This window comes from Bradyrhizobium sp. S3.7.6 (assembly GCF_054061875.1).
The window spans coordinates 8296962-8353038 of record NZ_JBSSEQ010000001.1 but is presented as its reverse complement, the minus strand read 5'-3'; the positions used below and the strand labels follow the sequence as shown (position 1 = coordinate 8353038).

Annotated in this window: 53 protein-coding genes, 1 tRNA gene and 1 pseudogene (2 of these 55 only partly in view); 26 read left to right on the top strand and 29 right to left on the bottom strand. The window is 63.6% G+C overall.

The window, feature by feature from the left end; genetic code table 11:
- The 4 genes from mdlC to ACVJ5M_RS40275 form a co-directional block, all read right to left on the bottom strand.
- On the bottom strand, positions 1-483 hold the beginning of the coding sequence (gene mdlC, locus ACVJ5M_RS40290; RefSeq protein ID WP_063985428.1) for a benzoylformate decarboxylase. 1140 nt of this gene lie to the left of the window's left edge; 483 of the gene's 1623 nt are visible here — the first part of the coding sequence; the start codon lies at positions 481-483; the stop codon falls past the left edge of the window.
- A 140-nt stretch (positions 484-623) separates the two neighbouring features.
- Positions 624-1475 carry an FAS1-like dehydratase domain-containing protein gene (locus ACVJ5M_RS40285; RefSeq protein ID WP_063985427.1) on the bottom strand — a complete coding sequence of 284 codons (852 nt, stop codon included), beginning with the start codon at positions 1473-1475 and terminating at the stop codon, positions 624-626.
- Between the two features lie 15 nt (positions 1476-1490).
- The gene (locus ACVJ5M_RS40280; protein WP_063985426.1) at positions 1491-2594 is read right to left on the bottom strand and encodes a CaiB/BaiF CoA transferase family protein; all 1104 of its coding nucleotides are present in this window, start codon (positions 2592-2594) and stop codon (positions 1491-1493) included.
- 9 nt (positions 2595-2603) lie between these two features.
- The gene (locus ACVJ5M_RS40275; protein ID WP_063985425.1) at positions 2604-3773 is read right to left on the bottom strand and encodes an acyl-CoA dehydrogenase family protein; all 1170 of its coding nucleotides are present in this window, start codon (positions 3771-3773) and stop codon (positions 2604-2606) included.
- A 125-nt stretch (positions 3774-3898) separates the two neighbouring features.
- Between ACVJ5M_RS40275 and ACVJ5M_RS40270 the strand changes: the two genes are divergently transcribed.
- The gene (locus tag ACVJ5M_RS40270) at positions 3899-4819 is read left to right on the top strand and encodes a LysR substrate-binding domain-containing protein (protein ID WP_063985424.1); all 921 of its coding nucleotides are present in this window, start codon (positions 3899-3901) and stop codon (positions 4817-4819) included.
- Between the two features lie 234 nt (positions 4820-5053).
- Here the strand turns inward: ACVJ5M_RS40270 and ACVJ5M_RS40265 are convergent, their stop codons facing one another.
- Both ACVJ5M_RS40265 and ACVJ5M_RS40260 read right to left on the bottom strand, forming a co-directional pair.
- Entirely contained in the window at positions 5054-6328 is a 1275-nt protein-coding gene (locus ACVJ5M_RS40265; protein ID WP_063985423.1) for a cytochrome P450, read from the bottom strand.
- Positions 6329-6382: 54 nt separating this feature from the next.
- A complete protein-coding gene (locus ACVJ5M_RS40260) occupies positions 6383-7648 on the bottom strand; it encodes a cytochrome P450 (RefSeq protein ID WP_063985422.1) in 1266 nt (421 codons plus the stop codon).
- A 390-nt stretch (positions 7649-8038) separates the two neighbouring features.
- On the opposite strand from ACVJ5M_RS40260, the gene ACVJ5M_RS40255 reads away from it, so the two are divergent.
- Together ACVJ5M_RS40255 and ACVJ5M_RS40250 are read left to right on the top strand one after the other, a co-directional pair.
- Entirely contained in the window at positions 8039-9193 is a 1155-nt protein-coding gene (locus ACVJ5M_RS40255; RefSeq protein WP_063985421.1) for a YjgN family protein, read from the top strand.
- A 3-nt stretch (positions 9194-9196) separates the two neighbouring features.
- On the top strand, positions 9197-10309 hold the full coding sequence (locus ACVJ5M_RS40250; protein ID WP_063985420.1) for a M48 family metallopeptidase: 1113 nt from the start codon (positions 9197-9199) through the stop codon (positions 10307-10309).
- Positions 10310-10374: 65 nt separating this feature from the next.
- Here the strand turns inward: ACVJ5M_RS40250 and upp are convergent, their stop codons facing one another.
- Genes upp through ACVJ5M_RS40235 form a run of 3 tightly spaced genes read right to left on the bottom strand, consistent with a single transcriptional unit; the run spans position 10375 to position 13564 of the window.
- The gene (gene upp, locus ACVJ5M_RS40245; protein WP_014492299.1) at positions 10375-11004 is read right to left on the bottom strand and encodes a uracil phosphoribosyltransferase; all 630 of its coding nucleotides are present in this window, start codon (positions 11002-11004) and stop codon (positions 10375-10377) included.
- A 57-nt stretch (positions 11005-11061) separates the two neighbouring features.
- The gene (locus ACVJ5M_RS40240) at positions 11062-12300 is read right to left on the bottom strand and encodes a URC4/urg3 family protein (protein WP_063985419.1); all 1239 of its coding nucleotides are present in this window, start codon (positions 12298-12300) and stop codon (positions 11062-11064) included.
- Positions 12301-12307: 7 nt separating this feature from the next.
- Positions 12308-13564: a GTP cyclohydrolase II gene (locus tag ACVJ5M_RS40235; RefSeq protein WP_014492301.1), complete on the bottom strand. Its 1257-nt coding sequence runs from the start codon at positions 13562-13564 to the stop codon at positions 12308-12310.
- 383 nt (positions 13565-13947) lie between these two features.
- Between ACVJ5M_RS40235 and ACVJ5M_RS40230 the strand changes: the two genes are divergently transcribed.
- Positions 13948-15075: a threonine synthase gene (locus tag ACVJ5M_RS40230; protein ID WP_063985418.1), complete on the top strand. Its 1128-nt coding sequence runs from the start codon at positions 13948-13950 to the stop codon at positions 15073-15075.
- 49 nt (positions 15076-15124) lie between these two features.
- Here ACVJ5M_RS40230 and ACVJ5M_RS40225 read toward each other — a convergent pair whose 3' ends face one another.
- Entirely contained in the window at positions 15125-15940 is an 816-nt protein-coding gene (locus tag ACVJ5M_RS40225) for a DUF2927 domain-containing protein (RefSeq protein ID WP_063985417.1), read from the bottom strand.
- 84 nt (positions 15941-16024) lie between these two features.
- The gene (locus ACVJ5M_RS40220) at positions 16025-16603 is read right to left on the bottom strand and encodes a L,D-transpeptidase (protein WP_063985416.1); all 579 of its coding nucleotides are present in this window, start codon (positions 16601-16603) and stop codon (positions 16025-16027) included.
- Between the two features lie 269 nt (positions 16604-16872).
- Here ACVJ5M_RS40220 and ACVJ5M_RS40215 point away from each other — a divergent pair, with 269 nt between their 5' ends.
- Both ACVJ5M_RS40215 and ACVJ5M_RS40210 read left to right on the top strand, forming a co-directional pair.
- Positions 16873-18420: an acetolactate synthase large subunit gene (locus ACVJ5M_RS40215; protein ID WP_028151250.1), complete on the top strand. Its 1548-nt coding sequence runs from the start codon at positions 16873-16875 to the stop codon at positions 18418-18420.
- A 38-nt stretch (positions 18421-18458) separates the two neighbouring features.
- Entirely contained in the window at positions 18459-18989 is a 531-nt protein-coding gene (locus ACVJ5M_RS40210; protein ID WP_063985415.1) for a hypothetical protein, read from the top strand.
- 194 nt (positions 18990-19183) lie between these two features.
- Here ACVJ5M_RS40210 and ACVJ5M_RS40205 read toward each other — a convergent pair whose 3' ends face one another.
- Both ACVJ5M_RS40205 and ACVJ5M_RS40200 read right to left on the bottom strand, forming a co-directional pair.
- Entirely contained in the window at positions 19184-20722 is a 1539-nt protein-coding gene (locus ACVJ5M_RS40205; RefSeq protein ID WP_231143615.1) for a peroxidase family protein, read from the bottom strand.
- Positions 20723-21058: 336 nt separating this feature from the next.
- Entirely contained in the window at positions 21059-21292 is a 234-nt protein-coding gene (locus ACVJ5M_RS40200) for a DUF3551 domain-containing protein (RefSeq protein WP_354099890.1), read from the bottom strand.
- A gap of 253 nt (positions 21293-21545) precedes the next feature.
- Here ACVJ5M_RS40200 and ACVJ5M_RS40195 point away from each other — a divergent pair, with 253 nt between their 5' ends.
- The 6 genes from ACVJ5M_RS40195 to ACVJ5M_RS40170 all read left to right on the top strand — a co-directional run bounded on the left by ACVJ5M_RS40195 (position 21546) and on the right by ACVJ5M_RS40170 (position 26343).
- Entirely contained in the window at positions 21546-21884 is a 339-nt protein-coding gene (locus tag ACVJ5M_RS40195) for a hypothetical protein (protein WP_063985413.1), read from the top strand.
- A gap of 166 nt (positions 21885-22050) precedes the next feature.
- A complete protein-coding gene (locus tag ACVJ5M_RS40190) occupies positions 22051-22536 on the top strand; it encodes a hypothetical protein (protein ID WP_063985412.1) in 486 nt (161 codons plus the stop codon).
- Positions 22537-22628: 92 nt separating this feature from the next.
- Complete coding sequence (gene greA / locus ACVJ5M_RS40185) at positions 22629-23111, top strand: transcription elongation factor GreA (RefSeq protein ID WP_063985411.1); 483 nt, start codon at positions 22629-22631, stop codon at positions 23109-23111.
- Between the two features lie 203 nt (positions 23112-23314).
- Positions 23315-24901 (top strand): tetratricopeptide repeat protein, encoded by a 1587-nt coding sequence (locus ACVJ5M_RS40180; RefSeq protein WP_063985410.1) that lies wholly within the window; start codon positions 23315-23317, stop codon positions 24899-24901.
- Positions 24902-24921: 20 nt separating this feature from the next.
- On the top strand, positions 24922-25485 hold the full coding sequence (locus ACVJ5M_RS40175) for a hypothetical protein (protein ID WP_084795301.1): 564 nt from the start codon (positions 24922-24924) through the stop codon (positions 25483-25485).
- A gap of 180 nt (positions 25486-25665) precedes the next feature.
- Positions 25666-26343 (top strand): hypothetical protein, encoded by a 678-nt coding sequence (locus ACVJ5M_RS40170; RefSeq protein ID WP_231145434.1) that lies wholly within the window; start codon positions 25666-25668, stop codon positions 26341-26343.
- A gap of 92 nt (positions 26344-26435) precedes the next feature.
- On the opposite strand, the gene ACVJ5M_RS40165 is transcribed toward ACVJ5M_RS40170, so the two are convergent.
- The 3 genes from ACVJ5M_RS40165 to ACVJ5M_RS40155 all read right to left on the bottom strand — a co-directional run bounded on the left by ACVJ5M_RS40165 (position 26436) and on the right by ACVJ5M_RS40155 (position 28560).
- Positions 26436-26801 (bottom strand): hypothetical protein, encoded by a 366-nt coding sequence (locus ACVJ5M_RS40165; protein WP_063985409.1) that lies wholly within the window; start codon positions 26799-26801, stop codon positions 26436-26438.
- On the bottom strand, positions 26798-27232 hold the full coding sequence (locus tag ACVJ5M_RS40160) for a hypothetical protein (protein WP_071909693.1): 435 nt from the start codon (positions 27230-27232) through the stop codon (positions 26798-26800). Before ACVJ5M_RS40160 ends, ACVJ5M_RS40165 begins: the two co-directional genes overlap by 4 nt.
- Before the next feature lie 62 nt (positions 27233-27294).
- Positions 27295-28560 (bottom strand): metallophosphoesterase family protein, encoded by a 1266-nt coding sequence (locus ACVJ5M_RS40155; RefSeq protein WP_231143614.1) that lies wholly within the window; start codon positions 28558-28560, stop codon positions 27295-27297.
- 326 nt (positions 28561-28886) lie between these two features.
- Between ACVJ5M_RS40155 and ACVJ5M_RS40150 the strand changes: the two genes are divergently transcribed.
- The 3 genes from ACVJ5M_RS40150 to ACVJ5M_RS40140 all read left to right on the top strand — a co-directional run bounded on the left by ACVJ5M_RS40150 (position 28887) and on the right by ACVJ5M_RS40140 (position 32290).
- Positions 28887-30224, top strand: coding sequence for a TAXI family TRAP transporter solute-binding subunit (locus ACVJ5M_RS40150; protein WP_063985407.1), 1338 nt, complete (start codon positions 28887-28889; stop codon positions 30222-30224).
- 33 nt (positions 30225-30257) lie between these two features.
- Positions 30258-31007 (top strand): bestrophin-like domain, encoded by a 750-nt coding sequence (locus tag ACVJ5M_RS40145; protein WP_063985406.1) that lies wholly within the window; start codon positions 30258-30260, stop codon positions 31005-31007.
- Positions 31008-31972: 965 nt separating this feature from the next.
- Complete coding sequence (locus ACVJ5M_RS40140; protein WP_187387814.1) at positions 31973-32290, top strand: hypothetical protein; 318 nt, start codon at positions 31973-31975, stop codon at positions 32288-32290.
- Here the strand turns inward: ACVJ5M_RS40140 and ACVJ5M_RS40135 are convergent.
- Together ACVJ5M_RS40135 and ACVJ5M_RS40130 are read right to left on the bottom strand one after the other, a co-directional pair.
- On the bottom strand, positions 32282-33538 hold the full coding sequence (locus ACVJ5M_RS40135; RefSeq protein WP_456679610.1) for an HlyD family secretion protein: 1257 nt from the start codon (positions 33536-33538) through the stop codon (positions 32282-32284). The genes ACVJ5M_RS40140 and ACVJ5M_RS40135 overlap by 9 nt on opposite strands.
- 37 nt (positions 33539-33575) lie before the next feature.
- Complete coding sequence (locus ACVJ5M_RS40130) at positions 33576-34052, bottom strand: DUF3302 domain-containing protein (RefSeq protein WP_084795396.1); 477 nt, start codon at positions 34050-34052, stop codon at positions 33576-33578.
- Between the two features lie 414 nt (positions 34053-34466).
- Here ACVJ5M_RS40130 and ACVJ5M_RS40125 point away from each other — a divergent pair, with 414 nt between their 5' ends.
- A complete protein-coding gene (locus ACVJ5M_RS40125; RefSeq protein WP_063986681.1) occupies positions 34467-35132 on the top strand; it encodes a hypothetical protein in 666 nt (221 codons plus the stop codon).
- 227 nt (positions 35133-35359) lie between these two features.
- On the opposite strand, the gene ACVJ5M_RS40120 is transcribed toward ACVJ5M_RS40125, so the two are convergent.
- A complete protein-coding gene (locus ACVJ5M_RS40120; protein WP_354099887.1) occupies positions 35360-36217 on the bottom strand; it encodes a carbonic anhydrase in 858 nt (285 codons plus the stop codon).
- 24 nt (positions 36218-36241) lie between these two features.
- Positions 36242-37959: pseudogene (locus ACVJ5M_RS40115) on the bottom strand (SulP family inorganic anion transporter).
- A gap of 136 nt (positions 37960-38095) precedes the next feature.
- Between ACVJ5M_RS40115 and ACVJ5M_RS40110 the strand changes: the two are divergent.
- A complete protein-coding gene (locus ACVJ5M_RS40110) occupies positions 38096-39433 on the top strand; it encodes a DUF2252 domain-containing protein (protein ID WP_354099886.1) in 1338 nt (445 codons plus the stop codon).
- 112 nt (positions 39434-39545) lie between these two features.
- Here the strand turns inward: ACVJ5M_RS40110 and ACVJ5M_RS40105 are convergent, their stop codons facing one another.
- The 4 genes from ACVJ5M_RS40105 to ACVJ5M_RS40090 all read right to left on the bottom strand — a co-directional run bounded on the left by ACVJ5M_RS40105 (position 39546) and on the right by ACVJ5M_RS40090 (position 42784).
- Positions 39546-39815 (bottom strand): hypothetical protein, encoded by a 270-nt coding sequence (locus ACVJ5M_RS40105; RefSeq protein ID WP_084795298.1) that lies wholly within the window; start codon positions 39813-39815, stop codon positions 39546-39548.
- A 611-nt stretch (positions 39816-40426) separates the two neighbouring features.
- A tRNA-Val gene (locus tag ACVJ5M_RS40100) sits at positions 40427-40501 on the bottom strand.
- Positions 40502-40659: 158 nt separating this feature from the next.
- A complete protein-coding gene (locus tag ACVJ5M_RS40095) occupies positions 40660-41958 on the bottom strand; it encodes a coiled-coil domain-containing protein (RefSeq protein WP_063985401.1) in 1299 nt (432 codons plus the stop codon).
- Positions 41959-42178: 220 nt separating this feature from the next.
- The gene (locus ACVJ5M_RS40090) at positions 42179-42784 is read right to left on the bottom strand and encodes a DUF1134 domain-containing protein (RefSeq protein WP_028151234.1); all 606 of its coding nucleotides are present in this window, start codon (positions 42782-42784) and stop codon (positions 42179-42181) included.
- Positions 42785-42923: 139 nt separating this feature from the next.
- Here ACVJ5M_RS40090 and ACVJ5M_RS40085 point away from each other — a divergent pair, with 139 nt between their 5' ends.
- Positions 42924-43409 carry a YHS domain-containing (seleno)protein gene (locus ACVJ5M_RS40085; RefSeq protein WP_063986679.1) on the top strand — a complete coding sequence of 162 codons (486 nt, stop codon included), beginning with the start codon at positions 42924-42926 and terminating at the stop codon, positions 43407-43409.
- An 8-nt stretch (positions 43410-43417) separates the two neighbouring features.
- Here the strand turns inward: ACVJ5M_RS40085 and ACVJ5M_RS40080 are convergent, their stop codons facing one another.
- Positions 43418-44248, bottom strand: a complete 831-nt coding sequence (locus tag ACVJ5M_RS40080; protein WP_187387813.1) for a 3'(2'),5'-bisphosphate nucleotidase CysQ family protein — start codon at positions 44246-44248, stop codon at positions 43418-43420.
- A gap of 170 nt (positions 44249-44418) precedes the next feature.
- Here ACVJ5M_RS40080 and chpT point away from each other — a divergent pair, with 170 nt between their 5' ends.
- The 7 genes from chpT (at position 44419) to ACVJ5M_RS40045 (ending at position 51858) form a co-directional block, all read left to right on the top strand.
- Positions 44419-45072, top strand: a complete 654-nt coding sequence (chpT, locus tag ACVJ5M_RS40075) for a histidine phosphotransferase ChpT (RefSeq protein WP_063985400.1) — start codon at positions 44419-44421, stop codon at positions 45070-45072.
- Positions 45073-45267: 195 nt separating this feature from the next.
- Entirely contained in the window at positions 45268-48051 is a 2784-nt protein-coding gene (locus ACVJ5M_RS40070; protein WP_231144255.1) for a hybrid sensor histidine kinase/response regulator, read from the top strand.
- A gap of 27 nt (positions 48052-48078) precedes the next feature.
- A complete protein-coding gene (locus ACVJ5M_RS40065; RefSeq protein ID WP_063979738.1) occupies positions 48079-48552 on the top strand; it encodes a chemotaxis protein CheW in 474 nt (157 codons plus the stop codon).
- Between the two features lie 72 nt (positions 48553-48624).
- Positions 48625-48990 (top strand): response regulator, encoded by a 366-nt coding sequence (locus ACVJ5M_RS40060; RefSeq protein ID WP_007600538.1) that lies wholly within the window; start codon positions 48625-48627, stop codon positions 48988-48990.
- 74 nt (positions 48991-49064) lie between these two features.
- The gene (locus ACVJ5M_RS40055; RefSeq protein ID WP_063979739.1) at positions 49065-50252 is read left to right on the top strand and encodes a protein-glutamate methylesterase/protein-glutamine glutaminase; all 1188 of its coding nucleotides are present in this window, start codon (positions 49065-49067) and stop codon (positions 50250-50252) included.
- Positions 50249-51121: a CheR family methyltransferase gene (locus ACVJ5M_RS40050; protein ID WP_063979740.1), complete on the top strand. Its 873-nt coding sequence runs from the start codon at positions 50249-50251 to the stop codon at positions 51119-51121. Before ACVJ5M_RS40055 ends, ACVJ5M_RS40050 begins: the two co-directional genes overlap by 4 nt.
- A 293-nt stretch (positions 51122-51414) precedes the next feature.
- Positions 51415-51858 carry a hypothetical protein gene (locus ACVJ5M_RS40045; RefSeq protein ID WP_231144256.1) on the top strand — a complete coding sequence of 148 codons (444 nt, stop codon included), beginning with the start codon at positions 51415-51417 and terminating at the stop codon, positions 51856-51858.
- A gap of 56 nt (positions 51859-51914) precedes the next feature.
- Here the strand turns inward: ACVJ5M_RS40045 and ACVJ5M_RS40040 are convergent, their stop codons facing one another.
- From ACVJ5M_RS40040 to ctrA, 4 genes are all read right to left on the bottom strand, one after another.
- Entirely contained in the window at positions 51915-53075 is a 1161-nt protein-coding gene (locus ACVJ5M_RS40040) for a glutathionylspermidine synthase family protein (protein ID WP_231144257.1), read from the bottom strand.
- Positions 53076-53160: 85 nt separating this feature from the next.
- Positions 53161-53544: a hypothetical protein gene (locus tag ACVJ5M_RS40035; RefSeq protein WP_063985398.1), complete on the bottom strand. Its 384-nt coding sequence runs from the start codon at positions 53542-53544 to the stop codon at positions 53161-53163.
- Between the two features lies 1 nt (position 53545).
- Positions 53546-53950 carry a DUF350 domain-containing protein gene (locus ACVJ5M_RS40030; RefSeq protein ID WP_354099885.1) on the bottom strand — a complete coding sequence of 135 codons (405 nt, stop codon included), beginning with the start codon at positions 53948-53950 and terminating at the stop codon, positions 53546-53548.
- 169 nt (positions 53951-54119) lie between these two features.
- Positions 54120-54821, bottom strand: coding sequence for a response regulator transcription factor CtrA (ctrA, locus tag ACVJ5M_RS40025; RefSeq protein ID WP_008138878.1), 702 nt, complete (start codon positions 54819-54821; stop codon positions 54120-54122).
- 431 nt (positions 54822-55252) lie between these two features.
- Here ctrA and fliI point away from each other — a divergent pair, with 431 nt between their 5' ends.
- A protein-coding gene (fliI, locus tag ACVJ5M_RS40020; protein ID WP_038936482.1) for a flagellar protein export ATPase FliI crosses the window boundary here: on the top strand, positions 55253-56077 show its 5' portion. 501 nt of this gene lie beyond the right edge of the window; 825 of the gene's 1326 nt are visible here — the first part of the coding sequence; its start codon is at positions 55253-55255; its stop codon lies off the right edge, out of view.

The following is a 56077-nucleotide window of genomic DNA, read 5'->3' as shown; positions in this document are numbered from 1 at the left end:
GCAGGGCGGCTGCATCGCGGTGTAATAGGCCCGCGCGATCGCGGCCGGAACGTCCTCGGGCCGGGCCGGCTCGACGCTGTACTTGACGTAAGGCCGCGGGAATTCCGAGGCGCGCTCGGCATAGAGGAACGCCTGCAAGGGCAGGATCGAGCGCGCCTGCTGGCCCGCGGTGATCACGAGCGGCGTCTGGTTGCGGTGCGCGGTGTAGATATTGCCGAGCGCGTTGCCGACGCCGGCCGCCGAATGCAGATTGACGAAGCCGGCATTGCGCGTCGCCTGCGCGTAACCATCGGCCATGCCGACGGCGGAGGCTTCCTGCAACGCCAGCACATAGTCGATATCATCAGGCCAGTCGCTCAGGAACGGCAGCTCGGTCGAGCCGGGATTGCCGAACACCCTGTCGATGCCCAGCGAGCGCAGCAGATCGAGCGTCGCCTGCTTCACGGTGACGGACTTGCTGCCGCTCTTGCCGTTCTTGGCCATGGTTTCCGTCCCCTGTAAATTCCTCATCCTGAGGAGCGCGGAACGCGCGTCTCGAAGGATGAAGGCCCGGCTGGTGGCCTCGCCCTTCGAGACGCGCGCGAAGGGGTGCGCTCCTCAGGGTGAGGGTCTAATAGCGGTGCCTACCACACCGCCGTGCCCTTCATCGTCGGCTGTCCCTCCGCATTCGCGGTCCACAGCTCCAGGCCCGTCTCGGTCTCGTTGGCGTTGATGGAGAACTCGGTGCCCTCGAACAGCGGCTGAAGGCCGCGATAGGTGAATTTCCTCGGCGCCTTGCCGTCGTGCAGTTTCGCCGCCATCTCCACGATCAGCGCCGCTTGCAGCGGGCCGTGGAAGATCAGGCCCGGGTAACCCTCGACCTTGGTGACGTAGTCACGGTCGTAATGGATGCGGTGGCCGTTGAAGGTCAGCGCGGAATAACGAAACAGCAGCACGGGATCGGACACATGCGTCTCGCGGTGCTGCGCCTTGGGCGGCGGGGGCGGGGCCCTGGCGCCGGCGGGCGCGCTGCTCGTCATCTCGCGATAGACGATGTCCTGCCGCTCGCGGATGGCAACGCCCCGCGGCGACGAGATGCTGTGTTCGACCGAGACGAAGCACAGCGTGCCGGTCGAGCCCGATTTCACCTGGACGTCGGCGATGCGCGAGGTCCGCGTCGATTCATCGCCGACGCGCAAGGGCTGCAGGAACTCGATCTCGCCGCCGGCCCACATCCGGCGTGGCAGCGGCACCGGCGGCAGGAAGCCGCCGCGGGTCGGATGGCCGTCGGGTCCCAGCATCGACATCGGAAACACCGGCTGCGCCAGGCACCAGTGTACCGTGAACGGCGCGGCGTCACCCTTTTTGGGCTCGCCGACCTCCTGGAACAGCGTCGCGCGCAGGCCCTTGACGAGCTGCGCGGTGACGATGTCGGTGGCCTCGGTGCTGCGGCCGATCCATTGCCGCAAGTGATCGATGTCGAGCTTCTCGGTCATGACGCCTCGCTCTTGTTATGACTTCTTGGCCGGCCGCTCGCCGATGCCCGGCACGGCGCCGTAGCTGCGGGTGTCGCCGACGATGATCGGCGCCGGCGCGGGATAGCTGACGCGCCCCTGCGGCGTGTCGACCTCGATGCGGCGCAGATGCGGATGATTGGTGAGGTCGGCCATGGTGTTGACCTCGGCAAAGGCGATGTCGGCGTCCGACAGCCGCTTCAGCAGCTCGTCGCGCGTCATCTTGCCGAAGATATCTGCGACCGTCGTGTCGGTGAAATCGCGATTGCGCACGCGCTCGACCATGTTGGCGACGCGCGGATCGGCCGGCAAATCGGGCTGGTCGAGCACCTTGACGCAGAGCGTCTTCCACTCGCGCTCGCTCTGGATCGAGATCAGGATGTCCTTGCCGTCCTTGGAGGTGAACACGCCGTAGGGCGCGATCGAGGGATGGCGCAGGCCCATGCGCTTGGGCGGATTGCCGGCTTCGGAATTGAGCAGCGGCACGGTGCACCAGTCGGCCATCACGTCGAACATGGAGATGCGGATGTCACAGCCCTTGCCGGTGCGCCCGCGCGCGATCAGCGCTTCCAGGATCGCCGCATGCGCGGTCGCGCCGGTCGCGACGTCGACGATCGACATGCCGACCCGCGAGGCGCCGTCAGGGTTGCCGGTGATCGAGGCAAGGCCGCTCTCGGCCTGGATCAGCAGGTCATAGGCCTTGCGGTGGGCGTAGGGACCTTCGTCGCCATAGCCGGTGATGGTGCACGAGATCAGCTTCGGATAGTCCTTCAGCAGCCGCTCGCGCGAAAAGCCGAGCTTGTCCATCGAGCCCGGCTTGAGGTTCTGGATCAGCACGTCCGCGCTCGCGATCAGCTTCTCGAGCTCGGCGCAGCCTTCCTTGGTGGCGAGATCGACCACCGCCGATTGCTTGCCGCGGTTGAGCCACACGAAATAGCTGCTCTGGCCCTTGGCCGCCGCGTCATAGCCGCGGGCGAAATCGCCCTCGGGCCGCTCGATCTTGATCACCTCTGCGCCGGCGTCTGCCAGCCGCGACGAGCAGAACGGCGCCGCGACCGCCTGCTCGACCGCAATCACCCTGATCCCGTCCAATGCTCCCATGATGCGACCTCAGTACGAGCGGGGCATGCCGAGCACGTGCTCGGCGACGTAGGACAGCACGAGGTTGGTCGAGATCGGCGCCACCTGATAGAGCCGCGTCTCCCGGAATTTGCGCTCGACGTCGTACTCCTCGGCGAAGCCGAAGCCGCCATGGGTCTGGATGCAGGCATTCGCTGCCTCCCAGGACGCATCGGCTGCCAGCATCTTGGCCATGTTGGCTTCGGCGCCGCAGTCGAGCCCGGCTTCATATTTGCGCGTGGCTTCCTTCACCATCAGCTCGGCCGCGCGCATCGAGGCGTAGGCCTTGGCGATCGGGAACTGAATGCCTTGATTCTGGCCGATCGGCCGGCCGAACACCGCGCGCTCCTTGGCGTAGTTCGTGGCCTTGGCAATGAACCATTTGGCGTCGCCGACGCATTCGGCCGCGATCAAAATGCGCTCGGCATTCATGCCGGAGAGGATGTAGCGGAACCCCTTGCCTTCCTCGCCGATCAGATTCTCCGCCGGCACCTTCATGTCGGTAAAGAACACTTCGGTGGTGGCGTGGTTCATCATGGTGCGGATCGGGCGGATCTCGAGGCCGTTGTTCTTGGCCTCGCGCATATCGACGATGAAGACCGAGAGACCATCGGTGCGCTTCTTGCTCTGCTCCTTCGGCGTGGTGCGCGCCAGCAGCACCATCAGGTCGGAATGCTCGGCCCGGCTCGTCCAGATCTTCTGGCCGTTGACGATGTAGCTGTCGTTGCCTTCCTTGCGCGCAAACGTCTTCAGCGAGGAGGTGTCGGTGCCGCTGGTCGGCTCGGTAACGCCGAACGCCTGAAGCCGCAATTCGCCGCTGGCGATCTTCGGCAGGTACTTCGCCTTCTGCTCGTCATTGCCGTGCCGCAGCACGGTGCCCATCGTGTACATCTGGGCGTGACAGCCACCGCCGTTGCAGCCGGCGCGTTGGATCTCTTCGAGAATCGCAGCCGCGGCGGAAAGCTTCAGGCCCGCGCCGCCATATTCCTCGGGGATCAGCACCGAGAGATAGCCGGCCTGCGTCAGCGCGTCGACGAAGGCCTTGGGATAGGCCATCTCGCGATCGAGCTTGCGCCAGTATTCGCCGGGAAACTGCGCGCAGAGTTTTGCGACGGCTTCGCGGATGTCGGCGTGATCTTCGGTGTGGTGTTCTTCACTCATGGCGTTTCCCGTATCTAGCGGCAGTCAAGATAACGCCGGCCGACCCTCTGGCGTTGTGAAAACATCGCCAGCCCCCTATGCTCATTTGCTATAGCGTATGAAGTAGCCTTCGAGGATTGGCAAGCATGGATTTCCGGCAGCTCAGGACCTTCAGTTGCGTGGCGGAGCTCGGCAGCCTCTCCAAGGCGTCCGACACGTTGCGCGTGGCGCAGCCGGCGCTGAGCCGGCAGATCAAGCTGCTGGAACATGAGCTGCGCACCGAATTGTTCACCCGCAACGGCCGCGGCATGGTGCTGACGGAAGCCGGCCGTCTCCTGCTGGCACGCACCTCCGGCATCGTGCGGCAGATCGACCAGATCCGCGACGACATCCAGTCGACCAAGGGGCCGCCGTCCGGCCAGGTCGTGCTCGGCCTGGTTCCGACCGTGAGCTGCGTGCTGTCGGCGCGCTTTGCGCGCCGCTGCGTCGAAAAATTTCCCGGCATCTCGCTGCGCATCGTCGAGAGCTACAGCGGCCATCTCGTCGAATGGCTGCATCGCGGCGAGATGGATCTGGCCATCCTCTACGGCCGCTCCGCCGATCTGCATCTCAACGTGGAGAGCCTCGGCCGCGACAATATCGTCGCGGTTGGCCCGCGCGGCTGCGGCCTCGCGCGCAAGAAGAGCGTCGATGTCGGCTGGCTGCTGCGCCAGCGGCTGGTGCTGCCCAGTCATTCCCACGGTCTCCGCGCGCTGATCGAGCACGCCGCCGCCCAGCGCAAGATCAAGCTCAACGTCCAGCTCGAGGCGGATTCGTTCCGCGTGTTGACGAGCCTCGTCGAGGAAGGCCTCGGCTTCGCGCTGCTGCCGCCCTCGTCGGTCCACGGCGAGGTCGCCGACGGACGGCTGGAGACCGCGCCCGTATCCAAGCCGATGACGCGCGAGCTCATTTTCGCCTCTCCGATCGACCGTCCGGCCTCAACGGCGTCGCTCGCCATCACGACGCTTCTGCGCGAGGAAGTCGCTGCCTGCCGCAAGGAAGGCCTGTGGGACATCAAGTTGAGTTAGATGCACGCGTGTCCTAGAACAGCCGCGCGCCAACTTGGCTTCGCATCTGGCGCGACCTGTCATGCCGGAATTTTATAGCTGGGCTGGACGATGCGTGAGCGTGCGCTCCCAGCCTCACCCTCAGTGTCATCGCCCGCGAAGGCGGGCGATCCAGTATTCCAGAGGCTGCAGTGCTCGAGCCGAGAGGCCGCGGCGTACTGGATGCCCCGCCTTCGCGGGGCATGACAGTGGGGCCTACCCCGGAATCCTCACCGGCAGCGACTCATAGCCCTTGATGAAGCTCGAATAGATCCGTTTGGGCTCGCCGACCACCTCGATGCGGTCGAAGCGCTTCAGCATCTCCTCCCAGACGATCCGAAGCTGCAGCTCGGCCAGCCGCATGCCGACGCAGCGGTGGATGCCGAAGCCGAAGGAGAGGTGGGTGCGCGGGCGGGGGCGGTCGATGATGAAGTCGTTCGGCTTCTCGAACATCTCCTCGTCGCGGTTGCCCGAGACGTACCACATCACGACGCGGTCGCCCTTCTTGATATGCTTGCCGCCGATTTCGGTGTCGGCAAGCGCGGTACGCCGCATATGCGCCAGCGGCGTCTGCCAGCGGATCACCTCGGGCACCATGGAGTCGATCAGCTCCGGATTGGCGCGCAGCTTGTCGAACTGGTCCGGGTTCTCGCTCAGCGCCAGCACCGAGCCGCTCATGGTGTTGCGCGTCGTGTCGTTGCCGCCGACGATGAGCAGGATGATGTTGCCCATGAGATTGTCCGGGTCCATGAAGCGCGTCGCGTCGTTATGCGCCATCAGCGACAGCAAATCGTTGCGCGGCGCGGAGTTGACGCGTTCGTTCCAGAGCTTGGACATGTAGGCGTAGCACTCGTCCATCTCGCGGCGGCGCTCTTCGGCCGAGGCGACGATGCCGCTCTTGGGCAGCGCGGTCGCGACATCAGACCAGCGCGTCAGCTTGCGGCGTTCTTCCCAGGGGAAGTCGAACAGGGTCGCCAGCATCTGCGTCGTCAGCTCGATCGAGACGCGTTCGACGAAATTGAAGGTCTCGTTGCGGGGCAGATTGTCGAGCACGGTCTGCGAGCGCTGGCGGATCAGTTTTGCCAGCTCGTCCAGATGCGTCGGCGTGAACATCGGCGACACCGTCTTGCGCTGCGCCGAGTGCTGCGGCTGGTCCATCGCGATGAAGCTCGGCCAGTCATAGCCCTGCGGCACGTCGCGGATCCCGATGCCGCCGAGCGTCGAGTCCGAGGAGAAGATGCCGTGACTGGTGTCGACATGCATGATGTCGTTGTACTTCACCACCGACCAGTACGGCTCGATCGGCGCATTGGTGCAGTAATGCACTGGCTCTTCCTTGCGCAACCGCTCGAACCACGGCCACAAGGTGTCGTCCTGGAACAGCCGGGGTGCGCCGGGGTGGAATTGCGCCAGCGGCGTCGCATAGGCCTCCTCGCGGGCCCTGCGCATGCGTTCGGCGTTGTCGGTTTTGACCGGAGTCTGGATGTTCATGGTAGTAGCTCCAGTGTTTCTCTTTCTCCCCGCAAGCGGGGAGAGGGAGTGATCTCACGCCGTAATCTTCACCGGCAAGGTTTCAAGTCCCTTTACGAAACTCGAATAGACCCGCTTGGGTTCGCCGACCACGTCGATATGGTCGAAGCGCTTGAGGATCTCTTCCCAGATAATCTTGAGCTGAAGTTCGGCAAGCCGCAAGCCGACGCAACGGTGAATGCCGAAGCCGAAGGACAGATGCGTGCGCGGGCGGGCGCGGTCGATGATGAAATCGTAGGGCTTTTCGATCGCTTCCTCGTCGCGGTTGCCCGAGACGTACCACATCACGACCTTGTCACCTTGCTTGATCTGCTTGCCGCGGAACTCGAAGTCGGCAAGCGCGGTGCGGCGCATATGCGCCAGCGGCGTCTGCCAGCGGATCACCTCCGGCACGAAACTGTCGAGCAGGCCGGGGTTCTCGCGCAGCTTGCGATACTGCTCCGGATGCTGGCTCAGCGCGTAGATCGATCCCGACATCGTGTTGCGGGTGGTGTCGTTGCCGCCGACGATCAAAAGGATGAGATTGCCGAGGAAGTTTTTTGCATCCATGTCGCGCGTCGCGGCGCCATGCGCCATCATCGAGAGCAGGTCGCTCTTCGGCGGCTGCTCGATACGCTCCTTCCACAGCCGCGCGAAATAGCCCGCGCATTCCGTCAGCTCTGCCTGCCGTTCGTCTTCGGTGGCGACGAGGCCGTCCGGCCCGGGAATGGTGGTGGCGATGTCAGACCAGCGCGTCAGCTTGCGGCGGTCCTCCCAGGGAAAGTCGAACAGCACCGCGAGCATCTGCGTGGTGAGCTCGATCGAGACCTTGTCGACCCAGTCGAACACCTGGCCCACGGGCAGATTGTCGAGGCACTCGGCGGAGCGCTCGCGGATGCTGAGCGCGAGATTGTCCAGATGCGTCGGTGTGAACATCGGCGCCACGGTCTTGCGCTGCGCCGCGTGGCGCGGCGGATCCATCGAGATGAAACTCTCGCGGCGCAGATCCGGGTCGATGTCGCGGATGGTGATGCCGCCGAGCGCAGAGGCCGAGGAGAACACCGAATGGTTGGTCTCGATCTCCATGATGTCGTTGTAGCGCGTCACCGACCAGTACGGCCCGAACATCGAGTCCTTGCAATAGTGCACGGGATCTTCGCGGCGCAGCCGATCGAAATACGGCCAGAACGTATCGGTCCTGAACAACTCGGGATCGCCCGGATCGAACTGCTCCAGCGGCAGTGACGTGGCGCGCGCGCGTAGCTCGTCGAGCTTCGCCGCGCTCTCGATGGTCCCATGCATGACCGCTCTCCCTGACATGAACCGCGCGTTCTCGTTGAATTCTGCGCTGCGGTATTTGATTTGCAATTACAGCCGGTTGTCTGCGTCGGAGCAAGGGAGACTTTTGCCACATCCAACCTTTGCGAGAGGTGGCTAGATGCGTAGCCCGGATGGAGCGGAGCGAAATCCGGGATTCGGGCCTCCATTGGCGCTGTCCCGGATTACGCTCCGCTCCATCCGGGCTACGGATCAGCAACCGTCACGCAGATGTGTCAACGTGATCTCCCGCACCCCCGCGCCTGCGGAATCATGCGAGAAATCGAGGTAAATCGAACCCAGCCATCTTGGGGATCGACCAAATCTCTGATCTATAGTTTGACCGTATCAGGTCCGCACCCCGAGGTTGCCGCCGTGAACGACATGCAATGGGCCCCCATCGGGTCCGAACCCTTACCCCCGCCGCTGCCGCCCACGCGGGTCGACTTCACCGGCAACCGCTCCGAGTTCCGCAAAATGGTCACCAAGGGTGCCATGCTTGAGCTCGTCACCTTCGGCTTCTACCGGTTCTGGCTGGTCACCGACATCCGCCGTCATTTGTGGACGAACACCGCGGTCGACGGCGATGCCGCCGAATACACCGGCCGGGCCAAGGAGCTGCTGGTCGGCTTCCTGTTCGCGCTCGCGATCCTGGTGCCGATCTACCTCGCTTATTTTCTCATCGGCATCGAGTTCGAGCGCTGGCAGGGCTTTGCCTCGACGCCGCTGTTCATCAGCTTCTATGCCTTCGGCCAGTTCGCGATTTTTCGCGCGCGGCGCTATCGCCTGACGCGCACGGTCTGGCGCGGCGTCCGGTTCTGGATGGACGGTTCGGGCTGGGCCTATTCGTTCCGCGCCATGGCGTGGGGCCTGCTGGTGTTCCTCACCCTCGGCCTGGCGCTGCCCTGGCGCGAGGCGTCGCTCGAACGCTACAAGATGCGGCACACCCATTACGGCGATCTCCCCGGCGATTTCGAAGGCGACGGCTGGACCTTCTTCAAGCGCGGCTGGTGGCTGTGGCTCTTGAGCCCGATCGCGCTCGTGATCTTCCCGCTCGCCCCGTTCTTCTATGCCGAGTTCAAGGCGCGTGAATGGCGCTGGTGGCTCGACGGCATCCGCATCGGCGGTGTCAGCCTGTCCTCGGAGTTGCCGCACAACGCGTTCTACGGCCTGTACTGGAAAGTGATCGGCTGGTGGATGCTGCTTTCGACCATTTTCGCCGCCTATATGGGCGGCGGTGCCTTGCTCGTCGTCCAGCTGAGTGGCGTTCCGGCTGATCAGGTCTTCGGCCCCGGAAATGCCGGCAAGAGCATCCCGATGCTGGTCATGATGGTCATCGGCTATTTCGCCGTGGCGCTAGCGATCAACATCGTCATGCGGGTCTATCTGCAGCGCGATCTCTGGGCCAAGGTGCTGGAAACCGTCGAGGTGCATAACATCGGGGCCGCGGCGGATGTACGCGGCAGCGGTGAGCTTGCCAGCGCGCTCGGCGAAGGCTTTGCCGATGGGCTCGATGTCGCGGGATTCTGATCTGTGAGTGAGTTGTCCACCGAGGTTCCGGCGCAGTCCGCCAAGCCGACGATCTTCTTCGACGGCGTGTCGAGCCGCAGGCGGGAGGTGTCGCTGGCGCTCGGTGACGCGCTCGACATCGTCGAGGAGGGCGGAGCGCCGGTTCGCTGGACCTATGCCGACATTCGCCGCGCCGACAGTCCGGCCGGGATATTGCGCCTGGCCTCGACATCCGCGCCGCCGCTGGCGCGGCTTGAAATTCGCGACGCCGCGCTCGCCGCCGACGTGACCGCCCGCTGCATGCGTCTCGACGAGCACCAGACCTCGCGCCGCGGTGTCGCAAAGATCGTCGGCTGGTCGGTGGCCGCCGCCGTCTCCATCGTTTGCGTCGTGCTGTTCGGTGTGCCGCTCGCTGCCGACCGGCTCGCGCCGCTGGTGCCCAAGCCGATCGAACGGCGCATCGGCGACGCCTCCGAAGTCCAGGTGAAAACCATCTTCGGCCGCAAAGCATGCGAAGACCCCGCGGGCAAGGCCGCGTTCACAAAACTGGTCAATCGTCTGCGCGATGCCGCCGGCCTCGACGACGATTCCATGACGGCCGGCGTGCTGCCGACCTCGGTGCCGAACGCATTCGCGCTGCCTGGCGGCAAGGTGTACGTGCTGAGGGGCCTGGTCGACAAGGCCGAAAACCCCGACGAGCTCGCCGGCATCCTTGCCCATGAGCTCGGCCATCTCAAGCATTACGACAACATGCGCGGGCTGATCTACAACGGCGGCACCTCGTTCCTGATCGGCCTGTTGTTCGGCGACGTCACCGGCTCGAGCGCTGTGATCTTTGCCTCGCGCAGCGTGGTCGAAGCCTCCTATTCGCGCGAGGCCGAGACCGCCGCGGATACGTTCGCGATCGAGATCATGCACAAGCTCGGCCGCTCGCCGAAACCCGCGGCCGAATTGATGTTCCGCATCACCGGCAAGGAAGGCGGCTCCGGCCTCACCACGATCCTGGCGAGCCACCCGCTCACCGAAGACCGCCTCGCGCGCATGACGAAGGAAGATCGTCCCGCCAGCGGCCCGCCGCTGCTGACGGACAAGGAATGGCAGTCGCTCAAGCTGATTTGCGGCAGCGGGAAGATCTAGAGCGTTTTCGAGCGAAGTGGCGACCGGTTCGCGTGAAGAAAACGCGTCAAAAAAGAGCTCCGCGCCTACCGCGTCCCGTAAGCGCGGTCGCCGGCATCGCCGAGGCCCGGCAGGATAAAGCCGTTCTCGTCGAGACCTTCGTCCACCGCAGCCGTCCAGATCGGAACGTCGGGATGCAGTCCGCGCAGCCGTTCGAGCCCTTCAGGGGCCGCGATCAGGCAGGCGAGGCGGATGTCCCTGGCGCCGCGCTCCTTTAGTCGGTCGATCGCGGCGACGGCCGTGTTGGCGGTGGCGACCACCGGGGTCACCACGATCGCCAGGCGCTCGCTGAGATCGGACGGCGATTTGAAGAAATATTCGACCGCGGCAAAACTGTGCGGCTCGCGGTAGAGGCCGATATGGGCGACGCGCGCGGTCGGTACCAGATCCATCATGCCGTCGACGAAGGTCGTGCCGGCGCGCAGCATCGGCACGAACACCAGCTTCTTGCCGGCGATCTTGGCCGAATGCATCGTCGCCAGCGGCGTCTCGATGACGGTATCGGCGAGCGGCAGATCCCGCGTGATCTCGTAGCACAGCAGCATGCCGATCTCCTTGATCAGCTCGCGGAAGGACTTGGTCGAGATGGATTTGTCCCGCACCAGCGTCAGCTTGTGCTGCACCAGCGGATGATCGACGATCGTGACGCCTTCCATGATGGGATGCTCCTGAAATTCATCGATACGCAATGGATTACGCTGCGGACGAATGGATTAAAAAACCGTGCCGTCGCTGATCACCTTGAGCGGCGGTGCGCCGTCGGGTCGGCGCGCGAAGGCGATAGCGCGGCCGGCAGCCCAGCTGCCACCTTCGAGAATGCTCGCGAGGGGCAGGGTCTCGGGCTTGCGGCCGAGCCTGGCGCGGATGCTGCCCGCAAGCCGGTCGAGCAGCGCAACGGTGAGCGCGCGCCATTCTACGACGAGCAGGGAATCCACAGCATGCGCGCGCTCGGCATCGCCGGGATCGCGCAGGCGCAGTACCTCGTGATCGACGAACAGGCCGCCATTGCGGTATTCGGCTAGTCCGGTGAGGCCGTCGATGTCGGTGACGTCAAAGCCGGCGCGCTGTAGCGGTTCGATTAGCGAATAGCTCAGCCATTGCGACAGCTTGTGCAGGGGCACGAGGCCTGCCGTTCCGTCGTCCGTCTCGATCGCCGGATGACGCCAGCAATCACCGAGCGGAATCCCGGCAAGCTCGAGCCGTGACGGCCAGATCGGTCCAAGCTGGTTCAGCACTGCGGACAGGATGGCGGGCGCGGCGACCGCGCCGCCCACAGCCTGCGCCGCGATGTGATCGAACAGGCCGCCTGGCCGCGGCGTATCGTGCAGGCCGAAAATGTCCGCGCGCTCGGCAACCAGCTTGCCAAGGCGTCGCAGCAGATCAGTGCGTCCGTCGAGACTGAGCAGCGGATTGGCATCGCTCACCTGAAAGGCCGAGGTGAGGGAGGCCAAGGGCAGTTTCGCCAGCACGTCTGCATCGGCCCTGAACGGCGCACGCGCATCGCCGGAGAACAGGCCGGCTGCAAACATGTCGAGGCTTGCGATGGCAAGCCCCTCCGATCGGCCGATACTTTCGCCGGTCACGGCATCGCGATAGCGCCACGTGGCTCCCGCGCCTGCGTCGAGCAGCACGCTGACGATGGCGAGGTCGAACTCCGCGCGCGCACGTGCCGCGCGATCCGGCCACGATACTTTGTCGGCAAGGCCCGCCCAGCGATCGACGCCGCCGAGCACGAAATGCCGCCAGCGGGCATGGAAGGGGATATCCAGCGTCGGATAGGCTTTGCGCGTGACCGCGACCACGGCATCCGCAACGCCATCCATCCGATCGAGATCGATCGTGAAATGATTGAGCCCGCCGGCAAGGCCGATCTCGAGCATTTTGCCGGCACGCGCACGAACAGCTCCTGCGCTGAGCAGGGAGCGGGCCTGTTGTTCCAAAGCCTCCGCCATCGCGCGATCAGTACTTTTCCAGCGAGCGCCCGACCACGCCGTTCACATCCTTCTCCGGCGCGATGTCGGTCGAGTAATAGCCGGCGGCCTTCTTCGCGGCGATCTCGACATAGGCGTCGGCCGGGATCAGCTCCGGCGGGATCGGCACGCGCTCGACGATGTCGATGCCCTGCGAGGTCAGTGCGTCATGCTTCATGTCGCTCATCGACAGGAAACGGTCGATGCGCTTCAGGCCGAGCCAGTGAATGGTATCCGGCATCAATTGCTGGAAGCGCGCGTCCTGGACGCCGGCAACGCATTCGGTGCGCTCGAAATAGGCGGCCGCCGCGTCGCCGTCCTCCTGGCGCTTGCGCGCATTGTAGACCAGGAATTTGGTGACCTCGCCGAGCGCGCGGCCTTCCTTGCGGTTGTAGATGACGAGCCCTAGCCCGCCCTCCTGCGCGCCGCGCGCGGATTCCTCGATGCCGTGGATCAGATACGGACGGCAGGTGCAGATGTCGGAGCCGAACACGTCGGAGCCGTTGCACTCGTCATGCACGCGGCAGGTGATCTTGGTGCGGTGGTCCGGCAGTTTTGTCACATCGCCGAACATGTAGACGGTGGTGCCGCCGATCGGCGGCAGGAATACCTTCATGTCCGGCCGCGTCACGAGCTCGGGGAACATGCCGGCGGTCTGCTCGAACAGCGTGCGCCGCAGCTCGGTCTCGCCGGTGCCGAAGCGCGTCGCAAGGCCCGGCAGGTACCAGACCGGGTCGATCGCGATCTTCACCACCGACACGCTGCCATTGGCGTGCACGACCTCGCCGTCGGCGCGCAGCCGTTTTGCGGCGAGCGCCTCGCGGATCTCCGGCAGGTCGAGCCGCGCGCGCGTCACCGCGATGCTTGGACGGATGTCGACGCCCTCGGCGATGTCCTTGCCGAAATTCTCCGCGACGAGATGCCCCCAGGGATCGAGCGCGACGATCTTGTCGGGATCGCGCCATTGCTCGAACGGTCCGATGGTCGCGGCCGGAAAGGTGTTGGTGAGGTCGGGCCGGCGGATCGGATCGAGCGCGCCTGCGGACACCGCGAGCGCCCGGTACATCGCGTAGGAGCCGCCATGGCTGCCGATCACGTTGCGATCCCCAGCGCGCGACACCGTGCCGATGATCGGCCCCCGGGCGCGCGCGTCGGCTGCGCCCCAGTGAATCGGAAACGCGGCCTTTTTGCCCGGCTCCGGGTGGGAGGTCAGGCGGATGTGATCGGTACGGTTCGCGCGGCTCATGTCCAGGCTCCCAAAAAGCCGACGGCCCGCCGCTCGGACGGGCCTGGCTCACCTGCGTTGCCGGTGCCGAACACCGGCGATGCAAGCTCAATCCAACATATTGTAGCGGCTGGCGACGACAGACAAGTTAATGGTACCGCGCCGGGCAGGCGATCATGGCCAAATTCCCGTCATCGACGGGCCGGTCGGGCTCGCCTGGATGCCGCGCCTTCGCCCCGGCCGAACCCTGCTATTCGATCCGCGCGATAGGTCTAAGGATTTGAAATAGTTTTATTTTTTATGTTTTCAAGAGGGTGTCCTGCAAGTTGCGCCACCGCGGTGCCTTGGGCTGGACCGGACCCACATAATCGGACAAATAGGTCGCCTCTCGCTTGGAGACTGCCATGCCCACCGCCAGCTACATCGACCCCCGCAACGGACAGCTCTATCCGCTGGACCAGCCGCGCTGGTGCTCGGATGAGCGCACGCCGCTGCTGGTGACGCCGGGACCAGGCATATCGCGCGCGGACATTGACGGCGCCACGCGCTCGCTCTGGCGCTACCGGGCGGCGCTGCCGGTCGAGATCAAGAAGCCGATCACGCTCGGCGAAGGCTGCACACCGCTGGTCCAGCAGGACTGGGGTGATTTGCGTCCGTTCTTCAAGCTCGAATGGTTCAACCCGACCGGCAGCTTCAAGGACCGGGGCTCTTCGGTGATGCTGTCGTTCCTGCGGCAGATCGGCGTCGACGCGATACTGGAGGATTCTTCGGGCAATGGCGGCTCGTCGATGGCGGGGTTGGGTGCCGCCGGCGGCATGCGCGTGAAGATCCTGGCGCCGGCCTCGACGTCGCCGGCCAAGATCGCGCAGGTGCGCGCCTATGGCGCGACGGTTCAGCTCGTCGAGGGCCCGCGCGAGGAGTCGGAAGCCGAAGCCATCCGCCAGTCGAGCCAGACCTTCTATGCCAGCCACAACTGGCAGCCGTTCTTCCTCGAAGGCACCAAGTCGCTCGCCTATGAAATCTGGGAAGACCTCGGTTTTCGCGCACCCGACAACGTCATCGTTCCCGTTGGCGCAGGCAGCAGCCTCCTCGGTTGCGCCTTCGGCTTCCGCGAGCTGCTGAAAGCCGGGCAGATCGCGAAGCTGCCGCGCCTGTTCGCGGCGCAGCCGCTGAACTGCTCGCCGATCGATGCCAGCTTCAAGGCGGGTGTCGACACGCCGGTCGCCCGCGAGGTGAACAAGACCGTCGCCGAAGGCACCGCCATCAAGAATCCGCTGCGCCTGCGCGAGATCATCGGGAGCTTGCGCGAGAGCGGCGGCGGCACCGTTGCGCTGACCGAGGACGAGATCGTCGCCGCGTTGCGGCGTCTTGCGCGGCAGGGATTGTTTGCCGAACCGACCAGCGCCAGCGCGGCCGCTGCGCTTGAGAAACTCTCCGGCGCCGGATCGATCAAGGCGAACGAGACCACGGTCGCGGTCCTCACCGGCACCGGCCTGAAAGCCGCGACCACCGTCGCCGATCTCGTGCAGTAGGGGCGGAGGAGGCGCGCCGCTTACCCTCCAGGGGAGGGTAAGCAGTACCTCACTCCTTCAAATCATTCACGCGCTTCACCCAGGCGCGCACATCGGCGAGCACTTGGGGCAGCACCGCCCTGACCTCCTGCACGGTCATGCCGGCCTTGATGCGGGGATCGTAGAGCAGGTTGAGGATGTACTGGTCGTAGACGTCGAAATAGCCCATCGACACATTGTCGTTGAACATGGTCCACGGCACGCTCGCGGTGTCGTTGATTGGGCCGAGCGATTGCAGCAGTTCCTCATAGGCGCAGTCGAGGAAGGTGAAATCGCCGTTGTCGACGGTGAGGATCACGTCGGAATGCTCGATCTCGAAATTGTCGTTCTTGCGGAAGCCGGACAGGCATTGCGGATCGAGCGAGGTGCGGATCTCGCGCGCCTTCTCCGCGCCGTAGAAGCTGGAAATCGTCCGAAACAGGTCGCGGTCGCGAACCAGCTTCACCCGCACGTTCGCGGCTTCGCTGGTGTCGATCATGGCGATGTCGAGATGCTGCACGCGCCTGCCGATGTCGGCCACGACCTTGGCGAGCTGCGTCTTGCGGTCGGCGCGCTCGCTCTCGGCGTAGACGCGCACCGGCCCGTCGAATTTCCGGATGCGGTCGACGCGGCCGGCGAGGTGGTATTCGGCGCCGAACGCCGTCTTCAGAAAGCCTTCGACGATCTCGCCGTCGGTGAAGCTCTTCTTCTCGGCGCGCTGGCGCGAGGCGATCGCGGGCAATTCGCCCGCGACGGCGATGGTAGCGGTGTCAGGGGCGAACGCGAAAGTGGCGAGCGCCAGCAGGGCGATGCGAAAGCCTGACGAAGGCGGGGCCAATGCGCTCATTGCGTCCCGACGCTGCCGTATTCGGCAGCGACGCACAAGACCGCATATTCACGCGCCCTGCGGGTTCCCGCAGTTCGCCGACGGCTAGTTGTTGAGCACGACCACCTTGGTGCCGACCGAGACGCGGCTGTAGAGATCGCTGACGTCCTCGTTGGTCATGCGGAAGCAGCCCGAGGACACGGCCTGGCCGATCGTCTCCGGCTCGTTGGAGCCGTGGATGCGGTAGAGCGTCGAGCCCAGATACATCGCGCGCGCGCCGAGCGGATTCTCGATGCCGCCCTTCATGTGGCGCGGCAGGTCGGGCCGGCGGGCCAGCATCTGCGACGGCGGCGTCCAGTCCGGCCATTCCTTCTTGGCGGTGATCCTGTGCACTCCGCCCCAGCGGAAGCCGTCGCGGCCGACGCCGATGCCGTAGCGCAGCGCCTGGCCGTTCTGGAGCACCAGATACAGGCGGCGCTCGCTCGTGTTCACCACGATCGTGCCGGGGGCGTAATTGCCGTTGTACATGATGGTGGTGCGGGGGATCGGGCTAGAGCCGCCGCGGAAGAAGCTCGGGCCGAAGCCCATGATCTCGCGCGAGTCGAACCCCTCGGCGAATGCGCCGCCGGCGGTGGCCGACAGCAGTGCGATGGCGGCAATCGGCGCGGCAAAAAATCGGATCATTGTTTCCCCCAGCAAAAAAATCGGATTCAACTGAAGTTACAGGCCATATTTGCGGGCTTTTCGCAAGCCACGGCCCCGTGAGGGAGATCATCCTTAACGTTTGGCGTTACCAAACCGGCAACCACGCTAATTTGCCTGAAAGCATTAGCCAAACAAGCGCATCGTCGCGCGGAGCAGGCCAGCGATGCCGGCTATTGCTTTGACGGAGGCGGCGAACAATGATTGATCGAGCGGACATTTGAATATTGCCGGTTGCAGGGAGCTTTGGGATGAACGGTGCGGAAAGCCTGGTGCGGACGATGGTCAAGGGTGGGGTGGATGTCTGCTTCACCAACCCAGGCACCTCCGAGATGCATTTTGTCGCGGCGCTCGACCGCGTGCCGGGCATGCGCTGCGTGCTCGGCCTGTTCGAAGGCGTGGTGACCGGCGCCGCTGACGGCTATTTCCGCATGAAGGGCACGCCCGCCTCGACGCTGCTGCATCTCGGCCCCGGCCTGGCCAATGGCCTGGCCAATCTGCACAACGCCAAGAAGGCGAATTCCGGCATCGTCAACATCGTCGGCCAGCATGCGGTCTACCACATCGACTACAACGCGCCGCTGACCTCCGACATCGAGGGCCTGGCCCGGCCGATGTCGTCCTGGGTCCGCACTTCGCCGGACTCCAAATCGGTTGCAGCTGACGGCGCCGCGGCGATCGCCGCCGCCAAGAGCGCACCGCCACAGATCGCGACCCTGATCCTGCCCGCCGACACCGCCTGGAACGAGGCCGATGGCATCGCCGAGGTACCGGCCGAGCAGCAGCGCGCCAGCTATTCGCCGCAGGCGGTCGAGCGGGCCGCGAAGATCCTGCACGGCGACGGCGAGGGTACGCTGCTGCTGATGACCGGCAGCGCGCTGAGCGAACAGGGCTTGGCGCTGGCCGAGCGTATCGCCGGCAAGACCGGCTGCACGGTGATGGGCCCGACCTTCCGTCCCAAGATGGCGCGCGGCCGCGGCCGCTATTCGATCGACCGCATTCATTACGTGATCGAGAACGCGCTGCCGATGCTGGCGAAGTTCCGGCACATCGTGCTAGTCGAGTCCGATGATCCGGTGGCGTTCTTCGCCTATCCGAACAAGCCGAGCATGCTCAAGCCCGAGGGCTGCGAGGTGCATCGCATGACCTCCTGGGGCGAGAATTCGGTCGCGGCGCTCGAAGCACTGGCCGGCGCGGTGAAGGCGAGCGCGAAGGACGTCAAGCCGCAGGCCTTGGCTGAGCTGGTGAAGCCGACCGGCGCGCTGACTTTTGCCTCGATCGCGCAGGCGATCGCATGCGCCATCCCCGAGAACGCAATCATGGTCGACGAATCCCTGACCACCGGCCGCGGCTTCTTCCCGCCGACGGCGGCGGCCGCTCCGCACGACTGGCTCCAGAACATGGGAGGTTCGATCGGCTTCTCCACGCCGCTGTCGATCGGCGCCGCGATCGCATGTCCGGACCGCAAGGTGATCACCATGGTCGGCGACGGCAGCGCGATGTACACGATCCAGTCGCTGTGGACGCAGGCCCGTGAGAACCTCAACATCGTCACCATCGTGTTCGCCAACCGCATCTACCAGATCCTGCGCGGCGAGTTCGACAATGTCGGCGCCGGCGAGCCCGGCCAGCGCGCCAACGACATGCTGCGGCTTGACCGTCCGACGCTGGACTTCGTCGCGCTGGCGAAGGGCATGGGCGTCCCCGGCCGGGCCGTCACCAATGCCGAAGAGTTCAACAAGGCTCTGGCCGAAGCCGTCGCCGAGCCCGGGCCGCGGCTGATCGAAGTCCAGATGTAGGGCGCAGCATCAGGGAGCGCCGAGGGCCGGGGGGCAAGATGCAGACCGAGCTGAACAAGGTGATCGCGGCGCTCCGGGACTTCTACGCTCACGAAGGATTCTTGTTCGAAAAGGACGTCGGCGAGCGGGCGGTGACGCACCGCTTCGCCGTCTATCTGGAGCGGCAATTCGCCGGCTGGTCAGTCGATTGCAACTACGACCGCCTCGGCGAGCGCACGCTGCATCTGCCGCACGGCACCATCGTCTCCACCGACGATCATCTGGGAAAATCGATCTACCCCGACGTCGTCGTGCATCAGCGCGAGATCCCGAACAACCTGCTCGCCGTCGAGATCCGCAAGGCGAGCAATCACACCTCGCTCGACCACGACCAGCACAAGCTGATGGCGCTGACCGACGCGCATGTCTGGTTCGCGTACTGGATCGGCGTACTGCTGGTGCTGGACAGGCAGCAGGTGACGATTTCGGAAGTCTATGTCAGCGGCGTCGTTGATCAACCGCTGTCGCTATGGTTTGCGGCGCGGCTGGAGGAGAGCGGACTGGGGGCCGCGCATAAAACTGCGTCGTAGCGGGTTGAAGTCCGAATTGAATTCGGACGGCAGCAAGACCCTCCCCGTTCCCTCTCCCTTGTGGGAGGACCGACAGTCACCGCAGCGTCATGGCCGGGCTTGTCCCGGCCATCCACGCCTTGCCACGTGGTACTGAGAACGTGGATGCCCGGGACAAGCCCGGGCATGACGACCTCCCGTGAACTGTCACCACCTCAGTGCAGCGGATCGCCCTGGCCGAGCGCGTAGGCGACGAGGTCCTTCAGCGCGAAGCTGGAGCCGGTCACCGGCGTCCATTGCGGGTCGAGCGACAGCACGGAGGAATGGTCGCCGAACATCATGCCGAGGAAGACCTCGGCCACGATGCGACCGCCGACGGGGCCGAGCTGCGGCGTGTTGATTCCGGTCGCCGGCGCGCCGGTAGCCGGGATCGTCACCGCGGTCTGGAATTGCCGCGCCTCGGCCAGGATGTAGGTCCAGAGCGGGCAATTGCCGGCAAACACCCCGTTCGCGATGGTCGCGATCCCAGTTTGCGGATCGCCCGCGCCGGGCTCGTCGACGGCCTTGCCGACGATGATCTGATCATCCGTCAGCGGCGTCAGGTTCATCGCCTTGGCGACGGCCTGGCCGGACGGCAGGCCGAGCCGCCAGCTGCGCTCGAGATTGCGCAGCGCCAGCGACGACGGATTGGACGCGACCTCCGGCGGCAGCTTGCGCAGCGGATCGACCAGCGATGCGTCGATGCGATAGGCAAACTGCAGTCGCTTCTTGTTGTCAGGATTGGTGTCGTCGTCCTCGACACCATAGGGGCGCGTGTCCAGATCGATGAAGCGGCCCCAATCCATGGCGCGTCCCGGGCCCATGGCGCGGAAGCCGGTCAGCGCGTTCTTGTCGGGATTGTGGGGGTCGGGGAAGATCTGCAATAGCATGTTGTCCGCATCGTTCAGCCGATAACCGGGGCGGATCATGGAATGGCCGAGACGGTAGGCCGCAACCGAGAACTCGACCGGCATGAACGGATAAGTCTTCCAGTGGTAGTGAGCGAGCTTGCTGCGGTCGTATTGGCCCGCGGTCCTCAACTCGTCCAGCACGCTGGCGTGAACGATTCGCGGCAGGAAGTCGTTCAGCACGACGTATTGATAATGGAATCGGACGCGCTGCTGCACGTCCTCGAACGACAGGCTGTCATTATCGTCGACCATGCGGTTGTGAAAGCGCAGCATCAAGGCCTGGAACTGCGAGACGATGCTGTTCTCGTCGTTGCGGGGGTCGCCGATCAGGGCGCGGCCCTTGAAGCGCGGCAGGTCGCTGGCATCGGGCACGCCCGCGCCGGTCAGCTTCTCGCCGAGCCGGAACTTGATGCCGTCATACATGTAGGGCTGATCGTTCGGACCACGGCCGTAGAGATTGTCCAGATCGAGCGACGGCGTGCGGAAGTCGACGAGCCCGTCGGGATCCTGCTGCTTGGTCAGCGAGCTGACCGGATCGAAGGTGATGTCGTGGTCGATGAACTGGCCGAAATAGGTGTAGAGCGCGGGAATGCCGCTCTCCTCCGCGTCCGGCCCGTCCTTCGGACCATCGAAGTCGGCGACCATCTTGTCGGCCAGCGCCGAAAGGTTCGCGACATTGTCGGCGTCGTTCGGACCGAATTTCGCCGGCGTGAGCTTGCGGAACATGCGTCCGAAACGGCCCTGGGAAAGCGGCGAACGCGTTGCGTTCAGACCGCGCGGAACAACGCTGTGGCGGCTGCTCATTGAAAACACCTCCCTGAAAAGTCACGACGTGCAACGAATAAAGCTAAAGTTGTTCGCAACAGAATATGCATGTCACGCTAGATCAGGCGATTGGGTGCCACAAGCGATCTGCTTCACACACTGTGCGGCATCGATGATGTTCCGAAAGGGAGCGTTGCGAACAAGCTGCGGTCGCGCTTTGCAAATTTTTCCCGGAGCGATGACGGATAACATTCTCGTCATCGGCATGCGCGAGCAGCTTCGCGCAAGTGAGTTCGCCGGACTGTCGGCGAAGTGGATCGTCTTCACGCAATAAGTGTGGCGGCGTGCGCGTCATGCGCGCACGCCGCGATGTCTTCAGTAGGCGTACTGCTGCGAGAACGCGTAGCGCGGATTGATGCCGCAAGAGGCCGACGTGCCGGAGGCGGTGGCGAGGCACTGCTGATAGCTCGCGAACTGGCTGTTGCCGGGATAGCCCCACATGCGTCCCTGCAGGCAATATCGATCGTTTGCAGGATGTGCCTGGGCGGCCGGGGATGCTACGGCGACCAGGGCGGCGAACGATGCGAGAGTGAGGATGATGCGACGCATTTCAATCTCCTTCGAGAGCGGGTGGACGGGAACGTCAGCGAGCTGGGCTCGTCTGAGGCATGTCATGCCTATCTTGGTGTCGGCGGAATGCCGTGCGTTCGCGACATGGCACATCATGACGCAGCCGGCGGCCAGGAATGTGATCTACGCCACAGTTCGCGGTGGGGGCCGGGCCTATCGTGAGAAGACGTGCACGCGTCGATCCCGGAGAATCAGGCTTGTCTCATTCGGATCAGGTATTTTGGAGGTTCTAATGCAAAGGTCATATTTGCTGGCTGCGACAGCAGCGCTGGCGCTTTTCATGCAAATACCGCTCGCGCTGGCCCAGAGTGCGCCGGCCGCCGGTGGAACCGCAGCGCCTACCGCGACGACCACTGCGCCGGCAGCGACGACGACAACGCCGGCCGCGACCAGCGACACCTCCAGCCAGCCGGCCGACTCCAAGAAGAGCGCATCGAAGAAGCCGGCGAAGAAGAAGATGACGCGGCAGCAGGAAATCGATCATTCGGTCGACACCGGCACCGTGCCCGCGCGCTACCGCAGCTCTGTGCCCAAGCAGTACCAGCAGTACATTCCGTTCGATAAGCGGTGACGGGTCTCACGGCGGGCGACGTGATCAGACGTCGGGCCGCCGGTGCCATCGTGGCCTTGGTGTGACGCCTTGTCGTAGCGCCTTAACCAAGCGGAATCCGGCCATACATCCCCAGTGGCGGTCCGCGAGAGCGGTGCTAGAGTAGGCCGAAGCCCCGGGGGGAGAAATGAGCGACGACGTGAAGGATGCTGGCCTTGTGGCCATGATCAGCAGCATCCTGGGAGGCAACAAGCGCGCAGACAGCAGTGCTCCGCCGCCGCTCACCGAGGTTCCGCCGACAGCGCCGACGAACGGGTTCGACCTGGTCGAGCCGTCCACCCCCGATCCTGCACCGGCCGAATCCGACGATGCGCCCGATGCCGTGCCGGCTGCCGCGAAGCCGGTCGAGCGGCCGGCGAAAATCACGACGACGCCTGATGGCAAGAAGCTGCTTCCCGCCGAGGCGATTGCCGATCTGGTGCTTGGCGAGCTGCGCAAGCTGGAGAATTTTCCGGCGACCGGCGCCTCCGTCACGGTCTACGGTTACAAGCACTGGAATGCGATGATCACCTTCGCGCCGTTCTCGACCACGTTCCAGAACGCGACGCGGTTCCGCCAGGCCGTACCGGACCTGGTCTTCAAGCTGCGCCGTTTCGTCGAACTTGAGATATAGTCCGGGACAATCACCGGCTGCTGTTCGGCGCGATTCCCCGTTGTGGGGCGAGGCGCGAGCGGGTGTCCGAAACAGTTCGACAGGATCTTGAATTGAGCGTCGCCTTTACCAAGGAAGAAAGCGCCGAAACCGCGTCCGAGACGCTGCTGCCGGATCGCCCGATCTCGCCTCATCCAAACCTCGTGACGGAAGCAGGCTTGCAGGCGCTGCAGGCGCAGCTGCGCGAGGCGCGCGAGGCCTATGAAGCCGCGCAAGCCATCGAGGACGTCAACGAAAAGCGCCGGCAGTCGGCGGTGCCCTTGCGCGATGCTCGCTATCTGACCGAACGGCTGCGCACGGCGCAGGTCATTCCCGATCCGGCGTCGACCGATGTCGTCGCCTTCGGCAGCACCGTGACCTTCAGCCGCACCGACGGCCGCGTGCAGACCTATCGCATCGTCGGCGAGGACGAAGCGGATCCAAAGGCCGGATCGATCTCGTTCGTGGCGCCGGTTGCGAAGTCGCTGATCGGGAAGGCGGTGGGCGATGTCGTGGGTTCAGGCGCGCAAGAGATCGAGATTCTGTCGATCGCGTAGGGATGCGATCTGAGGCCTGAATGGTGGGCGCGTGAGGATCCAACTCCGACGGCTCTGGCTTCGGATTGGTTGCGCCAACTCCGATCGCGTCACTGGGTCAGTTGCGCTGCCGCGATTCACTTCGCTGTTCAAAAGCCGCGAAGGTCATATAGTGAGGGGGTATCAAGACCAATTCATTGCGTGTCAGGCCAAGGGAGCGATCCATGCGGAAGTCCCTATACTTCGTCATCGCAGCCGGTCTCGGCCTATCAGGACCACAAGCTCTGGTCGCGCAAGACGATGTAGATCAGCAGCTCGGCAGCGTTCATTTCCAGACCTCTTGCAACGATGTGGCCCAGCGTCGTTTCGATCGCGGGATGCGCTATCAGCATTCCTACTGGTACGCCAACGCCAAGGAGATCTTCGAGGAAGCCATCAAGGCTGACCCGACATGCAGCATGGCCTATTGGGGCATTGCGCTCACCTACATGGACAATCCGCACAATGCTATTCCAAAGCCGAACCTGGCGCCGGGCCTCGCCGCGATCATGAAGGCCAAGGAGATCGGCGCCGCGACCGAGCGCGAGCGCGACTACATCGATGCGCTGATGGTGATGTATGCCGATTACGACAAGATCCCTCACGTCCAGCGGATGCGCATGCTGCGTGACGCGCAGGCCCGCGTCGCGGCAAAATATCCAGACGACGACGAAGCCCAGATCGCCTACGCCATTACGCTCAATACGTCGGCGGATCTGAACGACAAGACCTATGCGCAGCAAATTAAAGGCGCGGCGATTCTCGAGCCGATCTCCAGGCGGCTGCCGATGCATCCGGGCGTGACGCATTATCTGATCCATCTCTACGACTACCCGGCGCTGGCGCAGAAAGGGCTCGATGCCGCCAATCGTTACGCCAAGATCGCGCCGGCCGCGCCGCACGCCCAGCACATGCCCTCCCACATCTACACGCGCGTCGGCTATTGGAAGGAATCGATCGACTCCAACACTGCTTCCGTGAAAGCCGCGATGGCCGAAAAGTCGGTCGGCAACTACCTGCATGCGCAGGACTACATGGTCTATGCTTACCTGCAGCTCGGCCAGGACAAGCAGGCGCGTGCCGTCATCGACGACATGATCAAGGAGACCGACTTCAAGGCGACGGTCGCGGCGGCAGACTACGCGCTGGCGGCTTCGCCGGCGCGTTATGCGATCGACCGTGGCGATTGGGAGGGTGCCTCGCAGCTGCCGGTCAGGCCGAGCAACCTCAACTTTGCGATGGCGGTAACGCATTTCGCCCGGGCTCTCGGCGCGGCGCGCTCCGGCAAACCGGAAGCCGCCAAGGCCGACATCCAGAAGCTGGCGGAATTGCGCGACAAGCTGCAGGACGCCAAGGACAGTTATTGGTCCGGAATCGTCGACATCCAGCGTCAGGTCGCCGTCGCCTGGGTGCTTTACGCCGAGGGCAAGTATGACGAGGCGCTCAATGCGATGAGCGCCGCGGCGGATGCAGAGGACAAGACGGAAAAGCACGTGATCACGCCCGGACCGCTGGCGCCGGCGCGCGAGCTTTACGGCTTCATGCTGCTCGATCGCGGCATGGCCAAGGAGGCGCTTGCTGCATTCGAGGCAACCAAGGCGAAGGAGCCTAACCGCTTGCACGCTTTCGCGGGGGCGGCCAAGGCGGCCGAAGCCCTTGGTGACAGGGAAGGGGCACGGCAGAACTGTCAGCAGCTCGTAACGCTGACGGCCAGTGCCGATTCGGAACGCCCCGAGGTCGCGGCGGCGAAGCAATACCTCGCCAGCAACTGAGCCGGAACGAGAACGGTGGAATGATGAGAAGGGCAGCCGCCATCGCCGTCGCAGCAATCTCGCTGGGAAGCGCGCTGGCGGCGTCGCTCGTGTGGCTCCATGTGCCACGGCATGCCGCCGCAAATTCCGCCACGCCGGTGTGGCACGAGGTGACTTGGCCGTTCTCGATCGACCAATGGGGCAAGGGAAAGGCGTTCCGGTGCAAGGCTTCCGACTGCGGTGTCGAGGTGACGCTGTACCTGCGCGCCAAGATAGGTTTTTGCAATTGCGCGACGGGCGTCGCCGATGACGAGGACCTCGATCGCATGGGCGATACCGTTCTCCTGGGCGAAGTCTCTCCACGCGGTTCCGGCCATCCCATCAGGATTGCGTCGATGAACGGTCGCAGCCGCGCCTACACGCTCAACTCACGTGGCGCTCCCGGCAAAACGCTGGTGTCGGTCGTCTACAACGAGCGTTGCGACATGATCGCAGCGACCGCTGTCACCGGCTCCGATCGGCCGGAGACCATCGAACCCCGCGTGATCGAGTTTCTGGGCGGCAGCACCGCGATGCACTGGGCTGAGGTCACACTAGGTCTGTGATCGACTGCACCTTCCCGATCGGCGGGCATTTCAATGCGGCGATTGGCCCGCGCAGCCGGGGCGAGGATTGCTATCGACAGGGGCAATCTCATTCGCCTAAACATGAGCCATGCGTTTCCGTTGTCTTGTCCCGATATTGAAGGTCTCCGCCGTGTCCGCGAAACAAAGCGCGGCGGCTGGATGAGGCGGTTTTTGTCGGGGGCGTTGCCGTTCTACGCGCTGGCCGGATTGGCCATGTGCATGTACCTCGTCCTGTACAAGACGAACCTGTTCGACTTGAACGCGATCGTCCAGGGTGCGACCGGTTCGGCATGGTTTCCGGTCTTCATGTTCGCTTGCGTGCTCCTGGAGTCGGTCTTTCCGTATTTCGGCTATTTTCCCGGAACCGCCCTCATCCTGATGTCCGTGGCGCTCAATCCGAAGCCTGCGGATGTCTCCGTTTTCATCGTGGCGTGGGCGGCCATCATCGTGGGCGCCGTTCTGAGTTACGGACAGGCTCGCTTTTTCAGGCCGATGTTGCAGCGGGTTGCCTCAAAAGCGGCAATGAGCCGATGTGAGTCCCTCCTCGACTCCTACGGTCCTTATGCGCGCGTTGCCTTGTTCGTTCATCCCAACGCTTGCGCGATGTATTTCACGGCCCTCGGACTTCTTGGCCGGAACCTGACGCGAGAGCTCGCTTATCTCAGTGTGGGTGCAGCAGCCTCCGTGGGCATTCTGTTCGTCATTGTGACCAGACTGGTGTCGTCCGCAGGCGCCACCGATGATGGGGAATTGCAGGTGCTGCTGGCGGCAGGCCTGGTCGCTATCGGAACCCTCGTCGGTCTCTACGCCGCCTTCCGGCCGGATCGGGCTGCTTGAGGCTTGAATCCGGAAGACTGCGAACCGGCTTTCCGACCAGAGAGCCCGCTTTGAGCTTGGTCGGTCATGATCCATGTGCGGAAGCACCCAAGTCAGAGCCTAAACCAAGGCAGGGTGAGATAGACGCAAGCGATCATCGAGAGGATGGGAATTATCCACACCCATCCCGACCAGAAGTTTCGCACTGAACGTCCGGGTAACGACGCAGCAACGAGGGCGACGATCAGTGCCCCGAGCGCGGCCGTCGCGGCCCACCCGTACCAGTACATCGCTGGAGCTAGAAATCCCATCGCAGGGTCAGCAACGTCTCGCGAATGATGCGTGCCCGCCAGCACGATGCCGAGCGACGGGAAAACGGTGAAAAGAGCAAGGTCCTTTGCGAGTGCAACCACGTAGAGGAAGCCAAATGTCGTCCCGAACGCGAATGCAAAGCGGCGGAACGCAGCCGATAACGTCATGCGCCGAAACCCCTGATGTTGTTTACGACGTGGCCAGTTAGGAAGCCCCACCAGATGACAAAGGCGAGGATCGAGGTGAGCATCGTGCGCGTCTGAGCAGGCTCGTCGGCACGCGGCCGTCGCCAGCAAACCCAGTAGGCTGGTAGCAACGCAAAACCGATAGCGGCGAAGTGCTCCTTGAGGTCGAAGAAGCCCAGGGCTGGCCAATGACCGGCGCGCTCTAACTCTGGCCTGATGTCGACGCGAAAATACAGATAGATGATCCCACCGAGCAGGATGGAGATGGCATACAAGACGACGACGGCGTCGGCGAACCGGGCCGATGACACGGAGCGAAAGCGGCCGAAAAACGAACTGGGGCGCGTTCCCACAGTCGCCCACGTCGCCAAGGTCTGGTGCGTAATCGCGCCAAGCAGTGCAACGGCGACCAAGCCGTGAATAATCAGGAGTACTGTCGCCAGAACCTCACTCCCGGCCTATTGCCCGCTTGCTGTCACGTGAAGAGTTCCTCAGTCCCGAATGGCTCCGCCGACCACGGCCGGAAGCGATTGAGGGTGAACTTCGTCTTCTGGCCGGGTTCAACGTCCACCAGCACGTAGTTGTACTCCTCTTGCGGAGGCTGGCCCTTCCAGTAAAGGTCCCGCGGATAGTCGGCGGGCACCTTGATGCTGGTTCGCCCCGGCAGGATTGGGTCTTGTTCTGCGCCCCCACCGCCCAACATCAGATACTTTACCCCATCTACGTCGTAGATTTCCGTGGTGTGGACGTGCCCGTTCAACACGACCACCTCCATGTCCTTGGCATACGACGCAATCACCTTGTGCGGGTTATCGGGAGCCGGGATCGGGCCTAAGCCTGACCGCGCAAACACGGGATAGTGGAAGACGATAAACGCCTTCCGAATGCCATTGGCCTTGGCCTCGTCCATCCACTTTTGAAGCTGGGTCATCTGCTCGGCATATTTTGGCCGATCAGCGTCCCACAGCGACGGCGAACGGTAATCGTACTTGCCACTCCAGAGATAGATGAAGCGGGTGCCCTTGAAGTCGAATTTGTAGATGAGGTTTTCCGGCGTGACGCCGAATTTTTTCAGATACGGCACAGCCGAAAGTACGCCCTCAATCTTTGGGTCGGCCCACACCTCATGATTACCCACACTCATGAAAAAGCGCCCATCCAGACCGGCTGCGCGCATCTCGTCATCCGGCGCGGGTAGTTTCTTCAACATTGTTTCGTTCACGCGCTTCCAGTATGGGCTGTCACTCACGGTCAAGCCCTGATTGCCCCACCACACAGCGTCACCGCTATTGACCACGAATTTGGCGCGACCGGATTGAACGTCCTTGACGATTTCGCGCGTCACCCATTCGCCGCCCTGCAGCCGGAACATGGTTCGATGCACTCCGGGAAGCAATTTCACGTCTTCAACGGATGCCTCGGTGACCCAACCTTTATCTACCGTCAGGGTCATCACTTCCGTCTTGGATGTAAACGGCATGACGACCTTGATCAGGTCCTTTGTGACCGGATCGAAGATCATCTTCACATCCTTCGCTACGACGGCCTCGGCGACCTTCTCCGGCATGACCAATCCGAACATCTCGACGAAGAACTTGCTGAGGTCCGGTTGTCCCTCTTTCAACGGGAGGTACATCATCGGTCGGGTATCGCCGACCGCAGCGAATGAAAAGCCGCCCCCGATGGAAACGGGTGCTTGCGCGGTTGTTGTTTGGGCCTGCGCGTTGGCAACGAGTGGCACGGAGAATGCGGGCAGTGCTGCGAGTGCGCCTAGAACCAGGCGACGACTGGGCTCGTTAGGCCAAGAGGATTGCATAATGATCACCCCTGATCGAGGAGAGGGAATGAGCCGCCGTATCGGGCGCGCAAACAGCCCGATTTGCCGACCGCTTTCCCGTGGACCTTCAGCGGCGGGTAAGCTTGATATAGATCAACGTCCTCATCTGCCGTAGCAGCGAGCACGTAGAGCGGCGGCTGGCAGCTATTCTGGCCGCGGACGCTTGCGGGCATCGCAGGTGTGCAGAAATACAGCGGCAAGGACGTGGCGAACCCACACAGGTGGCGAGCATGATGTCGATGAAATTGCCGCTGTGGCTTCGCTTTTTCCTGCTCGTCGGCGTCGTCGCCTTTGCGGCAGGCGCGGGTCTCCTTGCCTATCGGTACTACAGCCGCCCGGTAACGCTGACTGTGGCGGTCGGCTCGCTCGACGGCGAGGCAGCGAAGGCAATGTCAGCGATAGCAGGCGAGTTCGTTTCAGCGAACGCGCCGGTCCGGCTCAAGGTCATCGACAGCGGCACCGCGCTCGAGGCCGCTGCGGCTTTCTCCGCGGGCAAGGTCGATCTCGCTGTGGTTCGCGGCGATGTCGGCGACTTGTCGCAGGCGCAAGCCGTCGTCGTCGTCAGCCATATGGTCGTACTGATCATCGCGCCGCCGGGATCGTCCATCGACAGCATTGCCAACCTGAAGGGACGCACGGTCGGCGTGGTCGGCGGAGCAGTGAACGCCAAAATTGTCGATGTGTTGACCAAGGGATACGATCTGGCGGGCGCAAAAGTTGTCTTCAAGAACCTTGCTTTGACGGATGTCCGGCAAGCCATTCAGTCGAAGCAAGTCGGCGCCCTGCTTGTCGTGATCCCGCTCGCCGAAAAATACCTCTCGCTCGTTCGCGGATTTTTTCAGCTTGACCGTAAAAAGACCCCGGTACTGATCCCAATCGAGTCCGCGGGGGCAATTGCAGAGAATGAGCGCGCTTTTGAAAGCTTCGACGTCCCGAAGGGCACACTGCGGGGATCGCCGCCGGTCCCGGAAGATGACCTGACGACTCTGAGGACCTCGCTATATCTGGTTGCGCAAAAGAAGCTTGGCACTGATCTGGTAACCGACCTCACGGAGGCGATCATGAGCGCGCGCAGGAATCTTCTGCGTGAGCAGCCGATTTTCGCGCAGATCACCGCGCCCAGCACCGACCAGGATGCCTACCTTCCGCTGCACCCTGGCGCCGCAGCCGTCTACAACAGCACCACGCAAAGCTTCATGGATGAGTACGGCAACTGGATCTATTTGACGCCGATGGTACTGGGTGGCGCTGCCACCATGCTTGCGGCGGCGTGGAAATTCCTGGGCCTCGGCAGCCGCGCAGCCGAAGGCCCGCTCGATTCTCTCTACGCCCTGGCGCGCCGGATTCGGAAAGTCGATACAGAGGCTGAACTTTCGGATATCGAAGACGAAATCGACCGCATTCTAAAGGTGGAGCTCGCCAAATCCGCTGCTGGAGACGAGAGCGCGGTGGATGATGCCACATTGAACGTGGCAGCCCACCGGCTGGAGAGCTTGATTCACGACCGACGCACATTGATCGCCAAGGGACCCGCAGTTGCCTCCGCGGCGAAGGCGACACAGCGCTAAGTCACGACACGCCTCGCAACACAGTGGTGAATCATGAATGCAATCGCGCTATCGTGCATCACGTTTCTATGCATCTCAGGCGGTGCCCTGCTCGGTATGTTCCTTCCTGGGCATCACCTGAGCACGGATGACAAGGATGTGGTCAGGCTGGGCACGGGCCTCATCGGGACGATAGCCGCGCTTGTCCTCGGCCTGCTGATCGCCTCGGCGAAGGGCTCATACGACACGCAGAGCACTCAAGTCACGCAGATGACGAGCAATGTTGTCCTGCTCGACAATCTGCTGGCGCAGTACGGACCGGAGGCGAATGACGAACGCAACCTTTTGCGGCGGGCCATCGTTGTTTTAGCCGATCGAATGTGGCGCGAGAAAAGTTCCGAGGTTGCCAAGGCGAACCCCTTCGAGGCGAGCGCCGCAAGCGAAGCATTCTTTGCGAAGCTTCAGCAGCTTTCGCCGCAGAACGATTCCCAACGCTCCCTGCAAGCCAGGGCCCTACAGATCGCCACCGACATTGCGCAAACCCGCCTGTCGCTGTTCGCACAGACGAACAACTCGATCCCTATGCCGTTCCTGGTGGTGCTGATTTTCTGGCTCACCATCATCTTTGGAAGCTTCGGCCTGTTTGCCAAACCCAGCGCAACCGTTTTCGGCTCGCTGTTCGTTTTTGCACTGTCGGCCGCCGGGGCGATCTACCTGGTCCTGGAGCTGGGTCAGCCATTTGCGGGTTTGATGCAAATTTCCAGCGCGCCACTGCGCGACGCCCTCACGCCGCTCGGCCCCTAAGCCATTCGCATGATCGAGATTGCCGGCCAGAGCGAGCCCCGACGGTTATCGTGGTCGTCGCGACCTGCTGCCGCGGCTTTTCGAATTGATCAAGGTGCGCATTGTGCTGAGATGTCCGAATCTGGCCCATGTCGGTCGGCTGATTTCTGCTTGCGAGGGCAAAGCGGACGTTTGGGAAATTAGCGAGGTCGACTAGGGGCCAGAAGCGGAATAGAAGCGGCCTAATCGTATGATGGACAGACGACAGGCAAAGGCGCCGCACCTCGTTTTCGGTGCGGATAGCCTGTGCAGAAATTCTTGACACAGTCCGGGTTTTTCCCGGTCCCACATTTCTTGCATCTCTCCACGCAGTCCTCGTAAGTGACCCCCGGGTGAACTTGCTGAATTAGCGGAGGCTGCGGGGGGGTCTGAGTCTGAGCGAATGCCGGAGCAAGCAAGAGCCCAAAGAGTAGCAACGCGACGAGGCGCTTCATGTGGGCGTGCTCCCTTTTCTGCGGACGAGCTTACGCAGTGTTGCCGCGTTGCTCGGCAGCGGCCGCACGAAGTTAGCATGTCACTCCACGTGCGCACCTGCTGGCGGCACGTCGGGTGGGAGTCCTGATGCAAGCACCATTCGCAGTGCGGCGCATACCCGGTCCGCATGCTTCGCGGACTTGGATGACAATCCCGTCCGGCTGTTGAAGGGGTATCAGGAGCATGGCCTGCGCCGATGACGCCAAGGCCAGTGCGAAGGCAACAGCAAATAACCTGATCATTGTTGCTCTCCTGTTGAAGTCGCCCAAAACAGGGTAGTCGCCCTTAAGCGCGCATCGGCGCACATCTGGGGCCGGAGGTCGTTGATCTGGATCAACGAGCGTAGTCTGCCGAAGCGGGGCAAGGGCGTGCCGCCACTCGCTGATGGGCCAAAGGGCGACATTGGATGACGTGAGGTGCTGACGACGCTCGGTCAGGGCTAACAGCGTCGCTTGAGCATCGTATTGCTCCTGCGCGAGCTGCAGTTGGGCCTTCGCCTTTGCGGTCGTCGCCGAGGCCTGATCAACGGACGCCCCGAGCTGGACGACATTGGCCTCCGCGTCCGCGAGCCCCGCCCGCTTTTCCTCGACGATATATTCGTAAGGCTTGGGATCGATCCTGAAAAGAACTTCGCCGGCTTCGAGGTGCTGGTTAGTGCGCCCGGCGCGGATGTTGAAAACCTGAACGCCGCCTGCGCGGTGGCGTTAGAGATGAGTCGCGTGGCCGCGATCTATTGCCGAAAGCGATACTCTCGCTGCTCGTCACCCTGATACTAACGCAACACGACCGCGTTCCCATCCCTCGTTTGCCAAAACTGGAGCTAAGGGATGGCGCTTGTCATTAATGGTGGCCGCCCGATCCTCCGCCACCCCGCCATGTCCTTCGAGGAATACATAGTTCTGCCAGCTGCGCATGCGCAGAAGAATTTTCCGTAACAACGAAAGCTCATGAAAATGCTCGGTGTAAATGGCGGCTTCGCCTTCCGAACCAAGCGGCACCTGGTAACCGGACACGTCATCGACGAGGTCAAGGACGGCCAGAGCCCGGTCTCCAGTCGGCGGCCCCTCGACATTCACTAGCGTGCCCGTGGTTTGAAGCTGGCCGCTAGCGATCGCATCAATCACGAGGCGGACCTTGGCCTTGAATACGCGACCCGGTATGCCCTTGAACAGAACTTCGCCTTCATTGCCAGGACGAACACGCTGCAGGGTGTTTTGCTGAAACGCCGCTACCAAAGCCCGGTCCCTATGGCTGTCGTTGACGAAAATCATGGCTGGACGGAACGGCGCCGGGACCACATACACGCCCGGCCGCAATACCAGCTCGGTGACAAAGCCGCCTGTCGGGGCTCGAACAATGGTCTGGTCCAGATCGTATTGAGCATCGGCAAGCTCATTGCGTAAACGTACGATGACCGAGTGTTCACCATCAACAGTCGCGCCAAACGCTTGTCGGGTTCGATCTTCTGCAGCAGCGGCCTCGGCGACTGTCTGTTTTGCCGCATCGAAGTTGCGCGTTGCGGTGTCGAGTGTTGCCTTCGCCACCACGTTTTTCTGGAACAGCGTCAACTGACTATCGTAGTTTTCCTGCGCGAGCTGCAGTTGGGCGTTCGCTTTTCCCGTCACCGCCGATGCCTGATCGACGGACGCCTTGAGCTGGGCGACATTGGCCTCCGCGTCCGCCAGCCCCGCTCGCTTTTGCGCGACGATGTATTCGTAAGGCTTGGGATCGATCTTGAAGAGAACTTCTCCGGCTTCGAGGTGCTGGTTGGTACGGTCCTCAACCGGTACCTCGATCACGCGCCCCTTCACCCCGGGCAGTACAGGGGTGACCGCGAAATAGATGCGCGTGTTGGTCGAGAACGGGTGGTTGTAGGCCATGGTTATGAACAGCAGCGCAAGGCCAAAGGCGCCGCCGAGTACTGCTGTCACCAGCGTCCATTGATTGACCGGGATTCTGAAAATCTTGAAGATGGCATAGCAGAGTGCGGCGTAGGTCAATACGAGCAAGAGTTCCATCTGCGACCTCCCACTCCGAGCTGTGAGCGTGCATCAGCTATCGCCGAGCACCTCGGCCCTTCGCATCTGCCCCTTCCGTCGCAGGAGCGCTCACCTCGGCGGCTGAACCCGATGATCCAGGCGACTCGACCGCAACCCGGCGCCCGCCTTTGCTCAATTGAGCTGCTCGATCTCCGATCTCGAGCTTGGCCTCGACCTCTGCCATGCGACGCCTGAGTTCCTCCAACTCAGCCACCGCCTCCTTCGGCGAGGCCGGCTCGCCCGGCTGGTGAGCGAAACCCCAGCCTCGATCCGGCTTATACATCATCGCCCAGATCCAGAGGAACGGCCACAGCACATGCAGCAAGAACAGGCTGATCCAGCCGGCGGCGTGGATCGCGTCCGCGTGTGGATGGTGACGCGCGTGCGCGATCTTGGCTGGAATGTCGTGGATCGCGATCATGCCGTACACCAGAACGATCACCACGAAAAACAGCAAGCCAAGTGCGAAGTAGTTCAGGAATGGATCTTCCATGCTCGCCCTCATTCAGGTGGAGCATTACGTGCCTTGAGCACTCTCTATGTCGACCACGTCACTAACGGCTTGAGAACTTGGAATTATGGATGCATCAAGCCCCTCAAGCCCCGCGCCTCGTACGTGCGCTTGCGCAGGTCAAATTTGTGCTTCCTGGCGGGCGGCGCTCTCCCGCTGCTGCCAGATGCAATCACGCATCGCGATTGCACTATTGCCAATTGCAGCAATAACTCGCACGCCCCGCCGAAGTGCAGTTGATATAGATCAAGCTTTTTGCCTTGCCGCCACTTCACTGAACGGCCTGCTCGGCGGAGTCGTCGCCCCTACTGGCCTAGCTGATGTCTGTAGTTATCCGGTTCGCCATGGTGGGTAAGAGCTTCCGACCAAGTGGACCAAGATGAAGGGAGTTCCGCCATGAATTCTGATCAAGCGAGGCTCACCCACGCGCATCTACGAACCCCACGAGCCGCGGCTGTTGCGGGCATCTTGTTTTCGGTTCTTTTGTTCGCAGTCTTCTGGCTCATGCGGCTTTCGATCCCCGGTGATCCCTTCGAACCGGGGGCTTGGCTCGAAGGCAGTTTGACCTACGTGACGCTCGCGATGAACCTCGTGCCTTTTGCCGGCGTCGCCTTTCTTTGGTTTATTGGCGTGCTTCGCGACAGGCTTGGTGCGCGCGAAGACCAGTTTTTTGCAACGGTCTTCCTGGGTAGCGGCTTGTTGCTGCTGGCGATGCTTTTCGCGGCCGCGGCGGCGTTTGGCGCCATCATTACTGCATTTCATGCCGCTCCCGGAGCGCTCGAAAACTCACCGACTTTTCATTTCGGACGCGGCCTAGCCTATGGGATGATCAACATCTACCTGATCAAGACAGCTACCGTCTTCATGTTTACGACGTCCACCATCGCCCTCTACACACATTTGACGCCTCGCTGGCTCGCACTTGGGGGATACGTCGTAGCGATCATACTCCTCATCGGGAGCTACTATCTCGACTGGAGCCTGCTGGTATTCCCGCTCTGGGTCCTGTTGATCAGCCTATCCATTCTGTGGGAGAAGGAGGCGGCACCGAGTTCGTCGTGAGGTCCTCCCTCCACGAAGTAATGAGCTAGAACCGTTACCACTGCGCCGCTGCCGCGCGCATCACGCGCCTAGCCGAGGTCCCCCGTGCTTGGGAAAAATTCAACTCCAGGAGCCCTTCGGTGCCGATGGCCAGTTGGCTTCTGATGTTCGATTCGATACGCCGCGATCTCGAGGATCCATAACGATCTCGTGGTGCGATCAGAGAGATCGGTGTAACGTTTGTTCCGCTATCCGAGAAGACGGGCAATTCGCTCCGACCGAACAATGGCGCCGCCAAGATCGACAAATCCGGCAAGGTCGTGCGGGGCTGCCGCCAGTCCGACGCCTTTCGTGTCGCCCGCATGCGGTGCCCACACCTCCCGGGTCTCAAGAAGGTAGACGCCATACACCGCCTGCAGTTCACCCGCCTCGTTAGTCCCGACGCCTTGCTGTATTGAATAAGCAGCGAGCGCGGCGTTGGTCACAATCGATGCCTCAATAAGAGCCTCTCGGTATCGCGGGCGGTGCGCAACCTCCGGTCCGAACGCCGTAGCCAACTTCCTTGCGCACGTCTGAATCACGACCAGCAAACGATCCAGAATGTTGCGCAGCGAATGCTTCGTCGCGAGGGACAGGTAGTCGCCGGGATCCAGAAACACATCCACAGCGCTGGTCACAGCGCCGCATCCGCTATGTCCCAAGACAACGATGAGTTTTACACTGCCGTTTAGGTGCTCCACCGCAAACTTCAGGCTGCCCAGGACGTCCTTGCCCAGCACGTTGCCTGCGACCCTGACGACGAAGAGGTCGTTCGGACCTTCGTTGAAAATGAGTTCGATCGGCACCCTGGCGTCCGAGCAGCCAAGAACCGCGGCGAAGGGGTGTTGGGTGGGTGTTCCGATTTGGCCAGAGATCAGGCCTAGATCACGCGCATCGACGGGCACGACCCTCTCTGTCCGCCCATGTTCGTCTTTGACTTGGTCGAGCAGCGCGGCGAAGGTCCGGTTGCCTTCATCGAGACGAAGTCGCGCTTCGTCGCTATCGGACGGTCGGTGTCTCGCAGGCGCATCTGCTTGATATCGGTAGATGACGTCGACCGTTTTCACATCGGCTTCCTTTTGCGGACAAGGTTAGCCTACCTGTCTCAAGGTCACCAAAAGCACCTTCTCGACAGTTGCGGTGCGATCGATGCCTCCAACCTTGTCCTCGAGGCCATCGGCGCGCAGGAGATCGCGCACCCTCCCGCGGGCGCCGACGATCCGCAGCGCGATACCGCGGCCGGAAAGCTCAGTCTCCAGCTCGCGCAGGATCCGCGAACCCGCGAGATCGATATACGGCGATGCGGACAGATCGCAGACCGCCAAACGGATTGGGTCCGGGGGGATTGAACGCGATTCAGAACCGCTTCCAGCACGGTATCGGCATTGGTGTACATGAGTGAGGCCTCCGGCCGAAACACGATCACGCCGGGCACCGGCTCGTTGTCAGGATGGCGCTCCATATCGGAATATTGTTCGGTCCCCGGAATCCGCCCGAGGAAGGCGACGTGGGGCTGCGATGCACGTGCCAGCAGCAGCAGAATGGAAGCCAGCGCCGCGAGCAGGATGCCGTGCAGAATTCCGAGCCAGAGCACGGCGAGGAGCGCGATTGCGGCTGCCAGGAAGTCGATGCGGCTGACCTGCCACATGCGGAGCATCGCCGGGAAATCCAATAGTCCATACACGGCGGTGAGGACGACCGCGGCCAGCACAGCCTTCGGAAGGTTCTCCAAAAACCCCGTGAGAAAAAGCAGGCACAGGGCCAGTGTGGCCGAGGCGAAGATGAGCGCCAAAGCGGAACGGGCGCCGGCCTTGTCGTTGACGGCCGACTGCGACAGTCCACCGGCAACCGGGTAGCCCTGACCAATGGCTGCGGCGAGATTGGCGGCGGCGATGCCGAGAAGTTCCTGGCGTGCGTCGACCGCATAGCCGTGCTTCGCCGCAAGGGTTCGCGCCGCGGACACGCCTTCGATGTAGGCCAGCAACAGGCAGCCCCCCGCAAGCGGCAGGATGCCCTCGACGTCCCGGATCCGCAGAGCCGGCGGGGCGAGGCTCGGCAGACCCGACGGGATCTTGCCTGTCACGGGAACGCCAAGCGCCGGCAAACCAAGCAGGCTCGCGGCCGCGATGGCCAGCACCACGACGCCGAGCGCGACGGGGCGTCCCGGCAGCAGACGCTCGCCGACGACGAGCAGCACGAGGGCCACGATCCCGACGAGAAGGACAAGCAGCTGGGTCTGACCGAGCTGGCCGACGAGCAGATAGACCCGTTCGAAGAAGTTGTGACCGCCGCCCGGGACGCCGAACAGGCTCGGCAACTGCGTCATCGCGATAGTGAGGCCGGCACCAGCCTTGAACCCGACAAGAATGCTGTCACTGATCAGTTTGACCAGCGCGCTCAACCGCAACAGCCAGGCGAAGAGGCTGAGTGCGGCCACGGTGAAGGCTGCAAGGCTGGCGATCTGCACGTAACGGAGTGTGTCGCCGGCAGCCATCGCGCCCACCGTGCCGGCGATCATGAGCGAGATGGCGGAGGTCGGCCCGATCGCAAGCTGGCGCGAAGAACCGAACAACGCGTAGCCGATTCCTCCCAGCAGGTAGCCGTAGATGCCGACCTGCGGAGGCAGCCCGGCCAGTCCGGCATAGGCAAGGGAGACTGGGATTGCGTAGGCTGCGAGCGTGACGCCGGCGATGATGTCGGAAGGCAGCCAGGCCGCGGAATAATCTGCGAGCCAGCGGGTCGGTGGCAGCCAGGACAGCCACGAACTCTGCCGCTCGACGCTGCCCGTTGGTTCTGTCGCGTCGGCCATCATGCCAAGCCTTTCGGCTGGTGGGACGGCAACGTTGACGACGCTGCGCAGCGATCGCTTGATCCAAGTCAAGGCCCTTGAGGCTTCCCGATCGAAAAATGAGGCATAGACCGGGGTTCGAAAACCGGGGTTCACGATGGACATTGCCAGCCACAGATCAGAGGCCAGGACGAGGCCGACTGCCGGCACAACACCCCACATCGTTTTCCCAAGCGATCGCGCTGCCGCCGGCAAGGCTCTGCGCGACAGGCTCGCGCGCGAGCAACAGGGTCGCTGGAAGCCATCCAGGGAGCGGCCGAATCCCCTCGACATCCTGCTCAAATCGGACGCCGGCCGGGTCAAGAAGCTGATACCGATCCGCTATGGCCGGATGCTGCAATCGCCGTTCGCATTCTTTCGTGGCTCCGCGGGTGTGATGGCCGCGGATTTGGCGCGGACGCCGAGCACCGGACTGAATGTGCAGGCGTGTGGCGACTGCCACCTCGCGAATTTCGGGGGCTTTGCCACCCCCGAGCGACATATCATTTTCGACATCAACGATTTCGATGAGACGTTGCCGGCCCCGTGGGAATGGGACGTCAAGCGTCTCGCCGCCTCGGTGGTGCTCGCCGCACGATCGATCGGATTGTCCGACGTCACGGGCCGCGATTGCGCGATGGCTGCCGCGCGCGGCTATCGCGAACACATGCGCGGATTCTCCAGGATGGATCCACTCGCCGTATGGTACGCGAACATCCCCGCCGAGGATTTGATGGCGATCGCGCCGAAGAGTGCGCGAAAACACCTGCAGCGGCGGATTGACCATGCCGCCGCGGACCGGGGCTCGGAGCTGGATTTTCCCAAGCTTGCCGGCAGCATCGGCGGACAAATCCGCATCATGGAGCAACCTCCGCTCATCTTTCACCCGGATGTGGCTCGCGCTTCTGATTTCCTGTCGGCGCTCGAAGGGATCCTGCGTATCTACCGGGATTCGCTGCCCGATGACCGGCGTCAGCTATTCGACCGCTACCGGCTGGTCGACGCCGCCATCAAGGTGGTCGGCGTTGGAAGCGTGGGTCGGCGATGCTGGATCGTCCTCATGATGTCGGAGGCCAACAGTCCGCTGTTTCTGCAGGTGAAGGAAGCGGCGCATTCCGTTCTGGAGTCCTATGCGGGAAAGAGCGTCTATCGTCATCACGGGCAGCGCGTTGTGATGGGTCAGCGCCTGATGCAGCCCGCCTCAGATATTTTCCTCGGCTGGCTCACGGGCTCTCGCGACCGTCAGTTCTACGTGCGGCAGCTGCGCGACGCCAAAATCAAGCCCCTGATCGAAACTTTCGACGCGAAAGTTCTGGAGGTCTATGCGGGCGCCTGCGGTTGGGTGCTCGCGCGTGCACATGCCAAGGTCAGCGAGATATCGGCGACGATCAGCGGGTATCTCGGCTCATCCAGCGACGAATTCGACCAAGCCATGGGCCACTTTGCGGTTTCCTAGCCGACCAGGCCGAGCGCGACCATGCGACCCTAAAAGCTGCTGTGAAGAAAGGCGACATCAGGGTTTATCTGGAATCCTAGCAACAGTGCTGCGCTGCGGACCAGCAAAGATCTCAGCGGCAGACGTAAGAGCCGTTGACTAGCACGCGCACGCAGGCCGTGCCGGCAGCGGCTGCACCTACAGCAGCGCCGCCAACGACTGCCCGTCGCGTCTGTCGACGCGCAACGCCCGCAACGCTGACAGGGGTCAGCGGGCGACCGACCCGCGCCTGAGCGCTCTCGACAGATAGCGAGACGCCGCCTTGCTCGGACCAGCCGAAAGTAAGCAACACCCCGCCCATCAAGGCGGCAGCTGCGACGGCAAACGTTCCCGTCCGTTTCATAGGCTTTCTCCGTTACGCAACTAATCCCAGTGCATCTTGCTCGCGCGAGCTTCGCCAGACTTGATTCAGATCAAGGGGGCCATCGCAAAGCTCCGGCTCCGGTAGTAACCAAGGGCTAATCTGAAGATTGGAGCGACTTCGGCTCTTTGAGGCCGAGGGCGTTCGTCTGAAAACGCCGAACCCACACGACCTCCGGTCGCCTCAGTCTTCAGGGATGGACATGAATCCTCCCGAGGTCCGCGGTGGGTCAAAAGCCGACCTCGGGTGAATGACCGCTTTTGGCAAAGCGGACGTTCGCACGCCTCGCAAGGGAGCTTTCAGCGACTCTTGGAATCTAGGATCAATGCTGGGCGCACATGGGTCGAACCATGGGCCTCTCGCGTGTCAAGGCGGGCTAGTCGCAGGGGGGGCGGGCCTCTCCTTGGATGATGCCATCATGCCGGTGTTTTGCCCGACGCGTCAATCGAATTTCGGAAAAGGCGTAACCCATTGATCCGACTGACGGCGGCTACTGTGCATGGGGTTGTTTTCGACATTTTTGATTGAGCCGGTCCACGAGCGCCGCGAGGCGTCGACGATGGTCCGCAATCTGGAGGGTTCAGGAAGATGGATGGTGGGCGCACAAGGGATCGAACCTTGGACCTCTCCCGTGTGAAGGGAACGCTCTCCCGCTGAGCTATGCGCCCGGGACCATCATGCCGACGGCCGGACTTTCGGCCGGCCGGCACATCGGAGCCCGCGATTTAGAAGTGCGGGCCAAAGGTGTCAAGTTTCCAGGCGCCTCGAGGCCGGAAAACCTTGCGTCAATCACGCGATTCGCGCGCGAAACCGTGGTTTGGGCCGCTTATGCGCCCTGCTGGCGGGCGCGGGAGGCGTGGGCCTGCAGCGCGCGGATGCGCTCGGCGAGCGTTCCGCCGCCCTCGGGCAGGGTGATTGCGGCCGCGCCATTGCCGGCGGCGTCATTGGCCGGGCGGGGCGCCGGTTTCGGGGGCTGGCCGGCCTCGGCCGCCAGCAGGGCCTCGATCGGCGAGTTCGGGCCTTCGAGCTGCATCGCGAGCTTCGCGACCTCGGCGGCGATGTCGTTGATGCGTTCGCGTAGCAATGCATTCTCCATGCGCTCGGTCGCCCAGGAACTCTCCGCCTGCTGCTGGATCGCATTGATGTCGCGCTGGAGTTTTGCGCGCTCGTCGCGCGCGGTGCGCAGCTGCTCCTCCAGCGCGGTCTTTTCCGCGCGGAGCGATTCGAACGCCGCCGACGATTTGCCGCCGCTTAAGCCGGCGATCTCGACGCGCAGCTCCTTGATGGTGCGATCATTGCCCTCATTGGCCTGGCGGAGCTGGTTGTTCTCGTAGTCGCGCTCGGCGAGCAGCTTGCCCTGCGTGGCGAGGCGGCCTTCGAGATCGGCGACGCGGCCCGACAGCATCTCGGCCTCTTTCACCTGCACGATCAGCTGGCGATCGAGCTCGGTGACGCGCTGGCTCAGATTCTCGACACGGCCGCGCGCATCGCCGAGCTCGCGGGAGGCGGTCTCGGATTCGGTCCGCTCCTGCGTCAGCCGCGCCTGCGTGGCGGCAAATTCCTTCTCGGCGTCGCCGACGCGATTTTTCAAGTTCTCGATCTGCGCGCGCACCGCGACCAGCTCGACCTGCCGGCTCTCCGCCATCATCGAGCGGTCGGACAGCTCGGAATTAATTTTTGCGAGCTCGCCCTGCTTGTCGGTCAGCGCGTTCTCGGCGGCGCGCAGGGCCTCGGTCTTGGCGCTGAATTCCTCTTCGGTGGCGCGGAGCTGCTCCTTCACCGCCTTCTCGCGCGCCTCCAGCGCGAAGATCGTGGCGTTCTTCTCGCCGAGCTCGATCTTCATGCGGTTGATGGCGTCGCTCTTCTTGCCGAGCTCGGCAAGCTGGCTCGTGGTCTTGTTCTTGAGCTGGTCGACGCTCATCTCGAGCCGCCGCGCCGACATGGCGAATTCGGCCCGGAGCTGGTCCTTGTCGGCCTGGATCTCGGCCATCGAGAGCGGCGTGGCGGCCTCGAGCCGGCGCGTGGTCAGGCGGACCGCGCGGTTATGCACCAGCGGCACGATGGCAAGCCCGCACAGCATCGAGAGCAGGAAGCCGATCGCCAGGTACATGATCGGTTCGACCATGGGGCCAGAACTCCGAAAGCAAGGAAAAATTTACCAAAGACAATGCATGGCGGGCCGGCAAAAAGCCAGCCCCGCCCTGTTGTTAACGTGAATCCGGAATCGGACCCGAGGAGGGAGCCCTAGAGCATGATCCGGGCCCGAAGGGCCGCGTCAGCGCAAAGTGCGCAGCGGCTTTCCGGAAAGATCATGCTCGAACAACAATCTAAAGCGCGATCGCGCTTTAGAACGGGTTCCAGGTCGCGCGCGGGGTGAATTTCAAATAGCCGATATTGGCGCCCAGCCGTAGCCCGAGGCCCGAGCGGATCGGCACCAGCACGATGTTGTTGGCGGTGAGCGCCGTCATGCCGAAGCCGCCGATGATATAGGCCGAGCCGTCGATGCCGGCGAAGCGCTGGTAGATCGCGTTGGTGGCGGGCAGGTTGTAGACCAGCGTCATGGTGCGCGCACCGTCGCCGCCCCAGTCGAAGCCGAGCGAGGGGCCCTGCCAATAGACGCGCAGGTCGCCGGCGTTCTTGGTGTAGAGCGTGCCTTCGCCGTAGCGCAGGCCGGCAACGAAGGCGCCGGACCCTTCCTCACCCAGGATATAGCCGTTGGGCAGGCCCCACTGGCTGACGGCCTTCTCGATGATCGAGGCGAGCCCGCGCGAGACGTTGCCGAAGAAGCGGTGGCCGGCGGTCACGAGTTCGTCCGGCCCATAGGTGCTGGGTGACGGGCTCCGCTGCGGCGGCGGCAAATTGGGCGGCGGCGGCTGCTGGGCGGAGGCCGGGACGATCCAGCCGACCAGCGCGGCAAGCGCGACCGCAGCAAGGCGTGATGCGAAAGTCATAAAAGAACCCCTGGTATCGAATGCCGCCGCTTCCTTAACCTGACGCCAACAGGCACGGCTCTAGGTTGCGCCGGATGTCCCCTCGACTCGGATGTTATCCGCAGCAACTATGACGGCACAACGGCAGGAAGATAGCCCTTTGCGCCCCGGAAATGCCTTGATCCGCCTCCTCGTCCGCCTGCTGGCGGGCATTTGGATCGCCTGCGCAGGTTTGCCGGCCGAGGCCGCCACCACCGAGCGGATCGTCGTCAACCGCTTCAGCGGCGTGGCGATCGAGGGGTTCGACCCCGTATCCTATTTCGTCGATGGCGCGGCCGTGCAGGGGACGGCCGAGTTCGAGGCGAACCTCTGGGGCGCGGTCTGGCGTTTCCGCAACGAGGGCAACCGGGCGTCCTTCCTGGCCCATCCCGAGATCTATGGACCGCAGTTCGGCGGCTACGATCCGGCCGACATCGCCCGCGGCGTCGCCGTCGCCGCCAATCCCCGCTTCTACGTGATTTCGGCGCAGCGGCTCTATCTGTTCAGCCGGGAGGCCAATCGCGATGCCTTCGCCGCCGACCCGGAGCGCTTCCTCTATGAGGTACGCAAGCGCTGGCCGGCGCTCCAGGATCAGCTTAGTCAATAACAGCTCAGTCAGTAGCAGCCTGCCGCCCGCGGATCGCCCCAGGCGATGAACTCCGGGATGATGAAGCCGGTGTCGCCGCGCTGGCCGAATCGGAGCTCGCCACCGTTGCCGTCGGTGACCTTGCCGCCTGCCGCCGTCACGACCGCGCAGCCCGCCCCGACATCCCATTCGCAAGTGGGTCCGAAGCGGGGATAGATGTCGGCGCTGCCCTCTGCGATCCGTCCGAATTTCACCGCCGAGCCGACCGTCTTCCTGACCGCATTGGGCCGGCCGTCGATGAACGCCTCGCTTCTGAGGTCGCCATGGGAACGGCTCACCGCCGCGATCCAGGGCTCGCCCTGCGTCGGCAGCGTGCGGGTGCGGACCGGTTCGGCAGCACCGATGTTCACGCCGTCGAACCTGACGCGCTCGGCGCCGCGGCCGACGATGCCGCGCCAGAGCAGGCCGAGTGCGGGCGCGGCTACGATGCCCAGCAGCGGCACGCCTTCGGTCACGAGGGCGAGGTTGACGGTGAACTCGTCGCGGCCGGCGACGAACTCCTTGGTGCCGTCGAGCGGGTCGATCAGGAAGAAGCTGTCGCGGAATGGCGGCGAGGCGAGCTGGGTCCGCTCTTCCGACAACGTCGGCACGTCGCCCGCAAGCTGCGCCAGGCCGTCAGCGATGATGCGGTCGGCGGCGAGATCGGCCTCGGTGACCGGCGAGCCGTCCTGCTTGCCGTCGACCCGCATCGCTGCGCGGTTGACCGCGAGGATCGCTTCGCCCGCCTTTACCACCAGCGCGGTGAGCGGCTCCATCAGGTGGGAGGCGGCCGGGCCGTCGATGATCCGTTTCACCTGCATGCCTCATTCATCGGCAATTCCATCCTACTCGACTGATTCGCCGCGGCTTTAGGGCCGCTTCGAGCCGATCGCAAGCTAGCTGCCACGGGCTTGCGAATGTTAGAACCTGCGGCATTCGTCAAGCATGCGTGATTCGCCGCGTCCGCGCCGTGCAATTCCAGGAACCCTTTATGTCTGACGCTTCGTCACCCGGTACCGCTACCGCTCCAGATGCGCTCGAACTCGCCGCGCTCCTGTGCTCGCGGGTCTGCCACGATCTCATCAGCCCTGTCGGAGCCATCGTCAATGGGCTCGAAGTGCTCGACGACGATCCCAAGCCCGAGGATCGCGAGTTCGCGCTCGATTTGATCCGCAAGAGCGCGAAAACCGCCTCCGCCCGCCTCCAGTTCTGTCGCCTGGCCTTCGGCGCGGCCGGCTCGTCCGGCGCGCAGATCGACCTCGGCGATGCCCAGACCATGGCGCGCGGCCACATCGAGGACGGCAAGTGCTCGATCACCTGGAATCTGCCGCGGCTCTTGCTGCCGAAGAATCGCGTCAAGCTGCTGCTCAATATGCTGGTTGTTTCCCAGCACACGATCCCGCGCGGCGGCATGCTGACGATCGACCCGATCGGTGACGGCGAGACCATGAGCTTCCGCGTCACCGCGACCGGTCATAATGCGCGCCTGCCGCAGAACATCTCCGAGCTCCTGAGCGGAGAGCGCGGCCCGGCCGCGGATGCGCACGCGATCCAGCCTTATTATACGCGGCTGTTGGCGGAGGCTTGCGGGCTCACCGTGAGGCTCGCGCACGAGGGCGAAGCGATCACCATTACCGCGTCGTAAGCGCGCCGCCGCCCTCAAACGTTAATCGAATCTTTACAAGGCGCTTCGGCTTGTCCGGAGCGCCTTATCTCTTTGTTGGTTCCGTTCTTTTGCACATACTCAACCATTATTAAACGCTTTGCGGTGAAGCTGGCCCCATTCCGAAATGGCGCATCACAAGTCGTGCGCGCCCTCCCTGTATGAAGGCCTGTTTTCATGGATGATCTGTTGCGGGAGTTTTTGACGGAGACCAGCGAGAGCCTGGACACCGTCGACAATCAGCTGGTGAAGTTCGAGCAGGAGCCGAACAACGCCAAGATCCTGGATAACATCTTCCGCCTGGTCCACACCATCAAGGGCACGTGCGGCTTCCTCGGCCTGCCGCGGCTTGAAGCGCTGGCACATGCCGGCGAGACGCTGATGGGCAAATTCCGCGACGGCATGCCGGTGACGGGGCAGGCCGTGACGGTGATCCTGTCCTCGATCGACCGCATCAAGGAGATCCTCGCAGGCCTCGAGGCGACCGAAGCCGAGCCCGAGGGCACCGACCGCGATCTCATCGACAAGCTGGAAGCGATGGTTGAGCAGGGCATGGCCGCAATGGCGGCTGGCAGCGCTGCTCCCGTTGCTGAAGCGCCGCCGCTGGTGCCGGAAGCTCCGGCCGAAGCCAAGGCCGCACCTGCCAAAGAGATGACGCAGGGTTCGCTGATCGACCAGACCCTAGAGCGTCCGCTGCGTCCGGGCGAAGTCTCGCTCGACGAGCTCGAGCGCGCCTTCCGCGAGACCGCGATCGAAGCGCCGGCTCCTGTCGCCAAGGCCGAGCCCGCGCCGGCTGCTGAAGCTCCCGCGCCCGCCGCCAAGGAAGCTGCGAAGCCCGCCAAGGAGAAGGCCGCGCCGAAGAAGTCGATGGCCGACGAGGGCGCCGCCGAAGGCGACCGCATCGCCAACCAGTCGATCCGCGTCAACGTGGATACGCTGGAGCATCTGATGACCATGGTCTCCGAGCTGGTCCTGACCCGCAACCAGCTGCTGGAGATCTCCCGCCGCAACGAGGACACCGAGTTCAAGGTGCCGTTGCAGCGCCTGTCCAACGTCACCGCCGAGCTGCAGGAAGGCGTCATGAAGACGCGCATGCAGCCGATCGGCAATGCCTGGCAGAAGCTGCCGCGCATCGTCCGCGATCTGTCGAGCGAACTCGGCAAGCAGATCGAGCTGGAGATGCACGGCGCCGACACCGAGCTCGACCGCCAGGTGCTCGACCTGATCAAGGACCCGCTCACCCACATGGTGCGCAACTCCGCCGACCACGGCCTGGAGACCCCCGCCGAGCGGCTCGCGTCCGGCAAGGGCGAGCAGGGCACCATCCGCCTGTCCGCCTATCACGAGGGCGGTCACATCATCATCTGCATCGCCGACAACGGCCGCGGCCTCAACACCGAGAGGATCAAGGCCAAGGCGATCTCCTCCGGTCTCGTCACCGAGGCCGAGCTCGAGAAGATGAGCGAAGCCCAGATCCACAAGTTCATCTTCGCGCCGGGCTTCTCAACCGCGGCCGCCATCACCTCGGTCTCCGGCCGCGGCGTCGGCATGGACGTGGTGCGCACCAATATCGACCAGATCGGCGGCACCATCGACATCAAGTCGGTGGCCGGCGAGGGCTCCTCCGTCACCATCAAGATCCCGCTGACCTTGGCCATTGTCTCGGCGCTGATCGTCGAGGCCGCCGGCGACCGCTTCGCGATCCCGCAGCTCTCGGTGGTCGAGCTCGTCCGTGCCCGCGCCAACAGCGAGCACCGCATCGAGCGTATCAAGGACACCGCCGTCCTGCGCCTGCGCAACAAGCTGCTGCCGCTGATCCACCTCAAGAAGCTCTTGAAGATCGACGACGGCGCGGCCTCCGATCCCGAGAACGGCTTTATCGTCGTGACCCAGGTCGGCAGCCAGACCTTTGGCATCGTCGTCGACGGCGTGTTCCACACCGAAGAGATCGTGGTCAAGCCGATGTCGACGAAGCTGCGTCACATCGACATGTTCTCCGGCAACACCATTCTGGGCGATGGCGCTGTTATCATGATCATCGATCCCAACGGCATTGCCAAGGCGCTCGGCGCCGCCGGCTCCTCGGCCCATGACATGGGCGACGAGAACGGGGCGCATCACATCGGAAGTGGCGAGCAGACCACCTCGCTCCTCGTCTTCCGCGCCGGCTCCAGCCAGCCCAAGGCAGTCCCGCTCGGGCTCGTCACCCGTCTGGAGGAGCTCCCGGCCGACAAGATCGAGTTCAGCAACGGCCGCTACATGGTGCAGTACCGCGAGCAGCTGATGCCGCTCGTCGCCATGGAGAGCGTCACCATCGCCAGCCAGGGCGCCCAGCCGATCCTGGTGTTTGCGGACGACGGCCGCTCCATGGGCCTCGTCGTCGACGAGATCATCGACATCGTCGAGGAACGGCTCAACATCGAGGTCGGCGGCTCCGCCTCCGGCATCCTCGGCTCGGCCGTGATCAAGGGCCAGGCCACCGAGGTGATCGACGTCGGCCACTTCCTGCCGATGGCGTTCGCCGACTGGTTCACCCGCAAGGAGATGAAGCCGTCGCAGCACTCGCAGTCGGTGTTGCTGGTCGACGACTCGGCCTTCTTCCGCAACATGCTGGCCCCCGTGCTGAAGGCGGCCGGCTACCGCGTCCGCACCGCGCCGACCGCGCAGGAGGGCCTGGCTGCACTGCGTGCGCAGAGCTTCGACGTGGTCCTGACCGACATCGAGATGCCCGACATGAACGGGTTCGAGTTCGCCGAAGTGATCCGCTCCGACACCAATCTGGGCGCGATGCCGATCATCGGCCTGTCCGCGCTGGTGTCGCCGGCGGCGATCGAGCGCGGCCGTCAGGCCGGCTTCCACGACTATGTCGCCAAGTTCGACCGTCCCGGTCTGATCGCGGCGCTGAAGGAACAGACCGCGGGCGCCGCCGGCGCCTCCGAGCTGAGCCGGGCAGCGGCGTAACGGCACTGGGGATCAGGAGATACCGCTATGAGCAACAAGAAGACGCAGATCGGCGAAGGCGCCATGGTCGAATACGTCACCGCGATGATCGGCGGCCAGCTGTTCGGCCTGCCGATCTCCCGCGTCCAGGACGTGTTCATGCCCGAGCGCGTCACCCGCGTTCCCTTGTCCTCGCGCGAGATCGCGGGCGTGCTGAACCTGCGCGGCCGCATCGTCACCGTGGTCGACATGCGCGCCCGGCTCGGCCTGCCCAAGCCCGAGGACGGCAAGACCCCGATGGCGGTCGGCGTCGACCTGCGCGGTGAATCCTACGGCCTCCTGATCGACCAGATCGGCGAAGTGCTGCGGCTTGCCGAGGCCGGCATGGAAGAGAACCCCGTCAACCTCGATCCCCGCATGGCCAAGCTCGCCGGCGGCGTCCACCGCCTCGACGGCCAGCTCATGGTCGTCCTCGACGTCGATCGCGTCCTCGAGCTCGCGCCCGAGATGATGGCGGCCTGATACGGCGGCATCGCCGCCGACGGACTCGCAATTGGAAGTATCCCCACAAGGGGGTAGGAAGCAGAGGTTCACATGCGCACTTGTCTCGTCGTTGATGATTCCAGCGTCATCCGCAAGGTTGCGCGCCGGATCCTGGAGGGCCTCGACTTCCAGATTCTCGAAGCCGAGGACGGTGAGAAGGCACTGGAGGCCTGCAAGCGCGGCTTGCCCGATGCCGTGCTGCTTGACTGGAACATGCCGGTCATGGACGGCTACGAATTCCTTGGCCATCTCCGGCGGATGCCCGGCGGTGACCAGCCCAAGGTGGTGTTCTGCACCACCGAGAACGACGTCGCGCACATCGCCCGTGCGCTGCACGCCGGCGCCAATGAATACATCATGAAGCCCTTCGACAAGGACATCGTGACGGCGAAATTCCAGGAAGTCGGGCTTATCTGAGCGAACATCCGGAGGCTGAACGGATCCTTCGGCGATTGTTTCAACTGAACCGTTTCAGTCTGAGTTGGTGAGTAATGAGTGTTGCGTTCGCAGGTAATTCGACCACGGGTCCGTCGCGCGACGCCGGGCCGCTGCGGGTGATGGTCGTCGACGACTCGGTCGTCATACGCGGTCTGATCTCGCGCTGGATCGGTGCCGAGCATGACATGGAGGTCGCGGCCTCGCTGCGCACCGGGCTCGAGGCGGTCAACCAGCTCGAACGCATCAATCCCGACGTTGCCGTGCTCGACATCGAAATGCCCGAGCTCGACGGCATCTCGGCGCTGCCGCAACTGCTGGCGAAGAAGCGCGATCTCGTCATCATCATGGCCTCGACGCTGACCCGCCGTAACGCGGAGATCAGCTTCAAGGCGCTGTCGCTCGGTGCGGCGGACTACATTCCGAAGCCGGAGTCGACACGCGAAGCGTCGGCCGCGGACATCTTTCATCACGACCTGATCCAGAAGATCCGTCACCTCGGCGCGCGGCTGCGCCGCAGGCCCGCAGTCGCGAGCCCGCCGCTGGCGCCAGCGACCCCGGCTGCACGTGCGCCGGCTGTCGTGCGGCCCGCCGCGCCCGCACCGACCCTGCATGCGCCGTCGTCTGGGGTGCTGTCCACGCGCCCGTTCTCGGCCCACGCACCGAAGGTGCTGTTGATCGGCTCCTCGACCGGCGGTCCGCAGGCGCTGATGGCGCTCGTCACCGAGCTCGGCCCGGTGATCGACCGCTTCCCGGTGCTGATCACCCAGCACATGCCGCCGACCTTCACCACCATTCTCGCCGAGCACCTGGCGCGCGCGAGCCGCAAGCCGGCGGCCGAGGCGGTCGACGGCGAGCCGGTGAAGCCGGGACGGATCTACCTCGCGCCCGGCGGCAAGCACATGCGTGTCGTGCGCAGCGGCGCTGACGCGGCGATCGCGCTCGACGACGGTCCCGCCGTCAATTTCTGCAAGCCCGCGGTCGATCCGCTGTTCACCTCCGCCATCGACATCTGGCACGGTAACATCCTCTCGGTGATCCTGACGGGCATGGGCTCGGACGGCATGCGCGGCGGCAAGGACATCGTCGCCGCCGGCGGCAACGTGATCGCGCAGGACGAAGCCTCCAGTGTGGTCTGGGGCATGCCGGGCGCGGCGGCCAATGCCGGCATCTGCGCGGCGATCCTGCCGCTCAACCAGATCGGCGCCAAGGTCAACCGCCTGTTCGCGGGAGACCGCTCGTGACGCCGGTTGACTACGAATATCTGCGCAAGTTCCTGAAAGAGCGCTCCGGCCTCGATCTCTCCGCCGACAAGCAGTATCTCGTCGAGAGCCGGCTGCTGCCGCTTGCCCGCAAGGCGAGCTTGCCCGGGATTCCCGATCTCGTGCTGAAGATCAGGAACGGCGACGGCCGGCTTGCGACCGACGTGGTCGAAGCGATGACCACCAACGAGACCTTCTTCTACCGCGACAAGATCCCGTTCGATCATCTGCGCGAAACCATCCTGCCGGGCCTGCTCCAGGCGCGCGCGGCGCGCAGGTCGCTCCGCATCTGGTCGGCGGCCTCGTCGACCGGGCAGGAGCCCTATTCGATCGCGATGTGCGTGAAGGAGATGGGCGCGGCCTTCGCCGGCTGGCGCATCGAGATCGTCGCCACCGATCTGTCGCAGGAGGTGCTGGAGAAATCCAGGGCTGGCATCTACAGCCAGTTCGAGGTGCAGCGCGGCCTGCCGATCCAGCACCTGATGAAATACTTCACGCAAGTCGGCGAGCTCTGGCAGCTCAATGCCGACATTCGCGCGATGGTGCAGTTCCGTCAGCTCAATCTGTTGCAGGACTTCTCCCATCTCGGCACGTTCGACGTGATCTTCTGCCGCAACGTTCTGATCTATTTCGACCAGGACACCAAGGCCGTGATCTTCGAGCGCATGGCGAAGGGACTGGAAGCCGACGGTACGCTGCTGCTTGGCGCCGCCGAATCCGTCGTCGGCATCACCGACGCGTTCCGCCCGATCACCGAGCGCCGCGGTCTCTATCAGCTCAATCCCGCGCGCTCCGGCCGTCCGATGGGCGGATTGATGCCGCAGCCGCTGAAAATCGCAGCGGCGAGGTGATTCGCCGAACGACAGGCAATCTCACTGAACGCCGTCGTCGCGAATGATCGGCAACAACTGGCGGATATCGTTCCGTCAGAGTGCGTGACGCTTCACACGCGTTTGAGCATTGCGGATTACTCGACTACCGCGCAATAGAGCTCGTGCCGCGATGCAATGCAATCGCGGCCCTGATCAGCATCTGACGGTTGTGCTATGCTGGCGATGGTCCCGCCGAACCGAGCGGGATTTCATTCCATCATGAATTGTACTGAGGAGGACATACCATGCGAATGTCTTGTGCCTCGTATTTCTTGTTCGCGGCGCTTTCGTTGCCCGCCACTGCTCTCGCTGGCGAGCAGGTCCTCGAATTCAAGCTTGTCACCAAGCCGATGGACTTAAAGGTCACCGAGGTCGCGAACGTCGAAGGTCAGACGGTCATGTCTGGCAAAATGTTTGGCGTTGCCTTCTTCAAGGACGGCCGCGTTGCGGTGAAGGACTTCGTCCACTCCGCCGACCTGATCAAGGGCTCAGGACCCATCTACGGCTACAGCACCTACACCTTCGACGACGGATCCTCGATCACGGCGCGCTACGCCGGCGCGATCAAGGATGGTCGGGCGAAAGGCGAATACACGATCCTGTCGGGCACCGGGGCGTATGCAAACGCGACGGGCACGGGCGGCTTCGAAAGTGCGCAAGCCGGCTTCAAGGGCGCGGGCCTCTACGACGGGAGATTCATCGTCAAGACACCCTGAGTAAGCACGCAAGTCTCTGCGCTCGCGTCCCGTTCCGATGAGGTCGCGAGCGCATTTCACAAAATCCCATGCGGCAGAAACCGCGAGCGGTTGCCGGTGATCGGGCTCTCGTCCTCGCGGATCGACAGGCCGCATGGCTCGTGGTTCACCAGCCAGCTTCCCACCACCACATAGAAGCCCGAGAAATTCGGCAGCGGCGACAGCGCCTGCCGCACGAAACCTTCTGCGCCGTAGGGGCCTGCCTGCTCGTCGAGCGGCGTGCCTCCGGACACCAGCGTGACATTGGCGCCTTCGCGCGACAGCAGCGGCTTGCGGACGTAGGAGCTGCCGAGCTCGGCTGCCCGCGCGTCGTCCTCGAAGAAGGCCGGCAGCAGATTGGGATGGTTCGGAAACATCTCCCAGAGCAGCGGCAAAATGCCCTTGTTGGAGAGCACCGCCTTCCACGGCGGCTCGATCCAGCGTGTCGGCGCACTCATCAGCTTGGCGCCGAAGGCGTCGTGGAACATCCATTCCCAGGGATAGAGCTTGAAGGCGAGCGCGATGTCGCCGTCGTCGAGATCGACGAAGCCGCCAGGCTCGTCGCGCCAGCCGATCTCCTCGATGTCGAGCAGTCTGGTCGAGAGCCCCGCCTGGCGCGCGGTGTCCTCGAGATAAGCGAGCGTGCCGGCGTCTTCCTCGTTGCCGGTGGTGCCGGTGAGATGGACATGGCGGCCTGCGGCAATCTCCTTCCACGCCGCGATCAGCCGCTCGTGGATGGAGTTGAACTGGTCGGCGCGCGCCGGAATGATGCGGCGTTCGATCGCCTGTTCGAGCCAGGTCCATTGAAACACCGCAGCCTCGAAAATCGAGGTCGGCGTATCCGCGTTGTATTCGAGCAGCTTTGCAGGCGACTGTCCGTCGAACTTCAGATCGAGCCGGCCATAGAGGCTGCGGTCGTCGCGCTCCCAGCTCTCGGCGATCAAGCTCCAGAATGCCTCCGGAATCTTCAAGCGTCGCAGATAGCGCTCGTCACCGATCACGCGGCCGGCAAGCTCGATGCACATCGCGTCGATCTCGGCTGTCGGCGTCTCGATGCCGCGCTCGATCTCGTCGAGCGTGAAGGCGTAATAGGCGCTCTCGTCCCAATAGCGTTCGCCGTCGATGGTGTGGAAGGCGAAGCCGCATTGTTCGGCGGTCTGCCGCCAGTCGTCGCGCTCGGGGCAGACGATGCGTCGCATGTTATTTCCTGCGCATGATCTCCGCGCAAACGCGTTCCGCGTTTGTCGCGAGGGAAAATCGGTGGCCGCTTTTCCGGATCATGCGCTAGCCGCCGCCCGAGAAGCCATGGCCGAACGAGCCGAAGCCGCCACGGCTCACGCTGCTGGAGCCTGAGTCCGAAGAGGTGCCCGATGAGGAATGGCTCGAGGAATCGCTGCTGAAGAAGCTCGATCGCGACGACCAGCGCGAGCTGCTGCCGCCCGATGAACTGCTGCTACTGCTGCACGTCGTGGTCGTCTGGCCCGGCACGGCTCCTGGCGAGGGCTCGCAGTGCTGCCGCGGCATCAGCGTGTAGGCGGTGGTGCCGACCGCGATCGTGCCCATCACCAGCAGCGCGACATGGCCGGAGCGCTTCACCGGCGGCCCCGATGGCGGCGCCACGGGCGCCGGCCGGCGCTTGCCGAACTCCTTTTTGGAGGGTTTGGCCATGTCAGTAGATCATGCAGGCGGCGTTCAACAGGCCCGCCGCGAGGGAGGACAGCCCGAGCCAGATCGCCGGCGCAAGCTCGCCTGCGGCAATCCGCGCCGACAGGTTCGGCACCGGGACCTTCACCAGAAAGAGCACGATGATCTGCACGATCAACGCGATGACCGCCCAGATCAGGCAGTCCAGCACATTGGCCGAATGCGCGATCGCGCTGACCAATGGCGCCACGAAGCCGAGCAGGCTGAGACCGAGCGCGATCGCGGCGGCCGGCTCGTTGTCGCGGATGAGCTGGAACTCGTTGTGCGGGGTGATGCGGGTGTAGACGAACAGATACGCCACGATCGCGATCAGGCCGGTGCAGAAATAGACCAGGAAGGCGGGCAGGCCGGCCAGTGATTGCGGGATCATCGTTCCCCCATCGTGCAGCGACCATTCGTCGGCGGGGGGAGGATAGCGGTTCAATGGCGCAAGGACGATGAGGCCGCGTTGGCGTCCCAAAAAACAAAACCCCGCCATTTGCGGCGGGGTCCAGGCTGGGAGGAGCGAGCCCCGGGGGCTCGCGACGTAAACTTAGTGATCAGGCGGGAATGCGCTCTTCGTGCTCGTGCGGCTCGCGCAGCACATAGCCGCGGCCCCACACGGTCTCGATGAAGTTGCGGCCCTCGGAAGCGTTGGCGAGCTTCTTGCGGAGCTTGCAGATGAAGACGTCGATGATCTTCAGCTCGGGCTCGTCCATGCCGCCATAGAGATGGTTGAGGAACATTTCCTTGGTGAGGGTCGTACCCTTGCGGAGCGAGAGGAGCTCCAGCATCTGGTATTCCTTGCCGGTCAGATGCACGCGCTGGCCGCCGACTTCCACCGTCTTGGTGTCGAGGTTGACGACGAGGTCGCCGGTCTGGATGACCGACTGGGCGTGACCCTTGGAGCGGCGCACGATCGCGTGGATGCGGGCCACCAGCTCGTCCTTGTGGAAGGGCTTGGTCATGTAGTCGTCGGCGCCGACGCCGAGACCCTTGACCTTGTCCTCGATGCCGGCGAGGCCGGAGAGGATCAGAATCGGTGTCTTGATCTTGGAGACCCGGAGCTGCTTGAGCACGTCGTAGCCGGACATGTCGGGCAGGTTGAGGTCGAGAAGAATAATGTCGTAATCGTATAACTTACCGAGATCGACGCCTTCTTCCCCCAAATCGGTCGTGTAGACGTTGAAGCTCTCAGACTTCAGCATCAGCTCGATCGACTGCGCGACGGCGCTGTCATCTTCAATCAGCAAAACGCGCATGCCAGTTCCCCATAGTCGCCGCTCCTGGGCGTCAGGTCGGCCGCATTCGCGGCACTCAACAAAACGCCTTTGAACAACTGATTCGGATCCTGACAACAGATGGTTAACAAACTCTGATTCTGGAACGCAAGTCCCCCCGGTGCAATTTTTGTCGAATCGCCCTAAGGTCTTGCGCGCGAAGCAGCTTTCGTCACCCCGTATCGTTCAAGTTCCACTTTAAGAGACGGGCCTAACCGACTCCCGCGACTCAGCCTTCTTCTGAAGGGGAGTCACGCTCAGTCACAAAGACAGTGACGCAATGATTAACGATGCGGGTAAACACGAAGTTAAGCGCCGTTCAGAAATATGGCGAAACTTAAGTCTTTCGCCATGAAGCCCGGGATCGGAGGCGATCACCTTATGAAGGTCCTCTTATTAAAGGCGCGCCCCTGATGAAGGCTCTTGCCGAACAGATCGGCGACATCGACGGCGTCAACATTTATGGCCGTGTGGTCGGCGTTCGCGGCCTGATGGTCGAAGTGGCCGGACCCATTCACGCGATGTCGGTCGGTGCGCGGCTCGTGATCGAAACCGGCGCGAACCGTTCCATTCCCTGCGAGGTGATCGGCTTCTCCGGCAACAACGCTGTCGTGATGCCGTTCGCCGGCCTGGACGGGGTGCGCCGCGGCTGCAAGGCCGTCATCGCCAATGCGGCCAATCAAGTGCGTCCGTCGTCGGCCTGGCTCGGCCGCGTCGTCAACGCGCTGGGCGAGCCGATCGACGGCAAGGGGCCATTGCCGCAGGGCCCGGCGCCGATGCCATACCGCAATTCGCCGCCGCCGGCGCATTCGCGCAAGCGCGTCGGCGCCCCGCTCGATCTCGGCGTGCGTGCGATGAACACGTTCCTCACCTGCTGCCGCGGCCAGCGCATGGGCATTTTCGCAGGGTCCGGCGTCGGCAAATCGGTGCTGCTGTCGATGCTCGCGCGCAACGTCGATGCCGCGGTCAGCGTCATCGGGCTGATCGGCGAACGCGGCCGCGAGGTCCAGGAATTTTTGCAGGACGATCTCGGCGAGGAGGGCCTGGCGCGCTCGGTCGTGGTGGTCGCGACCTCGGACGAGCCGGCGCTGATGCGGCGCCAGGCCGCCTATCTGACGCTCGCGGTGGCCGAATATTTCCGCGACGAGGACAAGGACGTGCTGTGCCTGATGGACTCGGTGACGCGCTTCGCCATGGCCCAGCGCGAGATCGGCCTGTCCGCCGGCGAGCCGCCGACC

What these genes read in the sequence shown, in the direction of transcription:
- ACVJ5M_RS40285 (WP_063985427.1), bottom strand. Translation starts at nt 1,475, where the DNA reads ATGACCGAGAAGCTCGACATCGATCACTTGCGGCAATGGATCGGCCGC.
- ACVJ5M_RS40280 (WP_063985426.1), bottom strand. Translation starts at nt 2,594, where the DNA reads ATGGGAGCATTGGACGGGATCAGGGTGATTGCGGTCGAGCAGGCGGTC.
- ACVJ5M_RS40275 (WP_063985425.1), bottom strand. Translation starts at nt 3,773, where the DNA reads ATGAGTGAAGAACACCACACCGAAGATCACGCCGACATCCGCGAAGCC.
- ACVJ5M_RS40270 (WP_063985424.1), top strand. Translation starts at nt 3,899, where the DNA reads ATGGATTTCCGGCAGCTCAGGACCTTCAGTTGCGTGGCGGAGCTCGGC.
- ACVJ5M_RS40265 (WP_063985423.1), bottom strand. Translation starts at nt 6,328, where the DNA reads ATGAACATCCAGACTCCGGTCAAAACCGACAACGCCGAACGCATGCGC.
- ACVJ5M_RS40260 (WP_063985422.1), bottom strand. Translation starts at nt 7,648, where the DNA reads ATGCATGGGACCATCGAGAGCGCGGCGAAGCTCGACGAGCTACGCGCG.
- upp (WP_014492299.1), bottom strand. Translation starts at nt 11,004, where the DNA reads ATGGAAGGCGTCACGATCGTCGATCATCCGCTGGTGCAGCACAAGCTG.
- ACVJ5M_RS40240 (WP_063985419.1), bottom strand. Translation starts at nt 12,300, where the DNA reads ATGGCGGAGGCTTTGGAACAACAGGCCCGCTCCCTGCTCAGCGCAGGA.
- ACVJ5M_RS40235 (WP_014492301.1), bottom strand. Translation starts at nt 13,564, where the DNA reads ATGAGCCGCGCGAACCGTACCGATCACATCCGCCTGACCTCCCACCCG.
- ACVJ5M_RS40230 (WP_063985418.1), top strand. Translation starts at nt 13,948, where the DNA reads ATGCCCACCGCCAGCTACATCGACCCCCGCAACGGACAGCTCTATCCG.
- ACVJ5M_RS40225 (WP_063985417.1), bottom strand. Translation starts at nt 15,940, where the DNA reads ATGAGCGCATTGGCCCCGCCTTCGTCAGGCTTTCGCATCGCCCTGCTG.
- ACVJ5M_RS40220 (WP_063985416.1), bottom strand. Translation starts at nt 16,603, where the DNA reads ATGATCCGATTTTTTGCCGCGCCGATTGCCGCCATCGCACTGCTGTCG.
- ACVJ5M_RS40215 (WP_028151250.1), top strand. Translation starts at nt 16,873, where the DNA reads ATGAACGGTGCGGAAAGCCTGGTGCGGACGATGGTCAAGGGTGGGGTG.
- ACVJ5M_RS40210 (WP_063985415.1), top strand. Translation starts at nt 18,459, where the DNA reads ATGCAGACCGAGCTGAACAAGGTGATCGCGGCGCTCCGGGACTTCTAC.
- ACVJ5M_RS40205 (WP_231143615.1), bottom strand. Translation starts at nt 20,722, where the DNA reads ATGAGCAGCCGCCACAGCGTTGTTCCGCGCGGTCTGAACGCAACGCGT.
- ACVJ5M_RS40200 (WP_354099890.1), bottom strand. Translation starts at nt 21,292, where the DNA reads ATGCGTCGCATCATCCTCACTCTCGCATCGTTCGCCGCCCTGGTCGCC.
- ACVJ5M_RS40195 (WP_063985413.1), top strand. Translation starts at nt 21,546, where the DNA reads ATGCAAAGGTCATATTTGCTGGCTGCGACAGCAGCGCTGGCGCTTTTC.
- ACVJ5M_RS40190 (WP_063985412.1), top strand. Translation starts at nt 22,051, where the DNA reads ATGAGCGACGACGTGAAGGATGCTGGCCTTGTGGCCATGATCAGCAGC.
- ACVJ5M_RS40180 (WP_063985410.1), top strand. Translation starts at nt 23,315, where the DNA reads ATGCGGAAGTCCCTATACTTCGTCATCGCAGCCGGTCTCGGCCTATCA.
- ACVJ5M_RS40175 (WP_084795301.1), top strand. Translation starts at nt 24,922, where the DNA reads ATGATGAGAAGGGCAGCCGCCATCGCCGTCGCAGCAATCTCGCTGGGA.
- ACVJ5M_RS40170 (WP_231145434.1), top strand. Translation starts at nt 25,666, where the DNA reads ATGAGGCGGTTTTTGTCGGGGGCGTTGCCGTTCTACGCGCTGGCCGGA.
- ACVJ5M_RS40165 (WP_063985409.1), bottom strand. Translation starts at nt 26,801, where the DNA reads ATGACGTTATCGGCTGCGTTCCGCCGCTTTGCATTCGCGTTCGGGACG.
- ACVJ5M_RS40150 (WP_063985407.1), top strand. Translation starts at nt 28,887, where the DNA reads ATGATGTCGATGAAATTGCCGCTGTGGCTTCGCTTTTTCCTGCTCGTC.
- ACVJ5M_RS40145 (WP_063985406.1), top strand. Translation starts at nt 30,258, where the DNA reads ATGAATGCAATCGCGCTATCGTGCATCACGTTTCTATGCATCTCAGGC.
- ACVJ5M_RS40135 (WP_456679610.1), bottom strand. Translation starts at nt 33,538, where the DNA reads ATGGAACTCTTGCTCGTATTGACCTACGCCGCACTCTGCTATGCCATC.
- ACVJ5M_RS40130 (WP_084795396.1), bottom strand. Translation starts at nt 34,052, where the DNA reads ATGGAAGATCCATTCCTGAACTACTTCGCACTTGGCTTGCTGTTTTTC.
- ACVJ5M_RS40125 (WP_063986681.1), top strand. Translation starts at nt 34,467, where the DNA reads ATGAATTCTGATCAAGCGAGGCTCACCCACGCGCATCTACGAACCCCA.
- ACVJ5M_RS40110 (WP_354099886.1), top strand. Translation starts at nt 38,096, where the DNA reads ATGGACATTGCCAGCCACAGATCAGAGGCCAGGACGAGGCCGACTGCC.
- ACVJ5M_RS40105 (WP_084795298.1), bottom strand. Translation starts at nt 39,815, where the DNA reads ATGAAACGGACGGGAACGTTTGCCGTCGCAGCTGCCGCCTTGATGGGC.
- ACVJ5M_RS40095 (WP_063985401.1), bottom strand. Translation starts at nt 41,958, where the DNA reads ATGGTCGAACCGATCATGTACCTGGCGATCGGCTTCCTGCTCTCGATG.
- ACVJ5M_RS40090 (WP_028151234.1), bottom strand. Translation starts at nt 42,784, where the DNA reads ATGACTTTCGCATCACGCCTTGCTGCGGTCGCGCTTGCCGCGCTGGTC.
- ACVJ5M_RS40080 (WP_187387813.1), bottom strand. Translation starts at nt 44,248, where the DNA reads ATGCAGGTGAAACGGATCATCGACGGCCCGGCCGCCTCCCACCTGATG.
- chpT (WP_063985400.1), top strand. Translation starts at nt 44,419, where the DNA reads ATGTCTGACGCTTCGTCACCCGGTACCGCTACCGCTCCAGATGCGCTC.
- ACVJ5M_RS40070 (WP_231144255.1), top strand. Translation starts at nt 45,268, where the DNA reads ATGGATGATCTGTTGCGGGAGTTTTTGACGGAGACCAGCGAGAGCCTG.
- ACVJ5M_RS40065 (WP_063979738.1), top strand. Translation starts at nt 48,079, where the DNA reads ATGAGCAACAAGAAGACGCAGATCGGCGAAGGCGCCATGGTCGAATAC.
- ACVJ5M_RS40060 (WP_007600538.1), top strand. Translation starts at nt 48,625, where the DNA reads ATGCGCACTTGTCTCGTCGTTGATGATTCCAGCGTCATCCGCAAGGTT.
- ACVJ5M_RS40055 (WP_063979739.1), top strand. Translation starts at nt 49,065, where the DNA reads ATGAGTGTTGCGTTCGCAGGTAATTCGACCACGGGTCCGTCGCGCGAC.
- ACVJ5M_RS40040 (WP_231144257.1), bottom strand. Translation starts at nt 53,075, where the DNA reads ATGCGACGCATCGTCTGCCCCGAGCGCGACGACTGGCGGCAGACCGCC.
- ACVJ5M_RS40035 (WP_063985398.1), bottom strand. Translation starts at nt 53,544, where the DNA reads ATGGCCAAACCCTCCAAAAAGGAGTTCGGCAAGCGCCGGCCGGCGCCC.
- ACVJ5M_RS40030 (WP_354099885.1), bottom strand. Translation starts at nt 53,950, where the DNA reads ATGATCCCGCAATCACTGGCCGGCCTGCCCGCCTTCCTGGTCTATTTC.
- ctrA (WP_008138878.1), bottom strand. Translation starts at nt 54,821, where the DNA reads ATGCGCGTTTTGCTGATTGAAGATGACAGCGCCGTCGCGCAGTCGATC.